The 56,026-nt window shown below is 71.4% G+C and carries 55 protein-coding genes and 1 tRNA gene (1 of these 56 cut by a window edge); 34 read left to right on the plus strand and 22 right to left on the minus strand.

Going from position 1 to position 56,026, the window contains the following annotated elements; translation table 11 throughout:
• Window positions 1-56 precede the first annotated feature (56 nt).
• Window positions 57-620, minus strand: a complete 564-nt coding sequence (locus ACWDN5_RS19675; protein WP_449677309.1) for a flavodoxin family protein — start codon at window positions 618-620, stop codon at window positions 57-59.
• Window positions 621-698: 78 nt separating this feature from the next.
• Between ACWDN5_RS19675 and ACWDN5_RS19680 the strand changes: the two genes are divergently transcribed.
• From ACWDN5_RS19680 to ACWDN5_RS19705, 6 genes are read left to right on the plus strand one after another with little or no spacing between them, the layout of a single operon-like run.
• The gene (locus ACWDN5_RS19680) at window positions 699-1,115 is read left to right on the plus strand and encodes a MarR family winged helix-turn-helix transcriptional regulator (RefSeq protein WP_449677310.1); all 417 of its coding nucleotides are present in this window, start codon (window positions 699-701) and stop codon (window positions 1,113-1,115) included.
• A 55-nt stretch (window positions 1,116-1,170) separates the two neighbouring features.
• Window positions 1,171-1,968, plus strand: coding sequence for an SRPBCC family protein (locus ACWDN5_RS19685; protein ID WP_310971007.1), 798 nt, complete (start codon window positions 1,171-1,173; stop codon window positions 1,966-1,968).
• Between the two features lie 34 nt (window positions 1,969-2,002).
• A complete protein-coding gene (locus tag ACWDN5_RS19690) occupies window positions 2,003-3,109 on the plus strand; it encodes a sensor histidine kinase (RefSeq protein WP_449677311.1) in 1,107 nt (368 codons plus the stop codon).
• A complete protein-coding gene (locus tag ACWDN5_RS19695; RefSeq protein WP_449677312.1) occupies window positions 3,106-3,753 on the plus strand; it encodes a response regulator in 648 nt (215 codons plus the stop codon). The genes ACWDN5_RS19690 and ACWDN5_RS19695 overlap by 4 nt, the downstream gene beginning before the upstream one ends.
• A gap of 52 nt (window positions 3,754-3,805) precedes the next feature.
• The gene (locus ACWDN5_RS19700; RefSeq protein ID WP_310971012.1) at window positions 3,806-5,443 is read left to right on the plus strand and encodes an acyl-CoA carboxylase subunit beta; all 1,638 of its coding nucleotides are present in this window, start codon (window positions 3,806-3,808) and stop codon (window positions 5,441-5,443) included.
• A complete protein-coding gene (locus ACWDN5_RS19705; RefSeq protein WP_449677313.1) occupies window positions 5,440-5,664 on the plus strand; it encodes an acyl-CoA carboxylase subunit epsilon in 225 nt (74 codons plus the stop codon). The genes ACWDN5_RS19700 and ACWDN5_RS19705 overlap by 4 nt, the downstream gene beginning before the upstream one ends.
• Here the strand turns inward: ACWDN5_RS19705 and ACWDN5_RS19710 are convergent.
• Together ACWDN5_RS19710 and ACWDN5_RS19715 are read right to left on the minus strand one after the other, a co-directional pair.
• Window positions 5,655-6,113: a MarR family winged helix-turn-helix transcriptional regulator gene (locus ACWDN5_RS19710; RefSeq protein WP_310971016.1), complete on the minus strand. Its 459-nt coding sequence runs from the start codon at window positions 6,111-6,113 to the stop codon at window positions 5,655-5,657. The two genes, ACWDN5_RS19705 and ACWDN5_RS19710, sit on opposite strands and share 10 nt — an antisense overlap.
• Before the next feature lie 4 nt (window positions 6,114-6,117).
• The gene (locus ACWDN5_RS19715; protein WP_449677314.1) at window positions 6,118-7,008 is read right to left on the minus strand and encodes an LLM class flavin-dependent oxidoreductase; all 891 of its coding nucleotides are present in this window, start codon (window positions 7,006-7,008) and stop codon (window positions 6,118-6,120) included.
• 163 nt (window positions 7,009-7,171) lie between these two features.
• On the opposite strand from ACWDN5_RS19715, the gene ACWDN5_RS19720 reads away from it, so the two are divergent.
• The 4 genes from ACWDN5_RS19720 (at window position 7,172) to ACWDN5_RS19735 (ending at window position 11,264) form a co-directional block, all read left to right on the plus strand.
• Window positions 7,172-7,240, plus strand: a tRNA-OTHER gene (locus ACWDN5_RS19720).
• Window positions 7,241-7,335: 95 nt separating this feature from the next.
• Entirely contained in the window at window positions 7,336-8,910 is a 1,575-nt protein-coding gene (locus ACWDN5_RS19725) for a TROVE domain-containing protein (protein ID WP_449677315.1), read from the plus strand.
• Between the two features lie 139 nt (window positions 8,911-9,049).
• The gene (locus tag ACWDN5_RS19730; RefSeq protein WP_310971021.1) at window positions 9,050-9,676 is read left to right on the plus strand and encodes a PadR family transcriptional regulator; all 627 of its coding nucleotides are present in this window, start codon (window positions 9,050-9,052) and stop codon (window positions 9,674-9,676) included.
• Entirely contained in the window at window positions 9,657-11,264 is a 1,608-nt protein-coding gene (locus ACWDN5_RS19735) for a DHA2 family efflux MFS transporter permease subunit (protein WP_449677316.1), read from the plus strand. The genes ACWDN5_RS19730 and ACWDN5_RS19735 overlap by 20 nt, the downstream gene beginning before the upstream one ends.
• A 70-nt stretch (window positions 11,265-11,334) precedes the next feature.
• On the opposite strand, the gene ACWDN5_RS19740 is transcribed toward ACWDN5_RS19735, so the two are convergent.
• Window positions 11,335-13,179 carry a glycoside hydrolase family 3 protein gene (locus tag ACWDN5_RS19740; RefSeq protein WP_449677317.1) on the minus strand — a complete coding sequence of 615 codons (1,845 nt, stop codon included), beginning with the start codon at window positions 13,177-13,179 and terminating at the stop codon, window positions 11,335-11,337.
• Window positions 13,180-13,298: 119 nt separating this feature from the next.
• Here ACWDN5_RS19740 and ACWDN5_RS19745 point away from each other — a divergent pair, with 119 nt between their 5' ends.
• Window positions 13,299-13,928, plus strand: a complete 630-nt coding sequence (locus ACWDN5_RS19745; RefSeq protein ID WP_449677318.1) for a Maf family protein — start codon at window positions 13,299-13,301, stop codon at window positions 13,926-13,928.
• 100 nt (window positions 13,929-14,028) lie between these two features.
• The gene (locus tag ACWDN5_RS19750; protein ID WP_449677319.1) at window positions 14,029-15,381 is read left to right on the plus strand and encodes a dicarboxylate/amino acid:cation symporter; all 1,353 of its coding nucleotides are present in this window, start codon (window positions 14,029-14,031) and stop codon (window positions 15,379-15,381) included.
• Window positions 15,382-15,433: 52 nt separating this feature from the next.
• Here the strand turns inward: ACWDN5_RS19750 and ACWDN5_RS19755 are convergent, their stop codons facing one another.
• On the minus strand, window positions 15,434-16,156 hold the full coding sequence (locus ACWDN5_RS19755; protein WP_310971027.1) for a hypothetical protein: 723 nt from the start codon (window positions 16,154-16,156) through the stop codon (window positions 15,434-15,436).
• A gap of 114 nt (window positions 16,157-16,270) precedes the next feature.
• Here ACWDN5_RS19755 and ACWDN5_RS19760 point away from each other — a divergent pair, with 114 nt between their 5' ends.
• From ACWDN5_RS19760 to ACWDN5_RS19785, 6 genes are all read left to right on the plus strand, one after another.
• Window positions 16,271-16,546, plus strand: coding sequence for an SAV_915 family protein (locus ACWDN5_RS19760; RefSeq protein ID WP_310971029.1), 276 nt, complete (start codon window positions 16,271-16,273; stop codon window positions 16,544-16,546).
• A gap of 106 nt (window positions 16,547-16,652) precedes the next feature.
• Window positions 16,653-18,449, plus strand: a complete 1,797-nt coding sequence (locus ACWDN5_RS19765; protein WP_310971030.1) for an acetyl/propionyl/methylcrotonyl-CoA carboxylase subunit alpha — start codon at window positions 16,653-16,655, stop codon at window positions 18,447-18,449.
• Window positions 18,450-18,507: 58 nt separating this feature from the next.
• On the plus strand, window positions 18,508-19,044 hold the full coding sequence (locus ACWDN5_RS19770; RefSeq protein WP_310971032.1) for a DUF1707 SHOCT-like domain-containing protein: 537 nt from the start codon (window positions 18,508-18,510) through the stop codon (window positions 19,042-19,044).
• A 7-nt stretch (window positions 19,045-19,051) separates the two neighbouring features.
• Window positions 19,052-19,441 carry a DUF1707 SHOCT-like domain-containing protein gene (locus ACWDN5_RS19775; protein WP_310971033.1) on the plus strand — a complete coding sequence of 130 codons (390 nt, stop codon included), beginning with the start codon at window positions 19,052-19,054 and terminating at the stop codon, window positions 19,439-19,441.
• 78 nt (window positions 19,442-19,519) lie between these two features.
• Entirely contained in the window at window positions 19,520-20,548 is a 1,029-nt protein-coding gene (locus ACWDN5_RS19780) for a hypothetical protein (RefSeq protein ID WP_449677320.1), read from the plus strand.
• 59 nt (window positions 20,549-20,607) lie between these two features.
• Complete coding sequence (locus ACWDN5_RS19785) at window positions 20,608-21,138, plus strand: GNAT family N-acetyltransferase (RefSeq protein ID WP_310971036.1); 531 nt, start codon at window positions 20,608-20,610, stop codon at window positions 21,136-21,138.
• Window positions 21,139-21,145: 7 nt separating this feature from the next.
• Here the strand turns inward: ACWDN5_RS19785 and ACWDN5_RS19790 are convergent, their stop codons facing one another.
• Window positions 21,146-22,879 carry a glycerol-3-phosphate dehydrogenase/oxidase gene (locus ACWDN5_RS19790; RefSeq protein WP_310971037.1) on the minus strand — a complete coding sequence of 578 codons (1,734 nt, stop codon included), beginning with the start codon at window positions 22,877-22,879 and terminating at the stop codon, window positions 21,146-21,148.
• A 235-nt stretch (window positions 22,880-23,114) separates the two neighbouring features.
• Here ACWDN5_RS19790 and ACWDN5_RS19795 point away from each other — a divergent pair, with 235 nt between their 5' ends.
• Both ACWDN5_RS19795 and glpK read left to right on the plus strand, forming a co-directional pair.
• Window positions 23,115-23,864, plus strand: coding sequence for an MIP/aquaporin family protein (locus ACWDN5_RS19795; protein WP_310971038.1), 750 nt, complete (start codon window positions 23,115-23,117; stop codon window positions 23,862-23,864).
• A gap of 31 nt (window positions 23,865-23,895) precedes the next feature.
• Window positions 23,896-25,410 (plus strand): glycerol kinase GlpK, encoded by a 1,515-nt coding sequence (gene glpK / locus ACWDN5_RS19800; protein WP_310971039.1) that lies wholly within the window; start codon window positions 23,896-23,898, stop codon window positions 25,408-25,410.
• Window positions 25,411-25,893: 483 nt separating this feature from the next.
• Here glpK and ACWDN5_RS19805 read toward each other — a convergent pair whose 3' ends face one another.
• The 6 genes from ACWDN5_RS19805 to ACWDN5_RS19830 all read right to left on the minus strand — a co-directional run bounded on the left by ACWDN5_RS19805 (window position 25,894) and on the right by ACWDN5_RS19830 (window position 30,821).
• Complete coding sequence (locus ACWDN5_RS19805) at window positions 25,894-26,697, minus strand: VOC family protein (protein WP_449677321.1); 804 nt, start codon at window positions 26,695-26,697, stop codon at window positions 25,894-25,896.
• An 80-nt stretch (window positions 26,698-26,777) separates the two neighbouring features.
• The gene (locus ACWDN5_RS19810) at window positions 26,778-27,425 is read right to left on the minus strand and encodes a class F sortase (RefSeq protein ID WP_449677322.1); all 648 of its coding nucleotides are present in this window, start codon (window positions 27,423-27,425) and stop codon (window positions 26,778-26,780) included.
• Window positions 27,426-27,507: 82 nt separating this feature from the next.
• Window positions 27,508-28,113, minus strand: coding sequence for a hypothetical protein (locus ACWDN5_RS19815; RefSeq protein WP_310971042.1), 606 nt, complete (start codon window positions 28,111-28,113; stop codon window positions 27,508-27,510).
• 207 nt (window positions 28,114-28,320) lie between these two features.
• Window positions 28,321-28,839 (minus strand): hypothetical protein, encoded by a 519-nt coding sequence (locus ACWDN5_RS19820; protein ID WP_449677323.1) that lies wholly within the window; start codon window positions 28,837-28,839, stop codon window positions 28,321-28,323.
• Between the two features lie 41 nt (window positions 28,840-28,880).
• Window positions 28,881-29,348, minus strand: coding sequence for a hypothetical protein (locus ACWDN5_RS19825; protein ID WP_449677324.1), 468 nt, complete (start codon window positions 29,346-29,348; stop codon window positions 28,881-28,883).
• 72 nt (window positions 29,349-29,420) lie between these two features.
• Window positions 29,421-30,821, minus strand: a complete 1,401-nt coding sequence (locus ACWDN5_RS19830; RefSeq protein ID WP_310971045.1) for an NAD(P)H-quinone dehydrogenase — start codon at window positions 30,819-30,821, stop codon at window positions 29,421-29,423.
• A 126-nt stretch (window positions 30,822-30,947) separates the two neighbouring features.
• Between ACWDN5_RS19830 and ACWDN5_RS19835 the strand changes: the two genes are divergently transcribed.
• Window positions 30,948-31,400, plus strand: coding sequence for a gamma-glutamylcyclotransferase (locus ACWDN5_RS19835; RefSeq protein WP_310971046.1), 453 nt, complete (start codon window positions 30,948-30,950; stop codon window positions 31,398-31,400).
• A gap of 60 nt (window positions 31,401-31,460) precedes the next feature.
• On the opposite strand, the gene ACWDN5_RS19840 is transcribed toward ACWDN5_RS19835, so the two are convergent.
• The 6 genes from ACWDN5_RS19840 to ACWDN5_RS19865 all read right to left on the minus strand — a co-directional run bounded on the left by ACWDN5_RS19840 (window position 31,461) and on the right by ACWDN5_RS19865 (window position 39,351).
• Complete coding sequence (locus ACWDN5_RS19840) at window positions 31,461-32,303, minus strand: DUF559 domain-containing protein (protein ID WP_449677349.1); 843 nt, start codon at window positions 32,301-32,303, stop codon at window positions 31,461-31,463.
• 219 nt (window positions 32,304-32,522) lie between these two features.
• A complete protein-coding gene (locus ACWDN5_RS19845) occupies window positions 32,523-33,824 on the minus strand; it encodes an amidohydrolase (RefSeq protein ID WP_310971047.1) in 1,302 nt (433 codons plus the stop codon).
• A gap of 193 nt (window positions 33,825-34,017) precedes the next feature.
• Window positions 34,018-34,314 (minus strand): hypothetical protein, encoded by a 297-nt coding sequence (locus tag ACWDN5_RS19850; RefSeq protein WP_449677325.1) that lies wholly within the window; start codon window positions 34,312-34,314, stop codon window positions 34,018-34,020.
• A 49-nt stretch (window positions 34,315-34,363) separates the two neighbouring features.
• Window positions 34,364-35,347 (minus strand): methylmalonyl Co-A mutase-associated GTPase MeaB, encoded by a 984-nt coding sequence (meaB, locus tag ACWDN5_RS19855; RefSeq protein WP_310971049.1) that lies wholly within the window; start codon window positions 35,345-35,347, stop codon window positions 34,364-34,366.
• 3 nt (window positions 35,348-35,350) lie between these two features.
• Complete coding sequence (gene scpA, locus ACWDN5_RS19860) at window positions 35,351-37,519, minus strand: methylmalonyl-CoA mutase (RefSeq protein WP_449677326.1); 2,169 nt, start codon at window positions 37,517-37,519, stop codon at window positions 35,351-35,353.
• A complete protein-coding gene (locus ACWDN5_RS19865; RefSeq protein ID WP_449677327.1) occupies window positions 37,516-39,351 on the minus strand; it encodes a methylmalonyl-CoA mutase family protein in 1,836 nt (611 codons plus the stop codon). Before ACWDN5_RS19865 ends, scpA begins: the two co-directional genes overlap by 4 nt.
• 138 nt (window positions 39,352-39,489) lie before the next feature.
• Here ACWDN5_RS19865 and ACWDN5_RS19870 point away from each other — a divergent pair, with 138 nt between their 5' ends.
• The gene (locus tag ACWDN5_RS19870; protein ID WP_449677350.1) at window positions 39,490-41,217 is read left to right on the plus strand and encodes a serine/threonine-protein kinase; all 1,728 of its coding nucleotides are present in this window, start codon (window positions 39,490-39,492) and stop codon (window positions 41,215-41,217) included.
• Here ACWDN5_RS19870 and ACWDN5_RS19875 read toward each other — a convergent pair.
• On the minus strand, window positions 41,214-41,840 hold the full coding sequence (locus tag ACWDN5_RS19875) for a MerR family transcriptional regulator (protein WP_449677328.1): 627 nt from the start codon (window positions 41,838-41,840) through the stop codon (window positions 41,214-41,216). The two genes, ACWDN5_RS19870 and ACWDN5_RS19875, sit on opposite strands and share 4 nt — an antisense overlap.
• 113 nt (window positions 41,841-41,953) lie before the next feature.
• Here ACWDN5_RS19875 and ACWDN5_RS19880 point away from each other — a divergent pair, with 113 nt between their 5' ends.
• The 3 genes from ACWDN5_RS19880 to ACWDN5_RS19890 are packed head-to-tail and all read left to right on the plus strand — an operon-like array spanning window position 41,954 to window position 44,087.
• Window positions 41,954-42,895 carry a hypothetical protein gene (locus ACWDN5_RS19880; RefSeq protein WP_449677329.1) on the plus strand — a complete coding sequence of 314 codons (942 nt, stop codon included), beginning with the start codon at window positions 41,954-41,956 and terminating at the stop codon, window positions 42,893-42,895.
• Complete coding sequence (locus ACWDN5_RS19885) at window positions 42,892-43,311, plus strand: ABA4-like family protein (protein WP_449677330.1); 420 nt, start codon at window positions 42,892-42,894, stop codon at window positions 43,309-43,311. Before ACWDN5_RS19880 ends, ACWDN5_RS19885 begins: the two co-directional genes overlap by 4 nt.
• Window positions 43,308-44,087 (plus strand): purine-nucleoside phosphorylase, encoded by a 780-nt coding sequence (locus tag ACWDN5_RS19890; protein ID WP_449677331.1) that lies wholly within the window; start codon window positions 43,308-43,310, stop codon window positions 44,085-44,087. Before ACWDN5_RS19885 ends, ACWDN5_RS19890 begins: the two co-directional genes overlap by 4 nt.
• Before the next feature lie 139 nt (window positions 44,088-44,226).
• Here the strand turns inward: ACWDN5_RS19890 and ACWDN5_RS19895 are convergent, their stop codons facing one another.
• Window positions 44,227-45,378 carry a glycosyltransferase gene (locus tag ACWDN5_RS19895; RefSeq protein WP_449677332.1) on the minus strand — a complete coding sequence of 384 codons (1,152 nt, stop codon included), beginning with the start codon at window positions 45,376-45,378 and terminating at the stop codon, window positions 44,227-44,229.
• 30 nt (window positions 45,379-45,408) lie between these two features.
• On the opposite strand from ACWDN5_RS19895, the gene ACWDN5_RS19900 reads away from it, so the two are divergent.
• The 9 genes from ACWDN5_RS19900 to ACWDN5_RS19940 all read left to right on the plus strand — a co-directional run bounded on the left by ACWDN5_RS19900 (window position 45,409) and on the right by ACWDN5_RS19940 (window position 54,112).
• On the plus strand, window positions 45,409-47,019 hold the full coding sequence (locus ACWDN5_RS19900; protein ID WP_449677333.1) for a phospho-sugar mutase: 1,611 nt from the start codon (window positions 45,409-45,411) through the stop codon (window positions 47,017-47,019).
• Window positions 47,019-47,471: a flavodoxin family protein gene (locus ACWDN5_RS19905; protein ID WP_449677334.1), complete on the plus strand. Its 453-nt coding sequence runs from the start codon at window positions 47,019-47,021 to the stop codon at window positions 47,469-47,471. Before ACWDN5_RS19900 ends, ACWDN5_RS19905 begins: the two co-directional genes overlap by 1 nt.
• Before the next feature lie 300 nt (window positions 47,472-47,771).
• Window positions 47,772-48,191 (plus strand): helix-turn-helix transcriptional regulator, encoded by a 420-nt coding sequence (locus ACWDN5_RS19910; protein WP_310971059.1) that lies wholly within the window; start codon window positions 47,772-47,774, stop codon window positions 48,189-48,191.
• Window positions 48,188-48,709: a hypothetical protein gene (locus tag ACWDN5_RS19915; protein ID WP_310971060.1), complete on the plus strand. Its 522-nt coding sequence runs from the start codon at window positions 48,188-48,190 to the stop codon at window positions 48,707-48,709. The genes ACWDN5_RS19910 and ACWDN5_RS19915 overlap by 4 nt, the downstream gene beginning before the upstream one ends.
• Window positions 48,706-49,830 carry an MAB_1171c family putative transporter gene (locus ACWDN5_RS19920; protein WP_449677335.1) on the plus strand — a complete coding sequence of 375 codons (1,125 nt, stop codon included), beginning with the start codon at window positions 48,706-48,708 and terminating at the stop codon, window positions 49,828-49,830. Before ACWDN5_RS19915 ends, ACWDN5_RS19920 begins: the two co-directional genes overlap by 4 nt.
• A gap of 1 nt (window position 49,831) precedes the next feature.
• Window positions 49,832-50,998: an amidohydrolase family protein gene (locus ACWDN5_RS19925; protein ID WP_449677336.1), complete on the plus strand. Its 1,167-nt coding sequence runs from the start codon at window positions 49,832-49,834 to the stop codon at window positions 50,996-50,998.
• Between the two features lie 86 nt (window positions 50,999-51,084).
• On the plus strand, window positions 51,085-51,474 hold the full coding sequence (locus tag ACWDN5_RS19930; protein ID WP_449677337.1) for a hypothetical protein: 390 nt from the start codon (window positions 51,085-51,087) through the stop codon (window positions 51,472-51,474).
• Window positions 51,475-51,497: 23 nt separating this feature from the next.
• Window positions 51,498-52,787 carry a histidine--tRNA ligase gene (gene hisS, locus ACWDN5_RS19935; RefSeq protein WP_449677338.1) on the plus strand — a complete coding sequence of 430 codons (1,290 nt, stop codon included), beginning with the start codon at window positions 51,498-51,500 and terminating at the stop codon, window positions 52,785-52,787.
• Window positions 52,788-52,843: 56 nt separating this feature from the next.
• Window positions 52,844-54,112 (plus strand): HEAT repeat domain-containing protein, encoded by a 1,269-nt coding sequence (locus tag ACWDN5_RS19940; RefSeq protein WP_449677339.1) that lies wholly within the window; start codon window positions 52,844-52,846, stop codon window positions 54,110-54,112.
• A 111-nt stretch (window positions 54,113-54,223) separates the two neighbouring features.
• Here the strand turns inward: ACWDN5_RS19940 and ACWDN5_RS19945 are convergent, their stop codons facing one another.
• The gene (locus ACWDN5_RS19945; RefSeq protein WP_449677340.1) at window positions 54,224-55,417 is read right to left on the minus strand and encodes a sensor histidine kinase; all 1,194 of its coding nucleotides are present in this window, start codon (window positions 55,415-55,417) and stop codon (window positions 54,224-54,226) included.
• Window positions 55,414-56,026 carry the 3' portion of a response regulator transcription factor gene (locus tag ACWDN5_RS19950; protein ID WP_310971368.1) on the minus strand. Its footprint extends 35 nt past the window's final position, so 613 of the gene's 648 nt are visible here — the last part of the coding sequence; the start codon falls outside the window, past its right edge; the stop codon is at window positions 55,414-55,416. Before ACWDN5_RS19950 ends, ACWDN5_RS19945 begins: the two co-directional genes overlap by 4 nt.

Raw genomic sequence — 56,026 nt, forward strand, 5'->3', positions numbered from 1 at the left:
CACGACAGGCCGCTCCTGGTCACCTCGACTCGGGACAACGTCCCTGGACATCACACCTAGGCGGTGACCAGGTCCGCGCCGGCGAAGAACGTCCGCGCGGCCGCCGTCGCGTCCTCGTCCAGGAGCACGTCACCCGGGCGGCTGCCGTTGCCGAGCAGCACCCCGCCCCAGTCCATGCCCAGGTACTCCGCGCACAGCTCTAGGGTGCCGATCAGCGGCTGGGCCTCGCGCGCCGTCTCGCTCAGCACGCTCACCCCCCACAGCGCCTTGCCGCGCATCCGCGGCTTGAACTCGACCGGCAGCCGCATCCAGCCCGACCAGTAGTCCAGGTAGAGCTTCACGCTCGCCGCGACCGAGTACCAGTACACCGGCGACACGATCACGATGTCCGTCGCGGCGAAGGTCGCGTCCATCAGCAACTGCTCGTTCTCGCCGGGCTCCGGGTGCGCCCCGGCGCCGTGGCGGCGGTCCTCGAACGGCGGCAGCGGCACCTCCGGCAGCCGGATCCACCGCTGCTCGACGTCCTTGGGCAGCTCCTTGGCCGCCAGCCGGGCCAGCATTTCGGCGTTGCCCCCGGCCCGCGCGGCGCCCACCAGGAACAGGAAGCTGCGATCGCTCATGTCAGCCCTCTCGATGTACTTGCATGTACATATAAATACTGTCCCTGGACTATCCTGGCGTCAAGAGGAGGCCGGAAGATGACCGTCGACGAGCAGGCCTGGGGCCGCGTACTCGTGCTGCACGCCCGGATCGAGCAGGAACTCGCCAAAGCCCTGCAGCGGCGCCACGGGCTCGGCCTGTCCGAGTACCGCGCGCTCGGCAAGCTCGTGGCGGGTCCGCGGGGCGGCCTGCGGATGCAGGAGCTCGCCGACGCGATCGGCCTCAACCAGAGCTCGGTCAGCCGGATGTGCGCCCGCCTCGAAGACGCCGGCCTGACCATCCGCGACCTGTGCGAAGACGACCGCCGCGGCGTCTACTCGGTGATCACCGACGCCGGCCGCAAGCGCTACTCCGAGACCGAGCCGACGTACAACGCGGTGCTGCGGACCGCGCTCGACAAGGCCGCGAGCGACCCGGACCTCGCCGCCGCGGTGTCCGCCGTCCGCGGCGCTTGACCCCGCATATTCCCCAGTGGTTATATACCGGCACAGGCAACCCACGGGAGGAAGCGTGTCCGGACGAGCGAGGCTGCAGACCGACGGCGAGCGCCCGGTGCTCCGGCTGGAACGCCGCCTGAAGCACGCGCCCGAGAAGGTCTGGCACGCGATCACCGACCCGGCGGAGCTGGAGCACTGGTTCCCGGCGAAGGTCGACGTCGAGCTGCGGGCCGGTGGCGCGATCCGGTTCACCTTCCCCGGCGAGGACAGCACGACGACCGGGCGGGTCGTCACCGCCGACCCGCCGCGCGAGTTCACCTTCGTCTGGAACGACGACACCCTGCGCTGGCTGATCACCGCCGACGGCGACGGCAGCCTCCTGGAGTTCACCCACACCTTCGGCCGCGGCGACCCGGCGATCGCCAAGCTCGCCGGGGGCCGCACCGCCGCCGGCTGGGACGTCTGCCTCGACGCCCTCGCCGCGCGCCTGGCCGGGCAGGACTTCGAGCAGCCGCAGGAGTGGCACGAGCGGATGGTGTCCTATGTGGAGGAATTCGGCCTGGACGCCGGCGAAGTCCTCGCGGACGGCACGATCCGCTTCCGCCGCGACCTCGGCTGGAAGCCCGAGGCCGAACTCCGGCCGCTGCTGCCGGACGAACCCGGCTGGCGCCTGGTCCACGACCCGCTCGAAGGCAACCGCGTCGAGTTCACCGAAGCGGCGGGCGACGACGTCCCGGCGCAGCTGGCCCGGCGGCACGAGCAACTCGACAAGCTGTTCGCCGCCACCCACGGCGTCACCCTGCCGGACTGGCCGCCCGAGCGCGTCGAAGCCGTGAAGAAGCAGTACGCGGAGCATCCGACCCAAGGTTGACGCGCGGCCGGAAAGTCCGCATTACCGTCGGTTCATGCGCATTCGCGTCGTCCTGGACGTCTTGGCCGTCCTCGTGCTGACCCTGGGGGCCGGCGGCAACCTCGCCGCCGGCGCGTGGTCACTGCCGCTGTGGCTGCCCGCTTGGCTCGGCTGGACCATCCTCGTGCTGAGCGTCGGGCCGATCGTGCTGCGGCGCTGGTGGCCGCGCCCCGCCTACATCTTCTCGCTGGTGATGACCGCGGCGGCGGTGCCGATCGGCGGCCCGGTGCTGGCGGTCGCCGTCGTGTCGGCCGGGTGCGCGCTCTACACGTTCGTGGTGGCCCGCGGTAGCCGCGCCTCGCGGATCGGGCTGGCGGCGGGGCTGCTCGGGATCGGCCTGGTCGGCGTGGCGGTGCCGAACCCGAGCACGGCGACGACGGTGAACTTCGGGGCGTCGGCGCTGATCGTCGGTTTCGCGCTCGGCATCGCGGTCCACGGCCGCCGCGAATACGCCGCGATCGAGCGGGAAAACCATGCCCGGGAAGCGGTTTCGGCGGAACGGCTGCGGATCGCCCGGGAGATGCACGACGTCGTCGCGCACAGCATGAGCTTGATCGCGGTGAAGGCGGCGGTCGGCAACCACGTCGCGCTCGAACAACCCGACCAGGCCCGCGACGCGCTGCGCGTCATCGAGGACACCAGCCGCGAGACTCTCGCGGAGCTGCGGCGCATGCTCGGCGTGCTGCGCGACGGCACCGGCGTCCCGGCACTGGCGCCCGCCCCATCGCTCGACGATCTGCGGGCGCTCACCGAACGCGCGCAGCAGGCGGGTCCCGCCGTCGACCTGGTCATCGACGGCCTCACCGAACTGCCGAGCGGGGTCGGCCAGTCGGTGTACCGGATCGTGCAGGAGGCCCTGACCAATGTGGTCAAGCACGCGGCCGCGACGACGTGCCGGATCCACATCACCGGCGGCGAGGGCGAAGTACGCATCGAGGTCCTCGACGACGGCCGCGGCGGCTCCGCGACCCCGGGCCACGGCTTGATCGGGATGCGCGAGCGCGTCGCGGTGTACGACGGCGAATTCTCCGCGGCGCCGGCCGAAACCGGCTTCCGCGTCTTCGCGCGGCTGCCCTACGAAGAGAAGGTGGCGGCCCGATGACCCGCGTCCTGATCGCCGACGACCAGGCGCTGCTGCGCGGAAGCTTCCGGGTCCTGGTCGACAGCGCACCGGGCCTCGAGGTGGTCGCCGAAGCGTCCGACGGCGCCGAAGCGGTGGCCCTGACCAGAGTCGAGCGGCCGGACGTCGTGCTGATGGACGTCCGCATGCCGGAGATGGACGGCATCGAGGCGACCCGCCGCATCTGCCGGGAGACGGACGTGAGGGTCCTGATGCTGACGACGTTCGACCTGGACGAGTACGTGTATTCGGCGTTGCGCGCGGGAGCGAGCGGCTTCCTCCTGAAGGACACCCGCCCGGCCGACCTCCTGGCGGCGATCGAGGTGGTGGCCTCGGGCGACGCGCTGCTGGCCCCCTCGGTGACGCGCCGCCTGGTGGCGGAGTTCGCCAGGCTCCCCTCGGGCCCGGTGACCCGCTTGGACGGCGTGACGGCCCGCGAGCAGGAGGTCCTGACGCTGATCGCACGCGGGCTGTCGAACGACGAGATAGCGGCCCGCCTGCACCTGGGGATAGCCACGGTGAAGACCCACATCGGCCGCCTCCTGCACAAGCTCGCCGCGCGCGACCGGGCCCAACTGGTGATCGCGGCCTACGAGTCGGGCTTGGTCAGGCCTACGACGTCGTGACGTTGCCTACGCCACACGCGAAGTGACCGACAAGTAGTTAAGCTCCCGTGGCATGAGCAGTGCGACGGAGCCGCTCGGGACGCCGCCCGAGGACGAACCGGACATCCACACCACGGCCGGCAAGCTGGCCGACCTGTACCGCCGGTACGACGAGGCGGTGCACGCGGGCTCGGCCCGCGCGGTGGAGAAACAGCACGCCAAGGGCAAGAAGACCGCTCGCGAACGCATCGAGCTGCTGCTCGACGAGAACTCCTTCGTCGAGCTCGACGAGCTGGCCCGGCACCGCTCGACCAACTTCGGCCAGGAGAAGAACCGCCCGTACGGCGACGGCGTCGTGACCGGCTACGGCACCGTCGACGGCCGCCCGGTCTGCGTCTTCAGCCAGGACGTGACCGTCTTCGGCGGCAGCCTCGGCGAGGTCTACGGCGAGAAGATCGTCAAGGTGATGGACCTGGCGATCAAGACCGGCCGGCCGATCATCGGCATCAACGAAGGCGGCGGCGCGCGCATCCAGGAGGGTGTCGTCTCGCTCGGCCTGTACGGCGAGATCTTCAACCGGAACGTCAAGGCGTCCGGCGTCATCCCGCAGATCTCGCTGATCATGGGCGCGAACGCGGGCGGGCACGTCTACTCCCCCGCGCTCACCGACTTCATCGTGATGGTCGACGAGACGTCGCAGATGTTCATCACCGGCCCGGACGTCGTCAAGACGGTCACCGGCGAGGACGTCACCTTCGAGGAGCTCGGCGGCGGCCGCACCCACAACACGAAGTCCGGTGTCGCGCACTACCTCGGTTCCGACGACGAGGACGCCATCGCCTACGTCAAGGAACTGCTCTCCTACCTGCCGCAGAACAACCTGTCGGACGCGCCGGTGTTCGAGCCGCCCGCCGACCGGCCCGGGTTCTTCGACGATGTCACCGACGCCGACCGCGAGCTCGACACGATCATCCCGGACTCGCCGAACACGCCGTACGACATGCACGAGGTGATCACCCGCGTCGTCGACGACGGCGACTTCCTCGAGGTCCACGAGCTGTTCGCGCCGAACATCATCGTCGGCTTCGGCCGTGTCGACGGCCACAGCGTCGGCGTGGTGGCCAACCAGCCGACGCAGTTCGCCGGCTGCCTCGACATCGACGCGTCCGAGAAGGCCGCGCGGTTCGTGCGCACCTGCGACGCGTTCAACATCCCGGTGCTCACCTTCGTCGACGTCCCGGGCTTCCTCCCGGGCACCGACCAGGAGTGGAACGGCATCATCCGCCGCGGCGCGAAGCTGATCTACGCCTACGCGGAGGCCACGGTCCCGCTGGTCACGATCATCACGCGCAAGGCGTACGGCGGCGCGTACGACGTCATGGGCTCGAAGCACCTCGGCGCCGACATCAACCTGGCCTGGCCGACCGCGCAGGTCGCGGTGATGGGCGCCCAGGGCGCGGCGAACATCGTCCACCGCAAGACCCTCGCCAAGGCGGCTTCGGAAGGACAGGACGTCGACGCCCTGCGCGCCGAGCTGATCCAGGAGTACGAGGACACGCTGCTGAACCCGTACGCGGCGGCCGAGCGCGGGTACGTCGACTCGGTGATCGTGCCGGCGCACACGCGCGGCCACGTCGCGCGGGCGCTGTCCCTGCTGCGGAACAAGCGGGAATCGCTGCCGCCCAAGAAGCACGGGAACATCCCGCTGTGAGCGAGGAAAAGCAGCGCCCCCTGCTGAGGGTGGTCCGCGGAAACCCGACCGACGCCGAGCTGGCGGCGCTGACGGCGCTCATCGCCGCGGCGTCGGTCGCGAAGACGCCGGAGAAGCCGAAGCCGCGTACGTCGTGGTGGGGCGATCGCGCTGCTTCGCTGCGTCGGCCGCTCCACCCCGGCGAAGGTGCTTGGCGCGCTTCGGGTTTGCCTCAGGGCTGAAGGGCGTCGAGGAAGACCGTCGGGGCTTCGTTGTCCCGCACGATCGTGCCGAGCAGTGCCGCGAGCCGGTCGCGGTCCGGGGTGCTCAGGCCCGCGGCCAGCTCGTCGACCCGGCGGCACGTCGCCGCGTAGAAGTCCTCCGCGAGCTCGCTGCCTTCGCCGGTCAGGAGGACCTGGACGGCCCGGCGGTCGTCCGGGTCGGGTTCGCGGCGGACGAGCCCGCGCTTGACCGCCCGGTCGACGAGGCCGGTGAGGCTGGACTTTTCGAGGCCGAGCGTGGCGCCCAGGTCGCCCATCCCGTACGGCCGGCTCATCAGCACGCAGAGCAGCTGGCCCTGCTGCACGGTGAGCCCGTACTCGCGGGCGGACTCGGCGTAGACCGCGTTCACCAGGAACGACGCCCGCACGAGCCCGGCCACCACCCCGAGGTCCGCCCCGCTCTTCCCCATCCGATCAGCCTACGGCTTCCCGCACCGCGGGCACGATCTCCTCGGCCCACCGCGCGGTGGCGACGGCGTCGGGCGTGCTGCCGCCGGGCCCGAAGAGCACGAACCCCGCGGCGCCGTGCTCCAGCACCGCGCCGGTGAGCTCTTCGATCCACTGGGCGGGCGAGCCGCCGATCCAGCGTCCGTCGTCGGTGCGGGTCTTGGCGAGCGGCTCGGCGGTGATCCGCCCGGGGAAGTTGTAGACGGTGACGATCTCGCCGGGATCCCGCCCGGCGTCCACGGCGGCCTTGTCGATCAGCGGCCGCGAGGTCCGGTACCGCTCGCTGAGCCAGTCGGCGGCGTGCCCGGGCATCCACCCGTCGGCCACCCGCCCGGTGACGGCGAGGGACTTCGGCCCGACGGACCCGGTCCACACCGCCGGCATCGCCTCCGCGGCCGGTTCCAGGTCGGTGACCTGGTAGAACTCGCCGTCGAAGGTGACCGGCGCCCCGCCCCCGCCGAGCAGCTTCACCAGCCGGATGCCTTCTTCGAAGGCGCGGACGGCCTGCCCCGGCGTCAGTTTGGTGAAGCCGAGCCGCGCGATGTCGTCCCACAGCCCGCCGACCCCCATGCCGAGCACGATCCGGCCGCCGGTCAGCGCGGACAGGGAGGTGATCGTGCGAGCGAGCATCGCCGCCGGCCGCGTCGGCAGGTTGGTGACGCTGACCAGGCCGGAGATCCGTTCGGTCTTGCCGAGCAGGACCCCGATTTCGGCGTACGCATCGAGCCGATCGGCGTGGTACGGGTGATCGGAGACGGTGATGAGATCGAGCCCGCTCCGGTCGGCTTGGGCGGCCAGTTCGAGGGTGCCGGAGACGGCGGTGACCGCGGTGGACACGCCGATGCCGAAGTGCGTCATGATTCCTCCCAGTTAGTTCGCACTACGAACATAGCATATATAGTTCTTAGTACGAACTAGTTGACTTCCGGCCGGCGCTGGCCCCGGGGCGGAAAACCGGTCGTCCCGCCGCCGATCGCTTGCTACCTTGGGCTGCACAAAGAAGCCACGGCGACACCGATGCCCGGTGCGCAGGCGAGGGTTACTTCCACTCTTAATGGGCAGGTCGGGGGTTCGAATCCCTCCCGGACCACCGCACGGTCCGGTAGCTCAGCGGCCTAGAGCAGCTACGTACCTTCACCGACTTCGATCTCGGGCATCGCCGTGGCTCCCGCACCAGGGGGAGAAATGAGCAAGTTCAACACCGCACGCGCGCCCGCCGTGGCCTCGCCGGTCCGCGGCGAGGCCACGGCGTCCACCGTCACCCACCAGGGTGGTGCCGGGTACGCCCGCGACACCAAGTCCGAGCTCTTCCTGCTCGCCGTCACCAACATGGTCGGCGAGCACGCCTTTTACGAGTCCGCGGACACCCGCGACACCCGGTACGCCGAGCTGGTCCGTAAGTCCACACTGGACGATCCACAGTGGACCGCTCGGTTCCTGTGCTGGCTGCGCACCGGCGCGCACCTGCGGACGGCGTCGCTCGTCGGTGCCGCCGAGTTCGTCAAGGCGCGGCGGGACGCCGGCCTCGACGGGCTCGGCCGCCAGGTCGTCGCCGACGTGCTGCAGCGGGCCGACGAGCCCGGTGAGCTGCTCGCCTATTGGACGTCCGTGCACGGCCGCGCCCTTCCGAAGCCGGTCAAGCGCGGTATCGCCGATGCCGCGGTGAAGCTCTACGACGAGCGGGCCTTCGTCAAGTGGGACTCCGCCGCGCGCGCGTTCCGGTTCGCCGACGTCCTCGAGCTGACCCACCCGGCCGGCGGGGGTGCGCTGTTCAAGCACATCCTCGACGAGCGGCACGACCGCGGCAACGCGATCCCGGACGCCCTCACCACCCTCCGCGCCCGAGCCGAGCTCATGAACTGGGCCGTCGCCGATCGCCGGAAGCTCTTCGACCGGCCGGACGCGGCGGACGTGCTCCGCGCCGCGGGCATGACGTGGGAGTCCGTCGCCGGGTGGCTGCAGGGTCCGCTGGACGCGCGCGTCTGGGAGGCGCTGATCCCGTCGATGGGCTACACCGCTCTCCTCCGCAACCTCCGCAACTTCGACGAGGCCGGCGTCTCGGACGACGTCGCGCAGCGGGTGGCCGAGCGGCTCGCGAGCCGGGTGCAGGTGGCGAAGTCGCGGCAGCTGCCCATGCGGTTCCTCGCGGCCTACCGGGCGGCGCCGTCGCTGCGGTGGGCGTGGGCGCTCGAGCGGGCGATCGCGCACGCGCTGGCCAACGTGCCCGTGCTGGGTGGCCGCACGCTCGTCCTCGTCGACACGTCGGCGTCCATGAAGGACCGGTTCAGCAGGGACGGCAGCCTCATGCGGTGGGACGCGGCCGCGGTCTTCGGCCTGGCGCTCGCACGGCGCTGCGCGAAGGCCGACCTCGTCTCGTTCTCCGACGGCGCCTGGGACCACCGCCAGGGCACCAAGGTGTTCAAGCTGAGCCGGGGCGGGTCGCTGCTGGGTGACGTCGAGCGCTGGAAGTCCGGCGGGTACTTCATCGGCGGCGGCACCGACACGGTGGGCGCGGTGCACGAGCACTTCGCGCACCACGACCGCGTCGTGATCCTCACCGACGAGCAGGCCGCGTACGGCGACGTCGGGCAGGCGCTGCCCGCGCACGTGCCGCTGTACACCTGGAACCTGGCCGGCTACCAGGCCGGCCACGCGCCGTCCGGCGGCGGGCAGCGGCACACCTTCGGCGGCCTGACCGACCAGGGCTTCCGGATGATCCCGCTGCTCGAACGAGGCCGCAGAGCCGACTGGCCGTTCTGAGAATCAGCGTGAAGGCCCCCATGACGACAGCGTGGGGGCCTTCAACCTGTGTACGAACCGTCACAGGAATGACCGTGGACCCCTCCCTATCCCACGTCGTATAGTCCACGTGGAATAACCGACCGGGAGGGACCACGTCATGGCCTCGGCCAAGCTGACACCGCTCGGCATCGCCGTGCTGGAGCTGCTGCACGAGCGGCCGATGCACCCGTACGAGATGGCCGCGCTCATGCGTGAGCGGTACGTCGACACCCGGGTCAACGTGAAGGCGGGTTCGCTCTACCACACCGTGGAACGGCTGCACCGCAGCGGTTTCATCGAGGTCGTCGACACCCAGCGCGACGGCAGGCGGCCCGAACGGACCGTCTACGGCATGACGCAGACCGGGCTCGACGAGTTCAACCAGCGCGCCCGCGAACTCCTGGGGGACGTCGCCACGGAGTTCCCCGCCTACCTGTCCGGGCTCGCCGTGATCGACGAACTGGGGCGCGAGGCGTCGCTCAACGAGCTCGAAACCCGGCTCATGCGGCTGCGTGCCGCGGTGGCCTCCGACCGGGCCGTGCAGCAGCGGCTCACCGAAAACCAGGTGCCGGAGATCTACTGGCTCGACTGGCGCTACCAGTGCGACCACCGGCTGTTCGAACTCGAGTGGACCGAACGCCTCGCCGAGGACCTGCGGTCCGGGCGGATCCCGTTCCAGGACCACCAACCACCCAAGCTCACGCTCATCACCAGGGAAGACGACGATGAACGCAAGACAAGCTAACCCGTGGGCCGCGCTCGGCGCGCTGTGCCTCGGCTTCTTCATGATCCTGCTCGACACGACGATCGTGTCGATCGCGATCCCGACCATGCTGCGCGAGCTGGGCGCCGGGCTGAACTCGATCGTCTGGGTGATCAGCATCTACCTGCTCACCTACGCCGTGCCGATGCTGTTCACCAGCCGGCTCGGTGACCGGTTCGGCCCGAAGCGCGTGTTCCTCGCCGGGCTGATCGTGTTCACCGGCGCGTCGCTGTGGTGCGGCCTGTCCGGCAACGCCGAGATGCTCATCGCCGCGCGGGCCGTGCAGGGGCTCGGCGCCGCGCTGATGACACCGCAGACGCTGGCGTTCATCACGCACCTGTTCCCGCCGGCCAAGCGCGGCCCGGCGATGGGCATGTGGGGCGGCGTCGCCGGGCTGGCGACGATCGCCGGCCCGCTGCTCGGCGGCGTGCTGGTCGACCACCTCGGCTGGGAGTGGATCTTCTTCGTCAACGTGCCGATCGGCGCGATCGCCGTCGTGCTCACCGTGCTGCTGGTGCCGGACTGGCAGCCGAAGCACTCCCACTCGTTCGACGTGCTGGGGATCGTGCTGTCGAGCGCGGCGCTGCTGTGCATCGTGTTCGGCGTCCAGAACGGGCAGCAGTACGACTGGGGCACGGTCTTCGGCGGCATCACGGTGTTCGAGATCATCGGTGCCGGCGTGGTGCTGCTCATCGCCTTCCTGGTGTGGCAGCGGTTCAACAAGCGGGAACCGCTGCTGCCGCTGCAGGTGTTCTCGAACCGGAACTTCTCGGCCGGGACGCTCACCGCGGCCACCGTCGGCTTCGCGATGACCGGCATGTTCCTGCCGCTGGTCATCTACATCCAGTCGGTGCTCGGGCTGACCCCGACCATGGGCGGCCTGCTCACCGCGCCGATGTCGCTGCTGTCCGGGATCATCGCGCCGTTCGTCGGGCGCGCGTCGGACAAGGTGAACGGCAAGTACCTGGTGATGTTCGGCCTGGCGGCGCTCGCGGCCGGGCTCGGCGTCATCGCGCTGCAGGCGACGCCGGACAGCAACCCGTGGTCGTTCGTGCCGGCGCTGCTGGTGTGCGGGCTCGGCATCGGCTGCATCTTCTCGCCGATGAGCAACCTGACGATGGGCTCGGTCGAGCCGCGGCTGGCCGGGACCGCGTCCGGCATCTTCAACACCGCCCGCCAGGTCGGTGGGGTGCTCGGCAGCGCGGCGATCGGCGTGCTGCTGCAGGCGCGGATCAGCGCGTCCATCGCGGACGAGGCCACGAAGGCGGCCGCGCAGCTGCCCGAGCAGTACCGGGCGCCGTTCGCCGAGGGGATCGCGCACGCGGCGGCGAGCACCGGGGAGTTCGGTTCGGCCGGCGGTCCGTCGCCGATGCCGGGGCTGCCCGCGGAGATCGCCGCGCGGGCGGGGAAGCTGGCGACCGAGGCGGTCCACAGTGGACTGACCGACGCCGCCCGGGTGACAATGCTGCTGCCGATGGGTGTGCTGCTGCTCGGCGTGGTTTCCGCGGCGGTGCTGCAGCGGGTCAAGCCGCGCTGGGAAACCCCGGTGCCCGAAGCGGCCGCGGCGTAGAAACCGTGCAGACCCCCGTTCCGGTGTCGGGTACCGGAGCGGGGGCCTGCACGGACCGCGGGAGCGGTGGCTAGCTGCGGTACGACAGGCCGAACCCGTACGGGAACAGGCCCTGCTTGCCGTCACCGGTGTTGATCGGTTCCTGCGACGAGCTCGCCGGCCAGGTGAAGCTCAGCTTCCCGGTCGGGTTGTAGTCGCCGTAGAGGACGTCCGCGACGCCGGCGCCTTCCGAGCCCGGCAGCCAGGCCGCCACCAGGCCCTTCATCGACGGTAGGTGCGCCGCGATGTCCAGTGGCCGCCCGGACACGGTCACCACGACCAGCGGGACACCCGAGGCCTTCAGCTTGCCGATGAGCGCGACGTCTTCGGCGTCGAGGCCGAGGCCGCCGGGCCGGTCTCCCTGCCCTTCGGCGTACGGCGTTTCGCCCACCACGGCGACCGCGACCTTGTAACCGGAGTTGATTCCGCTACCCGCACGGTCATAGGTCACCACCGTGCCTTTCCCGGCACCGGCCTTGATGCCGTCGAGGATCGTCGTGCCCGGGATCACCCGGGTGCCGCTCTGGCCCTGCCAGCTCAGCGTCCAGCCGCCCGCTTGGTTCCCCAGGTCGTTGGCGTTCTTGCCGGCCACGAAGATCCTGTTGTCCTGCTTGGCCAGCGGCAGCACGCCGTCGTTCTTCAGCAGCACCTGCGACTCGCGCGCCGCCTGCCGCGCCACGGCGTGGTGGGCCGCGCTGCCGAGGTCCGCCTGGAGCGAGCGGTCGGTGTACGGGCGCTCGAAGAGGCCCAGTTCGAACTTCTTCGTGAGGATCCGCCGGTTGGCGTCGTCGATGCGGGACATCGGGACGTGCCCGTTGAGGACTTCCGCCTTGAGCGTGCTGATGAACTTGAGGTAGTCGTTCGGGACCATGACCATGTCGATCCCGGCGTTGACGGCCTGGCTGACCTCGGCCGCGGTGAAGCCGGTCCGGCCGTCGATCTGGTCGATGCCGTTCCAGTCGGAGATCACGTACCCGGAGAAGCCCAGCTCCGTCTTGAGCAGGTCGGTGACGAGGAACTTGTTGCCGTGGTCCTTGACGCCGTTCCAGCTGTTGAAGCTGATCATCACCGAGCCGACGCCGTGGGCGATCGCGGCCTGGAACGGCGGCAGGTGGATCTTCCGCAGCTCGTCGAGGCCGATCTGGGTGTTGCCCTGGTCGACGCCGCCGGTGGTGCCGCCGTCGCCGATGAAGTGCTTGGCGGTGGCCATGATCGACGTCGTGTTGCCGAGCGAAGAACCTTGCAGGCCTTCGATGACGACGGAGTTCGCGACGGCGTTGTCGGGAACCTCGCCGAAGGACTCGTACGTGCGGCCCCAGCGGTCGTCGCGGGCGACGCACAGGCACGGCGCGAAGCCCCACTTGACGCCGGTGGCGGCGGATTCCTGGGCGGTGATCGCGCCGATCTGCCTGACCAGCTGCGGGTCGTTCGCGGCGCCGAGACCGATGTTGTGCGGGAAGATCGTGGCGCCGGCGGCGTTGTTGTGGCCGTGCACGGTGTCGGAGCCGTAGACGATCGGGATGCCGAGGCCGGTCGACGTCGCCGCCCGCTGGTAGGCGTCGACCATGTCCGCCCACCCGGCCGGGGTGTTCGGCGACGGCGTCGAGCCGCCGCCGGAGAGGATGGACCCGAGCCGGGCGGCGGCGGACTGGGCGGGGGTCGCGGCACCGCGCTCGCCCTCGGTCATCTGCCCGACCTTGTCGTCGAGCGTCATCCGCGCCATCAGGTCCGTGACGCGGTCGGCCACCGAGGCGCGGGAGTCCTTGTAGAGCGGTGTCACGGAGGCGGAAGCCATCGGGACGAGAGCCGTGCCCGCGAAGAGGAGGCCGGCCAGCGCAAGGGGTCGCAAAGATCTCGTGGTGCGGAGGAGCGGCATGTGTTCCCTCCGTGACGTTCCGTCGATCCATAAGTTGCGAGCCAAAACAAATTAACTCCCCGGTGACGTGACGCCGGTCACAATTCGGTCACGACCGCCTGGTCAAGTAAGTTTCAGACGTGCAGTTCGTCCTCGCCTCCCAGTCCCCCGCCCGCCTCGCCCTCCTGCGCTCCGCGGGCCTCGATCCCGCCGTGTTCGTCTCCGGCGTCGACGAGGACGCGGTCGCCGCCTCGCTGACCGATCCGTCCCCGTCCGAGCTGGTCCAGGCCCTCGCGACGGCCAAGGCCGAAGCGGTCATCGACCAGGTCGCCGCGGCGCACCCGGACGCCGTCGTCGTCGCCTGCGATTCGATGCTTTCGATCCACGGGCAGATGGTCGGCAAGCCCGGTGCGCCGGACGTCGCCCGCACCCGCTGGGCCGCGATGGCGGGAACATCCGGTGCACTCCTCACCGGGCACGCGGTCGTCCGGCTCGACGGCGGGATGCGCGCGAAGGAGGCCGCGGGCTGGGAATCGACCACCGTCCGGTTCGGGACGCCGAGCGAACACGAGATCGACGCCTACGTCGCCAGCGGCGAGCCGCTCAACGTGGCCGGCGGCTTCACGATCGACGGCCTGGGCGGCTGGTTCGTCGAAGGGCTCGAAGGCGGCCACACCAGCGTGATCGGGATCAGCCTGCCCCTGACGCGGCGGCTGCTGGCCGAGGTCGGCGTGAGTGTCGTGGATCTCTGGCGGCCTCCCGCATCCTGAGAAAGGCACCACACCTTCGGGTGATCCGGAAGAGTCCTTCCTTGCCTAACGTTCTCTTCACCCGGCAAGACTGGAAACTTTCGAGCACCGGAGTCGCCCCGTGTCTTTCGTACGGACATACACCAAGCCGCGGGTGTTCGCGGCCGCGGTTCTCGGCTCGCTCGTCGTCGGCGCCCTCCTGGGCGTCGTCGCGCGGCAAACCGAGGCCGGCTGGCTGACCGATCTCCTCGACCAGATCGGCACCATCTTCACCACGCTGCTGCAGATCGCGGTGATCCCGCTGGTCTTCACGGCGATCGTGGTCGGCATCAACAGCCTCCGCAAGCTCGGTGGCGGCCGCACCGCCGCGCGCCTCGGCGGCAAGACGGTGCTGTGGTTCGCGATCACGTCGTTCATCGCGTCGCTGATCGGCATCGCGGTCGGCCGGATCTTCAACCCCGGCTCCGGTGGGCTCGGCGGTGTCGAGGCGACGGCCAAGAACGCCGACAAGGCGGCGCAGAGCGTCGACCACTGGGGCTCTTGGAGCGCTTTCGTAGACGGGCTGCTGCCCGAGAACTTCGTGAAAGCGTTTGCCGACGGCGAGACGCTGCAGGTGCTGTTCCTCGCCCTGGTCATCGGTGCGGCCGCCTACAGCCTCGGCGACAAGGCGAAGCCGTTCGTGGACTTCACGACCAGCGTGTTCGAGATCATCCAGCGCTACCTCGGCTGGATCGTCCGGCTCGCCCCGATCGGCATCGTCGGCCTGATCGGCGCGGCGGTGTCGAACTACGGCGACGCGCTGTTCCGGCCGCTGTTCTCCACCACGCTCGCGGTGTACGTCGGCTGCCTGCTCGTGCTGTTCGTCGTCTACCCGATCCTGCTGCAGTTCGTGGCCAAGGTCAGCCCGCTGAAGTTCTTCGCGAAGGCGGGCACGGCGATCCAGTTCGCGTTCGCCTCGCAGTCCTCGGCCGCCACGCTGCCGCTGACCCGCCAGTCCGCGGTCAACCTCGGCGTCCAGCCGGCGTACGCGGCCTTCGCGACCCCGCTCGGCAGCGCGACCAAGATGGACGGCTGCGCGGCGGTGTTCCCGGCGATCGCGGCGATCTTCGTCGCCAACCTGGCCGGGGTGTCGCTGAACTTCTGGCAGTACGTCGGCATCGTCGTGGTCGCCGTGGTCGGCGCACTGGCGACGGCCGGGACCACCGGCTGGCTGACGGCGTTCACGCTGACGACGTCGTTCATCGGCCTCGACGCCAAGCAGGTCGCGCTGGGCCTGGCCCTGATCTACTCGGTCAACCCGATCATGGACATGATGCGGACGGCGACGAACGTGGCCGGCCAGATCGTGGTCCCGACGATCGTGGCGCGCAGCGAAGGCCTCCTCGACGACGAGGTCCTCAACGCCCCGACCGACCGTCCCGAGCACAGCGACGACGGCTCGGCCGCGCGCCACACCGAGCCCGCCCCCGCCTGATCCGCCCGTCCGTGACGGCCGCCTCGAGTGTTCGAGGCGGCCTTCACGCGTTTCAGGAGGGGCAGCTGCGGAGGTCGGCGCGGGTGAGGCGGATGTCCGGCCAGCCGCGCAGGTCCGACGGCGACGTCACCCGGCGCGTGCAGCCCACCGTCCGGCCCGAGAGGTCGTACACCTCGCCCAGCACCGGGGCGGCCGCGCACTTCGGCGTGCCGGAAGCGGAATCCGGGCAGTCGTGGCGGACCACGATCACGTCGGGGCTGGCGTCGGCCGTGACGTCGTAGAGCGACAGCGTCCCGGCGTCCGCGTAGAACGGCTTGCCCCAGTCGCGCCACACTCCCCCGCCGGCGACCAGCAGCTCGCCGTACGCGGCCGTGCCGTCGTCGCCCACGTCGCCGCGGACCAGGCACGCCGGCGCCGGGCCGTCGATGCAGCGCAGCGAGTTCTGGTCCAGCCGGACACCCAGCTGGGCGATCGACAGCTCGAACACCGTGCCCGGCTCGGGCCCGACGCGCAGGCGGGCCGAACCGCCCGCGGAGTCGGTCAGCAGCACCACCGGCGTGCCCCCGACGGTCACCGCCGCGAGCTGACGGCACGGGCCACCGCCGCAGGTCACCGCGGGTGTCACCGGGCCGGCGGCGGGCTCGGCCAGTCCGGGGGCCGCCTCGGGCCGCGGCCGCAACAGGAACACCGCGCCGATCGCGCCGACCGTGACCACCGCGGCCAGCACCGCGGTCAGCAGCGCCGACCGGGGCGTCCGCGCTGCCGTAGTCCGCATAAGGCAGAGGGTAAGCCGCTTCACGTGGGCGTGTCGGCAACGCCCCGTCGCGGTGTGGCCGGTTCAACCTGACGGGGTCGCACGTAGCGGAGGGTGTCCGTCTATGTTGTCCGGGTGACGAACCCGAACCTGCCGCCCGCCCTGTATCTCCCGACCGGCCCGGTCGACCCCGAGGCCGAAGGCGCGTCCATCGAGCTGCGCCGCACGCCGGACGGCCGCACCGCGCTGGTCGCCTTCACCGCGCTGGACCGGCTGATCGACTGCTGCGGCGAGCACCAGCCGTGGGTGCTGGTGAACACCGAGCACCTGCCGAAGGTGCACTCCGCGAACCCGTACGACGTGATCGTGCTCGACTCGCCGCTGCCCGAGGAGCTGCGCCACCACGTCTGAGCGTGGTCCACCTCTCACTCAGGAGACTCCGGACGTCAGATCCGTAGACTTCCCTGATGCCGCGTGGGCGGTCAGCAATGCAGCTGTCGGACGCAGGAGGTGCGGGGTGGCCGAGCAGGTCGGCGAAACCACGGGTGGTCCGGTGACCAAGATCCTGGTCGCCAACCGTGGCGAAATCGCGGTACGCGTCATCAGAGCCGCGAAGGACGCTGGGCTGGCCAGTGTCGCGGTGTACGCCGACCCGGATCGCGACGCGCCGCACGTACGTCTGGCCGACGAAGCCTTCGCGCTCGGCGGCACGACGGCCGCCGAGAGCTACCTGAACTTCGACAAGCTTTTGGACGCCGCCAAGCGGTCGGGCGCCGACTCGGTGCACCCCGGCTACGGCTTCCTCTCGGAGAACGCGGACTTCGCGCAGGCCGTCCTGGACGCCGGGCTGACCTGGATCGGGCCGAGCCCGCAGGCGATCCGCGACCTCGGCGACAAGGTCACCGCCCGCCACATCGCCACGCGCGCGGGCGCGCCGCTGGTGCCGGGCACGAAGGAGCCGGTCAAGGACGCCGCCGAGATCGTCGCGTTCGCCGACGAGCACGGCCTGCCGGTGGCCATCAAGGCCGCGTTCGGCGGTGGCGGCCGCGGCCTGAAGGTTGCGCGCACCCGCGAAGAGATCCCCGAGCTGTTCGAGTCGGCCACCCGCGAGGCGGTCGCCGCGTTCGGCCGCGGCGAGTGCTTCGTCGAGCGGTACCTGGACAAGCCGCGCCACGTCGAGGCGCAGGTGCTGGCCGACATGCACGGCAACGCGATCGTCGTCGGCACCCGCGACTGCTCGCTCCAGCGCCGGCACCAGAAGCTCGTCGAGGAGGCGCCCGCGCCGTTCCTGAGCGACGAGCAGCGCAAGCGCATCCACGAGTCCGCGAAGGCGATCTGCAAGGAAGCCGGCTACTACGGCGCCGGCACGGTCGAGTACCTCGTCGCGACCGACGGCACGATCTCCTTCCTCGAGGTCAACACGCGGCTGCAGGTCGAGCACCCGGTGTCGGAGGAGACGACCGGGCTGGACCTGGTCCGCGAGATGTTCCGCATCGCGCGCGGCGAGCAGCTGCGGATCACCTCCGACCCCGAACCCCGCGGCCACTCGATCGAGTTCCGCATCAACGGCGAGGACGCCGGCCGCGGCTTCCTGCCGGCGCCGGGCACGGTGACGAAGTTCGTCGCGCCGAGCGGGCCGGGCGTGCGGGTCGACTCGGGGGTCGAATCCGGCAGCGTCATCGGCGGGCAGTTCGACTCGATGCTGGCCAAGCTGATCGTCACCGGGTCGGACCGGAACAACGCCCTCGAACGCAGCCGCCGGGCGCTCGACGAGATGGTCGTCGAAGGCATGGCGACGGTGCTGCCGTTCGACCGCGTGATCGTGAACGACCCGGCGTTCATCGGCGACGAGAACGGCTTCAGCGTGCACACGCGCTGGATCGAGACGGAGTTCGACAACCGGATCGAGCCGTTCGTCGCCCCGGACGTAGAGGCCGCCGAAGAGGAACCGCGGCAGAACGTCGTCGTCGAGGTCGGCGGGCGCCGGCTCGAGGTGTCGCTGCCGGGCGGGTTCGCGTTCGAAGGCGGCGGCGGGGGCGGCGGGACGGCCGTCAAGGCGAAGCCGCGGAAGCGGGCCGGCGGCACCAAGGCGGCGGTGAGCGGTGACGCCGTGACGGCGCCGATGCAGGGCACGATCGTCAAGGTGGCCGTCGAAGAGGGCCAGACGGTCGAAGCCGGTGAGCTGATCGTCGTCCTCGAGGCGATGAAGATGGAGAATCCGGTCACCGCCCACAAAGCGGGCACGGTCACCGGGCTCTCGGTGGAGGTCGGCGCCGCCGTGACGCAAGGCACACAGCTGCTCGAGCTCAAGTAGCACGGTTCGTTACAGATGTCGTGGTGGGCCGCCCCCGGGGCGGCCTACCATCGACTACGTGACCGAAGTCCCGTCTCCGCAGCTGCGGATCAGCGACCAGAACCGTGAGTCCGCGCTGTCCGCCCTCGGCGAGCACATGAGCGCGGGGCGGATCGACATCGACGAGTACGGCGAGCGCTCGGCCCGGATCACCGCGGCCAAGACGCGCGGCGAACTCGCCGAGATCTTCGCGGACCTCCCCGCCCCGCACCCGCGGTACGAGGACGTCCCGCAGGCGGTCGCGGCCCCCGAGCCCGCCGCCGCGCCACCCGAGCCGGCGCGCCCGCGGACCCCGGACAACTGGTCGCCGCCGCAGCGGTTCCTCGCCGCGATCGTGCCGCTGGCCTTCATCGCCGCGATCGCGCTGATCGCCACCGGCACGCTGGCCTGGCCGATCATCTTCGTCCCGATCGGGCTGACGGTGTTCGGCAAGTCGATGTGGGGCCACGACTGGAACCACGACCAGCACCACCGCGACCGCCGCGAGCGGCACCTGCGCGACCGCGAGCGCCGCCGCGAGCTGCGCGACTCCTACCGCCGCGAACTGGGCCGCTGATCCGGCCGTGGGCGACATGCGGTTGAGCGACGAGGAACGCCAGGACGCCCTGGACGTCCTGGAGGAACACGTCCGCACCGGCCGGCTCGACATCGACGAGTACGGCGCCCGGTCCGCGAAGGTCACCGCGGCGAAGCGCGTCAGCGAGCTCGTGCCCCTCTTCGACGACCTGCCCTCGCCCCGGCCGAGCGCGTTGCTGACCGGGGTGTCCGCGCCCATGGTGGCGCCTGCCGGGGACACCGCCCTGGTCCGGTTCCTGACGGCGGGCGCGGTGCCGATCGCGATCGTCCTGGCGATCGCGGTGCTGATCCTCTCCCGCGGCCGGCTGCTGATCATTTCGGTGGCGCTGCCGCTGGTGGTGGCCATGATCGCCGGGGCACGCCGCCGCCGTTCCTGATTGCTCCCTTCGCCGGGCAACCTGCTCCCGCGCTCCGGCGTGGTGATCACACGCAGGTCGGGGGAAAGGGAGGAATCCATGGGCAGGATGTGGGCGCGATCGGGGGTGCTCGCCACCGTGGCGATCGCCGTCGCGGGGCTGGCCGCGGGGCCGGCGCAGGCCGAGGCCGGGCGGCCGAGCTGGCAGCCGGCGGTGCTGCCGTTGCCGGCCGGGGCCGACCCCGCGGGGCACGGCTACCTGAAGGCTTCGAACGGCCGCGGCGAGTACACGGGGTCGTTCGTCGTCGACGGCAAGCTGCAGGTCGTGAGCTGGCGCGGCGGCAAGCCGGTGCTGCGCGGCGTCCCGGACGGCTTCGAGTGGGCCATGGTCGAGGACGAGAACGGCGCCGGCACCGTCGTCGGCACGGCGATCGACTACGACGCGAGCGCCGTCCGGCCGTTCGTGCTGGACGCGAGCGGGTTCCACCTCCGCGAGACGCCGGCGGGCTACAAGGAGGCCCAGACCACGGCCGTCAACGCCCGCGGAGACGTGCTGGGGCAGGTCTTCCACGAGGACCCGGCGCGGGACGGCGCGATCGTGTGGCCGGCGGACGGCCGCGCACCGGTGATCATCCCGGCGACGCACCAGTACGAGCTCCCACTGGACATCGACGACGACGGGACCGTGCTGTTCTCCTCCTTCGAGTCGGGCCTGTTGTGGAAGGACGGCGGCTACCGGGCGCTCACCGCACCGGGCTTCCAGTACACGAGCGGCTCGGCGATCCGCCACGGCGTCGTCGTCGGCTCGGCCTCGGACGGCACGGTCGCGGGCTCCCGGGCCATGCGCTGGAACTCCGCCGGGGTGCCGGCCGTCCTGCCCGGCGGCGACGCCGCGTATGCGCTGAACCGCGCGGGGCTGACCTACGGGACGACTCCGGTACCGGGCTCGTTCCGCGGCAAGCCGAGCACGTGGTTCGGCACCACCCCGACCGGTGAGCTGCGGCAGCCGGGCGGTTATCCGAACTTCCAGGCGAGCGGGGTGACCGACGACGGAACGTTCGCCGGTGTCGCGTCGAACGGGCCGCTCGACGAGGGCGGAGTGCCGGTGATCTGGCGCTTCACCCGCTGAGCCGTCCTTGATCGCCGGGCCGGGAGCGGCTCGCTCCCGGCCTGGCTAGGCTGGGCGGAGTGGAACCGGTGGAGATCAACGCGGGCACGTACTACCTGCGCCAGTTGCGCGCCGACCGCCACCTCGACGACCGCCCGTTGCTGATGGAGGCGTTCGCCGATCCGACGCACCGCAAGTACGTCCTGAACTACCGGCTGCGCACCCTGGACGAGGCCACGGAGTACGTGGCCCTGCGGGCGGCCCAGTGGGCGGGCGACGAGCGTTGTTCCTGGGCGATCGCCGAGCCGACCTCGGGCCGGCTGCTGGGCGAGGTCGGGCTGCGCGAGCTGAACCTGGACGCGTCGTACGCCGAGGCGACGATCTGGGTCCACCCGGCCGAGCGCGGCAAGGGGATCGCGACGACGGCGTTGAACGCGGCGCTGCGGTTCGGCTTCGGCGGCCTCGGGCTGACCGAGGTCAGCTACCGGTACGAGGAGAGCAACGCGGCCTCGGCGATCGTCGCCGAGCGCTGCGGGTTCACCTTGGTGGGCCCGGAGGCCGAGCGGGCGCCGACCGGTGAGCGGCTGATCCGCTGGCACCGGACGTCGTGACCCCCGCTCAGCTCACCGGCTCCACGATGCCCGCCCGGGCCTCCGGCGCCGCCGACCTCAGCGCGTCCGCCGCTTCGTCGTTCGGCTGCGACTGGGACTTGCGCTCCGCCTCCACCCGGGCCCGGTAGACCTCGATCTCGTGCTTCACCGTTTCGGGCGACCAGCCGAGCACCTCGCCCACGAGCGTGGCCACCTGCTCGGCGCAGTCCACGCCGCGGTGCGCGTACTCGATCGAGATGCGCGTCCGGCGGGCGAGGACGTCCTCCAGGTGCAGCGCCCCTTCGTGCGAAGCCGCGTACACCACTTCGACGCCCAGGTAGTCCGGGGCGTGCTCGATCGGCTTCAGCAGCTCCGGGCGGCCTTCCGCCGAGGCCAGGACCTCGTGGACGAGTGAGCCGTAGCGGTCCAGCAGGTGCCTCACCCGGTAGGGGTGCAAGCCGTGCTCCGCGGCCAGGTGGTCGGCTTGGTTGACCAGCGCGTGGTAGCCGTCCGCGCCCAGGAGGGGGACCTTGTCCGTGATCGACGGCTGGGAGCGGCCCGGCAGGTCCACCGCCGCCGCGTCGACGGCGTCCGCCGCCATCACCCGGTAGGTCGTGTACTTGCCGCCCGCGATCGCCACCAGGCCCGGGGCCACGCGGGCCACCGCGTGCTCGCGCGACAGCTTCGACGTCTCTTCGCTCTCCCCCGCCAGCAGCGGGCGAAGGCCGGCGTACACGCCTTCGATGTCGTCGTGCGTCAGCGGGGTCGCGAGGACCGTGTTGACGTGCTCCAGGATGTAGTCGATGTCGTGCTTCGTCGCCGCCGGGTGGGCGAGGTCGAGGTTCCAGTCCGTGTCCGTCGTGCCGACGATCCAGTGGTTGCGCCACGGGATGACGAACAGGACCGACTTCTCGGTGCGCAGGATCATCCCCGACTCCGAGACGATCCGGTCGCGCGCGACGACGATGTGCACGCCCTTGCTCGCGCGCACCCGGAACCGGCCGCGGCCGCCCGAGAGGCGCTGCAGCTCGTCGGTCCAGACGCCGGTGCAGTTGATCACCGCGGCGGCCGAGATCTCCGTTTCGCGCCCGTCCTCGACGTCGCGCACGCGCACGCCGGACACCCGGTCGGCTTCGCGCAGGAACCCGACGACCTGGGTCGACGTCCGCACGACCGCGCCGTAGTGCGCCGCCGTCCGCGCCACCGTCATCGTGTGGCGGGCGTCGTCGGACTGCGCGTCGTAGTAGCGGATCCCGCCGATCAGCGCCGAGCGCTTGAGCGCCGGCACCATCCGCAGCGCGCCGGCGCGGGTCAGGTGCTTCTGCCCCGGAACGCTGCGGGCGCCGCCCATCGTGTCGTACATCAGCAGGCCGGCCGCGGTGTACGGGCGCTCCCAGACGCGGTGCGTCAGCGGGTAGAGGAAGCTGACCGGCTTCACCAGGTGGGGCGCGATCGTCGTCAGCATCAGCTCGCGCTCGCGCAGCGCCTCCCGGACCAGGCCGAATTCGAGCTGTTCCAGGTACCGCAGGCCGCCGTGGAAGAGCTTGCTCGACCGGCTCGACGTCCCGGACGCGAGGTCGCGGGCCTCGACGAGGGCGACCCGCAGCCCGCGCGTCGCGGCGTCCAGCGCCGTGCCCGCCCCGACCACGCCGCCGCCGATGACGACGAGGTCGAACGTCTCCTTGCCGAGCCGCTGCCACGTCTCTTCCCGCTTGACCGGGCCCAGTCGAGCCGGGTTCGTCTCCGCTGCGTGCTGCGCCACGTGACATTCCTCCTCGTGCCGGCGAGGCTTCCAGCATCGCACGACCCGGTGATCATCCGCCCGTCCACGGATGACACTTGTGGCGTAACCCTCCGCGATCTTGAAAAGATTCGGCTGCCCGGTGCTTGGAAGTAGCTTCTACGCCCCGGTAACGTCGCGCGGACGTGGGTCGGCAACGGGGCCGTGGCACGCCGTGATCGACCCTGCGCAGAGTGTCCAGTGTGGAGGTGCAGCGGTGAGTGCTGGAGCAATAATCGTCTGGGAACTACTGGGAACGGCCGCGCTGATCCTGCTCGGCAACGGCGTCGTCGCGAACCACGTGCTCCGTAAGAACAACGGTCACAACGCGGGCTTCCTGTTCATCAACTTCGGCTGGGCGTTCGCCGTCTTCACCGGCGCCAGCATCGCCGCCCCGAGCGGGGCCCACCTCAACCCGGCCGTGACCCTCGGCCTCGCCATCGCCGACAAGACGAAGTGGGCGGACGTCCCGCTGTACTTCATCGGCCAGTTCGCCGGCGCCATCCTCGGTGCCGTCCTCTGCTGGGCCGCCTACAAGCTGCAGTTCGACGACCACCCCGAGCCCGAGAACACCCTCGGCATCTTCTCCACCGCACCGCAGATCCCCAACACCGCCTGGAACCTCGTCACCGAGATCATCGGCACCTTCGTGCTGGTCGCCTGGATCCTGCTCAGCCCGGTCTACGCGGCCGGCGACGGCGGCACCCCGAACTTCGGCAACTCCGCACTGGGCTACGCGGGCGTCTCGTTCGTGGTGCTCGTGATCGGTACCTCCCTCGGCGGGCCGACGGGCTACGCCATCAACCCGGCCCGCGACCTGGGCCCGCGGATCGCGTACGCGTTCCTGCTGCCGATCAAGAACAAGGCCAACGCGAACTGGGGCTACTCGTGGATCCCGGTCGTCGGCCCGCTCGTCGGCGGCGCCCTGGCCGCTCTGCTGTACCTCGCCGTCCACAACCTGACCTGATCGCCCGTTCGACGGAAATCCGGGAGCACACATGACTTCGTACGTAGCCGCGATCGACCAGGGCACCACGTCCACCCGGTGCATGATCTTCAACCACGAGGGCCGCGTCGTCTCGGTCGACCAGCGCGAGCACGAGCAGATCTTCCCGCGCGCCGGCTGGGTCGAGCACAACGCGGAAGAGATCTGGGAGAACACGCGCCGGGTCGCGGCGGGGGCGCTGGCCAAGGCCGACCTCACGGCCAAGGACATCGCCGCCGTCGGCATCACCAACCAGCGCGAGACCGCCCTCGTCTGGGACAAGACCACCGGCAAGCCGGTGTACAACGCGATCGTCTGGCAGGACACCCGCACCGACAAGATCGTCACCGAGCTCGGCAACCTCGGCGGCGGCCAGGAGCGCTACCGCGACAAGGTCGGCCTCCCGCTCGCGACGTACTTTTCCGGGCCCAAGGTCAAGTGGATCCTGGACAACGTCGAGGGCGCGCGCGAGAAGGCCGAGGCCGGCGACCTGATCTTCGGCAACATGGACACCTGGGTGCTGTGGAACATGACCGGTGGCGCGGACGGCGGCGTGCACGTCACCGACCCGACCAACGCGTCGCGCACCATGCTGATGGATCTCGACACCCTGCAGTGGGACGCCGAGATCGCCGGTGAGATGGGCATCCCCCTTTCGATGCTGCCGGAGATCCGTTCCTCGTCCGAGGAGTACGGCAAGGTCCGCGAGAAGGGCGCGCTGGCGGGCGTCCCGATCGCGGGCATCCTGGGCGACCAGCAGGCCGCGACGTTCGGCCAGGCCTGCCTCTCGCCCGGCGAGGCCAAGAACACCTACGGCACCGGCAACTTCATGCTGCTCAACACCGGCACCGAGAAGGTGATGTCGCAGAACGGGCTGCTCACCACGATCTGCTACAAGATCGGCTCGAACGACACGGTCTACGCGCTGGAAGGCTCCATCGCCGTCACCGGTTCGCTGGTGCAGTGGCTGCGCGACAACCTCGGCATGATCACGACGGCGGCCGAGATCGAGGAGCACGCGCGCAGCGTCGAGGACAACGGCGGCGCGTACTTCGTCCCGGCGTTCTCGGGCCTGTTCGCTCCTTACTGGCGATCCGACGCCCGCGGCGCGATCGTCGGCCTCACCCGGTTCGTCAACAAGGGCCACCTCGCCCGCGCGGTGCTGGAGGCGACGGCGTTCCAGACGCGCGAGGTGCTCGAGGCGATGAACGCCGACTCGGGTGTTTCGCTCACCTCCCTCAAGGTAGACGGCGGAATGGTCGTCAACGAGCTGCTCATGCAGTTCCAAGCCGACATCCTCGGCGTGCCGGTGATCCGCCCGGTGGTCAACGAGACCACCGCGCTGGGTGCCGCGTACGCCGCCGGCCTCGCCGTCGGGTTCTGGAAGTCCGAGGACGACATCCGCACCAACTGGGCCCAGGACAAGCAGTGGGAGCCATCGATGGACGACGCCCGCCGCGAGCGCGAGTACCGCAACTGGAAGAAGGCGGTGACCAAGACCTTCGACTGGGTCGCCGACGAGGACTGACCGGCCGGGGCCGGGGGTGCCACGTCGTGGCGCTCCCGGCCTGGCTGTTCAGGCCTCCGCGCGCCGAGGTCCCGCCGCGCTCCCGGCTCGCCCGGCCGCACCCCCACGCCAAAGGCGCCACCCGGGCCCTCCCGGTCTGGCCGGTCGCATCGCCCACGGCCGAAGGTGCCGCCTCACAGCGCTCTCAGTCCGCCCGGCGCCCCTCCCAATGCCGAGCGCGCCGACGGCACTCCCAGCCGCCCGACGACCCCTCCCAACGCCGAGGCCGCCGACGGCGCTCCCGGCCTGGCCGGTCACACCTCCCACAGCCGGAGGCGCCGCGCCATGGCGCTCCCAGGCCGCCCGACACCGGCCGAGGTCGCCGCCTCCCGCTGCTCCCGGCTCACCCGATCGCGCCTCCCGCGGCCAAGTGACCACGCCCCCCTGCCAGAGCGCCGCTCCGCCCGCCCGGATCACACCTCCCAGCCCTCCGGCCCGCCCGGTTCACACCTCCCAGCCCTCCGGCTCACCGGATTGCGCGTTCGGGGCGATGATCACGAACGGCACTCCCTGATCGTCCGCCACCCGCACCTGCCGCCCGTACGGTGAGTCGAACGGCTTGCCCTCGACCGTGCCGCCCAGGTCGGTCACCTTGGCCGCGCTCTGGTCGGCGTCCGCCACCCAGAAGTACGCCGACCAGTACGACGGCACCTCGGGTGGTACCGATGCCGGCACCGTGCCGAGCCCGCCGATCGGGCGCCCGTCGATCAGCACCACCGCGTACGTGAATCGGTCGCTCGAGATGTCCTGGAAGCCGTAGCCGAAAATCTCCTCGTAGAACGGCTTCGCCGCCGCGAAGTCGCGGCTCATGCATTCGTTCCAGGCCAAGGTGCCCGGGGCCGCCGTGACCTGCGTGCCGATGTGGTTGCCGGCCTCCCAGAGCCCGAAGACGGCACCCGCCGGGTCGGCGGCGATCGCCATCCGGCCCTCCTTCAGCACTTCCGTCACCGGCACCACGATCTGCCCGCCCGCCTCGGTGATGGCCGTGGCTGTGCGGTCCACATCGGACACCGCGAGGTAGGTCGTCCAGAACGGGGGGATGTCCTGGCCCGGTGGGGTCCGGCCGATGCCGGCGACCGGGCGCCCCCGCAGCTGCGCCATGCCGTAGAAGCCGGTCTCCTCACCGCCCCGCTGCACGTCCCAGCCGAACAGGCCGCCGTAGAAGGCGATCGCCTTCTCATGATCGGGCACCATCAGGTCCACCCAGCCGGGCGTACCGTCCGGCCAGCTTTCGTCCCGGAACACCATGCCGACTCCCAACCCCTCGTCCGTGCCGCCGCTGGTGACGACCGGCACAGTCTTGCACCGGGCACCGACAAAACCGAAAATCAGGCCTGGACCAGGCGGGCGTACACGACGATGTTGTCGACGTAGTTGTGCGCGCTCCGGTCGAAGACGCCGCCGCAGGTGATCAGCCGCAGCTCGGGACCGGCCGTGTCGTCGTAGACGCCTTCGGCCTCGAAGTCCTTCTTCGGCACCTGGTGCACCTTCGTCACCTCGAAGACCACCGTGGTGCCGTCCTTGCGGGCGATCGAAACGCGGTCCCCGGCGGCCAGCTCCTTGAGCCGGAAGAAGATCCCCTTCTGGTGATTGCCGTCGACGTGCCCGAGGACGACGGCCGGGCCGACCTCGCCCGGCGTCGGCGCGTAGGTGTACCAACCGGCCTGCAGCGGCGTGGTCACCGGCGGCACCTCGACGGTGTTGTCCGGGTTGAGTCCCAGCGGGACCAGCGACGAGTGCGCGCCGATCTTCGGGATGTCGATGGAGACGGGTTCGGACTTGGGCAACGCCGCGACGGCCTCCTGGCTGTCCGCCTGCGGCTCCGGCGCGACCGCGACCGGCTGGGCCGCCGGCGGCTCGGCGGTACCCGGGCCGGGGCCGCCGCCGAGCGTCAGCGCCAGCACCACCAGCGTGGCCAGCAACGCGGCGACGACGGCGATCAGGACACCCCGTCTGTTCGTGATCCTCCTGGTCATGTCTCCCCCTGACTGGCGCCTGCAAGTTCACACGTCCGGGTGGTCCGTTCGGTTGCGTCCCGACGGTACCTCCGCGGCCGGATCAGCGGCGGCGCGCCCGCCGGGCCAGCACGAGCCCGGTTCCGCCGAGGGCCAGCACCCCCATGGCGGCCGCGGCCGGGAAGCCGGAGCCGTCGACCGGGCCATCGGTGCCCCCGGTCTGCGGCGCGCCGGACGGCACCTTGGCGACCTGCCTGGCCGCCGGGAGCACCTCGAAGACCGTGCTGGAGTCCTCGTGGGCGCAGTACATCGTCACGGTGTACTTGCCGGGCTTGACGTCCTTCACCACGGCGGTCGCCCAGGCACCGCTCTTGTCGAAGGCCAGCGCCGCCGACTGGACGGAGACCTTCTCGTCGGGCCCGTGCGTGCGGCAGACGAAGTCGAGCTTCACGCGCGTGCCCGGTACCGCCTTGCCGGGAACGACGGTCAACGAGCGGTTGATCCGGGCGATCGGGCCGTCCGGGAAGTCGGTGCCCGGGTCCGTCGTGCGCGGCACCGTCGGCATGCCGGTCGGGGACGGCGGCGCGGTCCGGATCGTGCTCGTGGACGGGGTCGCCGGTCCCCCGGTCGGCGTCGTGGCGAGCGCCGCGCCGGGCGCGAGAACCAGGAAAGCCGCGGCAACGCCCGCGACGACAACGGTGTTCTTCATTCTTTCTCCCCTGTCGATTCCGGATCGGAAAACAACGGGCGACGGCCACCGTTCGCAGTTCCCCCTGCTTCGGCCCCAGCCCCCACCTTCGCTTATCAAGACGTCTCCACCTGCGGTTGGTTGCGTCCGGAGGTCACGAATGCGTCGCGAAAACGCGCAGGAAAAAAGCCGCCCTCGGGCGGCTTCCGGTTCGGGGAAATCAGCGGATCAACGTCGCCATGATCGTCGCGCCAGCACGAGACCGCCACCGCCGACGGCCAGCACGCCCATCGCGCCGGCGGCGGCGAGCGGTCCGTGGCCGGCCGAACCACCACCGGTCTGCGGTGCGCCCGACGGCACCTTCGCCACCTGACGACGTTCACCCAGAACGGTGAACTTCGTGGTCAGTTCCGCGCCGCCGCAGGAGAACGACACCCGGTACACGCCCGGTTTCGCGGCCTGCACCACCGCCGCCGCGGCCGCGGCGGGCGCCTTGGCCGGGTCGTTCTGCGGGCCGACGCGCCGCAGCGCGCCAACCTTGAGGACCGGGGACGCCAGGTCGCGCGTGCTCGCGGCTTCGCAGCCGAGCCGGATCTGCACCTTCGCGCCGGGGCGGGCCGCGGTCGGCATGACGCGGAGGTAGGCCTTCGGGTTTCCCGCGTGCTTGGCCGGCGTCGCGGCGAAGGCCGCCGGGGCCGTGAGCAACAAGCCACTCGAAACGGCGGCGACGGCCAGGAACCTTTTCATTTCCAACCCCTCTTCCCTCCCCGGAGAGTTCTGGGGGGAAATCAGCCCGCCATGCTGCCGTCGCCGGCCTTCGCGGCGCCGGACGGCACCTTCGCGACCTGGGCGGCGGGCACCGAGAACTGCGTGGTGTAGGTCTGGCCGCCGCAGGTCACGCTCAGCGGGTACGTCCCCGCCGCGGTGCCGGGCTTGAGCTCGACGTCGGCGCTGATGTTCGCGTCGGCGCCCATGAACGGGCCGGGGGTGTAGTTGCTGAACGTCAGCACCGGCGAGGCGAAGGCCGGCGAAGGGCCATCGCACTTCGCCAGCGCGACGTTCGGCGCGTCGCGGACGTACTTGTCCACCAGCGTCTGGTTGATCGCGGTGTTCACGTTGAGCTGAACGCTGCCCGTCTTCGCGCTCGGCGCGGGGCTCGTGCTCGGGGCCGGACCAGTGCTCTGCGCCATCGCCGGTCCCGTCAGCGCCGTCGCCCCGATCACCGCTGCCGCAACGAAAACCACCGTCTTGCGCACGTTCGCACCCTTCGCGTCCTTCAGCCTTACAACCGACAAGACGCGGCGGGTGCGCCCGGGTTGCGTGCCGGATCAGTCGAGATCGTCGTGGCGCATGAGCTGGCGGCCGGCCTCGGTGATCGAGCCCGACAGCGACGGGTACACCGAAAATGTCAGTGCCAGGTGGTCCACTGTGAGCTGGTTCTGGACGGCGAGCGCGATGGGAAGGATGAGCTCGCTCGCCTGCGGCGCCACGACGACCCCACCGACGACCACGCCGGTGGCGGGGCGGCAGAACAGCTTCACGAAGCCTCGGCGGAGGCCCTCCATCTTCGCGCGCGCGTTGGTGGCCAGGGGCAGCATGATGGTGCGCGCGGGCACCTCGCCGGAGTCGATCGCCTGCTGGCTGATGCCGACGGTGGCGATCTCCGGGTGGGTGAACACGTTGGCGGCGACGGTCTTGAGCTTGATCGGCGCGACGCCTTCGCCCAGCGCGTGCCACATCGCGATGCGGCCCTGCATGCTCGCCACCGAGGCCAGCATGAGCACGCCGGTGCAGTCGCCGGCGGCGTAGATCCCGGGAACGGAGGTGCGCGAAACGCGGTCGACGGTGATGAACCCGCCGGGGCCGGGCTCGATGCCGACCTTGTCCAGGCCGATGTCCCTGGTGTTGGGCACCGACCCGACGGTCATCAGCGCGTGGCTGGCTTCGATCACGCGGCCGTCGGCGAGGTGGATCTCGACGCCCTTTTCGGTGCGCTCGACGCGGTCGGCGCGCGCCTGCTTGGCGACGGTCGTACCGCGCTGGGAGAAGACCTCTTCGAGCACGGCGGCGGCGTCGGCGTCCTCGTGCGGGAGGACGCGGTCCCGGCTGGAGACGACGGTGACCTTGACGCCCATCTCGGTGTAGGCGGACGCGAACTCGGCGCCGGTGACGCCCGAGCCGATCACGGCGAGGTGCTCCGGCAGCTCCTGGAGCTCGTAGAGCTGGCGCCAGTCGAGGATGCGCTCGCCGTCGGGCACGGCGCCGGGCAGGACGCGCGGGGTGGCGCCGGTGGCGATGAGGACGACGTCGGCGGGCAGTTTCTCGGTGCCGTCCTTGGTCGTGACGGCGACCTTGTGCGTCGCCAGGCCGGGCTCTTCGTCGCAGAAGCGGGCCTCGCCGGCGATGACGCGGACGCCTTCGCGCTGGACGCGGGCGCGGATGTCGGCGGACTGGGCGAGCGCGAGGCCCTTCACCCGGCCGTGGACGGTCGGGAGGTCGATGCTGGTGTCGGCCAGGTCGGTGTTGATGCCGAGCTCGCTGAGGTCGTGCATCTTCGCCAGCGCGCCGGAGCTCGCGATGAACGTCTTCGAGGGGACGCAGTCGTAGAGGACGCAGGCGCCACCGAGGCCGTCCCGCTCGACGATCGTGACGTCGGCTCCGTGCTGGGCTGCGACCAGCGCGGCTTCGTAGCCGGCCGGGCCCCCGCCCATGATCACGATCCTGGTCACCTGGGTCCTCCTCGGAGTGAGCGTGCGGTGCTCTCACCGTACGCGGCGAAGGTGACCGGACACTGAAGTGGGCGAACACGGCGAGTGCGTCCACTCGGGTGAGGGAGGTGTCGCTACGCTGTCGGCGTGCCGTTGTATGCCGCGTACGGATCGAACATGGAGCCCGCCCAGATGCTGGAGCGCGCGCCGCACTCGCCGATGGCCGGCACCGGCTGGCTGGAGGGCTGGCGCCTGACCTTCGGCGGCGAGGACCTGGGGTGGGAAGGTGCCCTGGCCACGATCGTCGAGGACCCGGGCTCCCGGGTGTTCGTCGTCCTCTACGACGTGACCTCGCTGGACGAGGACGGCCTGGACCGCTGGGAAGGCGGCGAGCTGGGGATCCACTCGAAGATCCGCCTCCGCGTCCAGACGATGGACGGCTCGGTCCTGGCCTGGCTGTACGTCCTGGACGCCTACGAAGGCGGCCTCCCCTCAGCGCGTTACCTGGGCGTCCTGGCCGACGCCGCCGAGGCGGCCGGCGCCCCCGCCGACTACGTCGACGACCTCCGAACCCGCCCCTGCTCCGGCATAACCGGCTAACCCGTGTCGACCCCCCAATCACGCGTGTCGACCCTTCAATCACGCGTGTCGACCGTTTGATCACGCAGCGCGGCCGGATCGCCGGTCGAAGGCGTCCCGCAACGCGGTCAGCAGACGGCTCGGATCCCGGAGGTCGGCCGCGGCGGCCCGGATGGTGATCCAGCCCCGAGCCGCCATTCGTTCGTCGCGTTCGAGGTCGTACTCGCGCCGTTCCTCGTGAGCCGCGAACCCGTCGTACTCGAGCGCGATCTGCCTGCTCGGCCACGCCATGTCGAGCACATAGAGCTTGCGGCCGTCGATGGTGGTCATCTGGTACTGGGGCTCGGGCACCGGAAAGCCGGCTTCGACGACGATCAACCGGAGCACGCTCTCGGGAGGCGATTCCGCCTTGCCCGTGGCGAGGTCCAAGAGCATCAAGGCCCTGTGGATACCTCGCCGGTCCCGGCGGTCGGAAAGCCGGTCGCGCACGTTCTCGCGGAGCTTCGCGCAGTGGTCCGGCGGCAGGCCTCGCATGGCTTCGTCGACCGCGGGAAAGGCCGCTCGCTTGTCCCCGTCGCAGAGGAAGTCGGCCAGTGCCCGATCGAGGAGGAACGTGGCGAGACCCTCGATTTCGATGACGTCCTGATCGCGGAAGTCACCCTGGTGCACCACCAGGCCGGCGCGCGATCGGATGCGCCGGGAGTGCGGCACCATCACGTGGATCTCGCGCTCGTCGGCTGACGAGATGCCATGCAGCGCAAGGGAAGTGACGCCGGCCAGCGCAACGGGAGGACCGACGGCGAGCAGCCCGGCAGCGGCTCTCGTCGGCAGCTTCAACAGGTCGGCGGCGTGCACGACGACACCTCGCCACGGCTGCGAAAGCAACCCTCGGTCGAGCCCTTCGAGGACTTTGCGTCGTCCCAAAAGCCTGTCAGCTTCGGCGCGCGATAGCACCCCGTGTCGTCTTGCCCACTCGGTCACAAGATCGAGAATGAGGCCCGGCCGAGCCAGGATGAAAGGGCCTCATCCTCGATCTGTGGACAACTACCCACCTGTGGATAACTTGTGTACAACCGTCCGTGCGGGAACGGTCGACACGCGTGATCAGAAGGTCGACACGCGTGATTGGAGGGTCGACACGGTCTAGGCGAGGGTGGTTAGGGCGGTGTGGACGAGGGTTCGGACTCCGCAGAGGAGGGCTCGCTCGTCGAGGATGAAGGTCGGGCGGTGGATGTCCGATTGGGGGGCGGGCGGGCCGGGCCAGACGCCCAGGCGGGCGAAGGCTCCCTGGACGTGCTCCAGGTACCAGCCGAAGTCCTCGCCTCCCGAAGACTGCTCCGTCGGGGCCACCGCGCCCTCGCCGAGGGCCGCCTCGACGCCGGCGCGCATCAGGGCCGTCGACTCCGGGTCGGAGACCACCGGGGGGACACCGCGGCGGTAGTCCAATGAGAAGCCGACGCCGGTGGGGGCCAGGAGCGACTCCACCGAGGAGGCGACCAGGGGCTCCAGGGCCGTCCAGACCTCGTGGTCGGCCGTGCGCAGGGTGCCGCGCAGGACGCCGTCCTGGGGGACCGCGTTGGCCGCCTGGCCCGCGTGGACCGCTCCCCACACCAGGACCGTCCCGGAACGCGGATCGACGCGGCGGGAGAGCACCGCGGGCAGGGACGTGATCACCGTGCCCAGCGCGTGGACCAGGTCCGCCGTCAGGTGGGGCCGGGACGTGTGGCCGCCCGGGGACGTCAGGCGCAGCTCGATCAGGTCGGCCGCCGACGTCAGGGCCCCGACGCGCATTCCGACCGAGCCCACCTCGAGCCGCGGGTCGACGTGCAGGCCGTAGATCCGCTCGACGCCGTCCAGCGCGCCCGCCGCGATCATGTCCAGGGCTCCCCCGGGCATGACCTCCTCGGCCGCCTGGAAGATCAGCCGGACCCGGCCCGGCAGCTCCGGCGCGCCGGCCAGGGCGCGGGCCGCGCCCAGCAGGATCGCCGTGTGGGCGTCGTGGCCGCACATGTGGGCCGCGCCCTCGGTCGTCGACGCGTAGGGCAGGCCCGTCGCCTCCGTCAGCGGCAGCGCGTCCATGTCCGCGCGCAGCGCCACGCACCGCTCGCCACTGCCGATGTCGCAGACGACGCCGGTGCCGCCCGGCAGCACCCACGGCTTGAGCCCGACCGAACGCAGCAGCGTGACGACCAGTTCCGTGGTCGCGAACTCGTGCCGCGACAGCTCCGGGTGCGCGTGGATGTGCCGTCGCCAGGCGAGCACGTCGGTCGCGTTGGCGCGCAGCCAGTCGTCCAGCCAGAACGGGCCGCGGCCCGCACCAAGGTCCTCCACGGGAGCCATGCTTACGCCGGCTTCGGAAATGAGCGCCTCGGACCCCTCCATGGGGTTGATGATGCGCCCTTGGGGGTCGCCTGGAACGTCCGGCCGTGAGTCGAGCACCGTCACGCCGCACCTCCTCCCGCAACACGGGTAACCCGCGCAGCGGCTGGGGTCACGCGTCGTGCCGATCGATCTGTACGCATTTGCAGACGATCGTGCACCATGCAGGCGGCAAGCCGCGCCTCGAAAAGCGCCGTCCTAGACGGCCGGTACCGGATCTGCGTTGAACGGCGTGGCTAGTTCGGCAAAGCCGAAAACCTCAGGACCCCTTGGCCCGCTTCGAACGGATCTTGCGCCCCCAGATCACGATGCCGAGCAGGACGACCGCGATCAGGCCCGCGACCAGCTTGTTCCGGGTCTTTTCGCTGTTCGCCTTGTCCGTCTGGGCCGGGTCGAGGACCGGCCCCGGAGGCTGGGTCTGCGCCGGCACCAGCGCTGCGGAAGACACGCTCACCGTCACGGCCACCGGGCGCACCGGCGCCGCGTACGCCGGCGACGCGGTGAACAGCACCACGCCGAGCAGCCCGACCAGGACCAGACCCCGCAGTTTCGCCATGTCATCCCTTCGCCACGACCAGGCATTCTGCCCGTGGACCGCCCGCACGTCAGCCACCGAACGCGTCGAGGATCCGCTGAGCACCGAGGGTAGCCGTCAGTTCACCGTCCCGCACCGCCCGCTCGACGTCAGGAACGACCGTTCGCACGTCCGGATGCACCGCCAGCCGACCGAGCAGCTGCTCGCGCACCATCGCCCAGGTCCAGTCGACCTGCTGCTGCCGCCGCCGCGCGTCGAGTTCGCCGGACGCCGTCAGCGTGTCGCGGTGCCGCTCGATCGCGCCCCAGACCTCGTCGAGCCGCAGGTTGTGCAGGCCGCTGCAGGTCAGCACCGGCGGCGTCCACGACGCTTCGGGCCCGTAGATCATCCGCAGCGCGCCGGCCAGTTCCCGCGCCGCGCGCCGGGCGTCCCGCTCGTGGTCGCCATCGGCCTTGTTGACCGCGATGACGTCGGCGAGCTCCAGCACGCCTTTCTTGATGCCCTGGAGCTGGTCGCCGGTGCGGGCCAGCGTGAGGAACAGGAAGCAGTCGACCATGTTCGCGACGGTCACTTCGGACTGTCCGACCCCGACTGTCTCGACCAGCACGACGTCGTAGCCGGCCGCCTCCATCAGCACGATCGTCTCGCGGGTGGCCCGCGCGACCCCGCCCAGCGTCCCGGACGTCGGCGACGGCCGGATGAACGCCCGTTCGTCGACCGCCAGCCGCGCCATCCGGGTCTTGTCGCCGAGGATCGACCCGCCGGTCCGGGTGGACGACGGGTCGACGGCCAGCACGGCGACGCGGTGCCCGGCCGCGGTCAGGTCCGTGCCCAGCTGGTCGATGAATGTCGACTTGCCGACACCGGGGACGCCGGTGATGCCGACGCGCTGGGCGCCACCCGCCGACGGCAGCAGTTCGACCAGCAGTTCCTGCGCCAGCGCCCGGTGGTCGTCCCGCTGCGACTCGACCAGCGTGATCGCCTTCGACAGCGTCCCGCGGTCGCCCGCCAGGACCCCCTTGGCGTAGGCGGTGACGTCGATCTTGCGCGGCAAGGGTCAGGACTCCTGCGCGGACAGCTGGCCGAGCAGGTCGATGGCCGCGTCCGCGAGCACCGTGCCGGGCCCGAAGATCGCCGCCGCGCCGGCCTCGCGCAGCGCCGGGTAGTCCTGCGGCGGGATGACACCGCCGACGACGACCATGATGTCCTCGCGGCCCAGCTCGGCGAGCTCGTGGCGCAGCGCGGGCACCAGCGAGAGGTGCCCGGCGGCCAGCGACGAGACGCCGACGACGTGCACGTCCGCCTCGATCGCCTGCCGCGCGACCTCGGCCGGGGTGGAGAACAGCGGGCCGACGTCGACGTCGAAGCCGAGGTCGGCGAAGCCGGTGGCGATCACCTTCTGGCCGCGGTCGTGGCCGTCCTGGCCCATCTTCGCGACGAGGATCCGGGGGCGCCGGCCCTCCTCCGCGGCGAACTCCTCGACCAGCTGACGGGCCTTCTCGACGTTCTGCGTCTTCCCCACCTCCTCGCGGTACACCCCCGAGATGGTCCGGATCTGGCCGGAGTGCCGGCCCCAGACCTTCTCCAGGGCGTCGGAGATTTCGCCGACCGTGGCCTTCGCCCGGGCCGCGTCGATCGCGAGCTCCAGGAGGTTGCCGCCGTTCTGCGAGCCCTCGGTGAGCCGCCGCAGCGCGTCCTCGGTGGCCGCGGGGTCGCGTTCGGACCGCAGCCGCCGCAGCTTCTCCAGCTGCTGGGCGCGGACGCCGGCGTTGTCGACCTTCAGGACGTCGATCTCTTCGTCGTCGGTGACCTGGTACTTGTTGACGCCGATCACCGGCTGCCGCCCGGAGTCGATGCGCGCCTGGGTGCGCGCGGCCGCCTCCTCGATGCGCAGCTTGGGGATGCCCGCGTCGATCGCCTTCGCCATGCCGCCGGCCTGCTCGACCTCGGTGATGTGGCCCCACGCCTTGCGCGCCAGGTCGTAAGTCAGCTTCTCGACGAACGCGGACCCGCCCCACGGGTCGATCACGCGCGTGGTGCCGGACTCCTGCTGCAGCAGCAGCTGCGTGTTGCGGGCGATCCGCGCGGAGAAGTCCGTCGGCAGCGCCAGGGCCTCGTCGAGGGCGTTCGTGTGCAGGGACTGCGTGTGCCCCTGGGTCGCGGCCATCGCCTCGACGCACGTCCGGACGACGTTGTTGTAGACGTCCTGCGCGGTCAGCGACCAGCCCGACGTCTGGGAGTGCGTCCGCAGCGAAAGCGACTTCGGCGACGAAGGGTCGAAGCCCTTCACGAGCTTCGCCCACAGCAGTCGCGCCGCGCGCAGCTTCGCGACCTCCATGAAGAAGTTCATGCCGATCGCCCAGAAGAACGACAGCCGCGGCGCGAACTTGTCGACGCTCAGCCCGGCGTCGACGCCCGAGCGGATGTACTCGACGCCGTCCGCGAGCGTGTAGGCCAGCTCCAGGTCGGCGGTCGCCCCGGCTTCCTGCATGTGGTAGCCGGAGATGGAGATCGAGTTGTACTTCGGCATGTGCTGCGAAGTGAAGGAGAAGATGTCGGAGATGATCCGCATCGACGGCTGCGGCGGGTAGATGTAGGTGTTGCGGACCATGAACTCCTTGAGGATGTCGTTCTGGATGGTCCCCGCGAGCTGCTCCGGCTTCACCCCCTGCTCCTCGGCCGCGACGACGTACAGCGCCAGCACCGGCAGCACGGCGCCGTTCATCGTCATCGACACCGACATCCTGTCGAGCGGGATCCCGTCGAAGAGCTGCCGCATGTCGTAGATGGAGTCGATCGCCACGCCCGCCATGCCGACGTCACCCGACACGCGCGGGTGGTCGGAGTCGTAGCCGCGGTGGGTGGCCAGGTCGAAGGCGACCGAAAGCCCTTTCTGCCCGGCGGCGAGGTTGCGCCGGTAGAAGGCGTTGGACTCCTCGGCGGTGGAGAACCCGGCGTACTGGCGGATGGTCCACGGCTGGTTGACGTACATCGTCGGGTACGGCCCGCGCAGGAAGGGCGCGATGCCCGGGTACGTGCCGAGGAAGTCCACATCGGACAGGTCGGCGGCGGTGTAGACGGGCTTGACGCCGATGCCCTCGGGCGTCTCCCAGGCCAGGGCGTCCGGGCCCTTGCCGGTGGTGCTCTCCACCGCGCGCGCCCACGCGTCGCGGTCACCCGGCGACGGCGTGCCGAGGTCGAGACCGGCGAAGTTCGGGATGCTCATCGCGTGACTCCCAGCTTGGCGTGCAGGCCTTCGAGGACTTCCAGGGCGTTGCACCCGGCGAAGACGTTCGCGTCCACGCCGTCGTAGGTGCCCTTCCCCGCGAGCAGGACGTACTCGGCACCCAGCGACTTGGCGACTTCGGCGGCCTGGGCGGCGTAGGCGTCATCGGTGCCGCAGAGGCAGGCGATCCGGGCGCCGGAAGCCCCGAACGCGCCGGGCAGGTCGTCGGTCGCGCCCGGGTTGACGGCTTCGATCCCGCCCGCCTGGAACAGGTTGGCGGCGAAGCCGGCCCGCGTGGTGTGCGCGGCGACCGGGCCGAGGGTCGCGAGGAAGATCTTCGGCCGCGAGCCGTGCGAAGCGAGGTACGCGTCCGAAGCGTCGCGAAGCGCCTCGAAACCCTCGGCGTACCGATGCCGCGGCAGCCCACCTTCCACAGTGGACGGAATCGGCTCCCGCACCACCGGCTTCTCCGCCAGATCGGGGTACTCGCTGACGCCGGTGAGCGGGTCACGCCGGGTGGCGATCCGCGACGAGCGCTTCTCCCACGTCTCGGCCAGCCGCCCGGCCAGCGCGCCGGAGGCCAGCGAAGCCGCCAGGCCGCCCTCGCCCTCGATGGCGGTGAACTCGGCCCAGGCGGCGTGCGCGAGGTCGTCGGTGAGCTTCTCGACGTACCAGGAGCCGCCCGCCGGGTCGGCCACGCCGGCCAGCCTGGACTCCTCCAGCAGCACGGCGTGGGTGTTGCGGGCGATCCGCGCCGAGAAGGCGTCGGGCTTGCCGATCGCCGCGTCGAAGGGCAGCACGGTGACCGCGTCCGCGCCGCCGACGCCCGCGCCGAAGCAGGCCACCGTCGTGCGCAGCATGTTCACCCAGGGATCACGCCGGGTCAGCATGGCCGGCGACGTCACGGCGTGCTGGCGCATCGGCGAGGTGAACCCGCAGACCTCGGCGACGCGGGCCCACAGGCGGCGGGCCGCGCGCAGCTTCGCGATGGTGGAGAACTGGTCGGCGGTCGCGGCGAGCCGGAACTCCAGCTGGCCGGCGGCGGCCTCGACGTCCAGCCCCGCGTCCGTCAGCGCCCGCAGGTAGGTGACGCCGGCGGCGACCAGCGCGCCGAGTTCCTGCGCGTCCGACCCACCGGCTTCGTGGAACGGCAGGCCGTCGGTGACGATCGTCCGCACTTTCGGGTACTTCCCGGCGACACGCACGGCGAGCGCGGCGGCCGGTTCCAGCTCGACCGCGGAACCGGACCGCGCTGCCAGCCCGACCGGGTCGGCGCCCAGGACGGCGGTGGCCTCGCTCGCCGGGATCTCGCGCTCGTCGAACAGCGCCAGCAACTCCGAAGCGGCCGCTTCGTACTGCGCACCCGCGTCCAGCACGACGGGCGCCAGGTCGAGGTACACCTCGTTCAGGGCGTCGGCCAGGGCCGCGGGCGGGACCGACAGCCAGATCGACGTCACGCCGCCTTCGAGGTCGGCCAGGATGGCCTTGTTGACCGCGCGGCCGTCGTCGCCGGTGAACCGGGCGCGGACGTCCCAGCCGGTGCCGACCCGGCCGTCCGGGCGCGCGCCGCGCACGTAGGGCGGCAGGCCGGGGAAGCCGATGTCGCCGGGGACGTCCTCGGCCGTGTACAGCGGCTGGATCCCGATCCCGTCGTAGGTCCGCGTGACGAGCTTGCTCTCCGGGGCGCCCGTGAAGTCCTCCGGCAGCTTCCCGCTCTTGCGCAGCACGCCCGCGACCAGCTCCTGCCACTGTTCGCGCGTCGCCTGCGGGAACTCGGCCGCGAGGTCGAGCTCGGAGATCGGCACTGACTCCGGACCGGCCACATCAGTCATAACCTGTGATGGTAGAGGCACTCGCCGCGCTCGACCTGTGAGTCTGGTCGCGCTAGGGGCCGTCACCGGACAGGTTAGGGGCCGGTGCCGCGGGTACGACACAATTGGCCCGTGCCCCCCTCCAGCGAAGAGACACGAGTGGTCGCCGGTCGCTACCGGCTGCGTTCGGTGCTCGGCTCCGGCTCGATGGGCACCGTCTGGTCGGCCTACGACGAGTTCCTGCACCGGCAGGTGGCCGTCAAGGAGATGAAGGTGCCGCCGGGCATCCCGGCGTCGCAGGCGGACGAGCTGCGGGAGCGCACGCTGCGCGAGGCGCGGGCGATCGCCGTGCTCTCCCACCCCAACGTGATCATCCTGCACGACGTCGCCCGCGAGGACGACCAGCCGTTCGTGGTGATGGAGCTGCTGCCCTCGCGCAGCCTGGCGCACATCCTGCGCGACCACGGGCCGCTGACCGTCGGGCAGGCCGCCGCGGTCGGCATCGCCGTGGCGTCCGCGCTGGAGGCCGCGCACGCCGCCGGGATCACCCACCGTGACGTCAAGCCGGGCAACGTCCTGGTGGCCAGCGACGGCCGGATCAAGCTGACCGACTTCGGCATCGCCCGCAACGTCTCCGAGGCGACCATGACCCGCACCGGGATCATGCTCGGCTCCCCCGCCTACATCGCGCCGGAGGTGGCCTCCGGCGGCGCCGTCACGCCGGCCGCGGACCTCTGGGGCCTCGGCGCGACGCTGTTCGCCGCGGTCGAGGGCGCGCCGCCGTACGACGCCGACGGCGATCCCCTGGAGACGGTCGGCAAGGTCGTCAACGGGAAGGTGCCGCAGCCGAAGGCCGGCCCGCTGGCCGACGTCATCGGCGCGCTGATGAAGAAGGAGCCCGGCCAGCGGATCACCCTGCGCGAGGTCCGGCACCGGCTGTACCCGCTGCAGACGAAGACGCCGCTCGACCTGTTCGGGCCCGAGCTGTTCCACACCCCGGACGGCAAGAAGACGTCGGCGCAGCCGGACGCCACCGACACGCAGGTGATCAAGACCGTCCTGCCCGAGAAGGCCAAGGCGGAGAAGAAGGCCGAGGGGTCGAGCAGCGAACTCGCCACCGACCCGGGCCCGCTGCCGTTCCTGCGCCCGCCGGCCCCGGCGCCGTCCCCGGCCCCGACCGCGCCGACGGTGTTCGTCGCGCCGCCCCGGCCGGCCCGGCGCAGCTCCACGGCCACCGCGGTGCTCGTCGCGGTGGCCATCCTGCTCTTCCTGCTCGCCGCGGGCGGCGGGTTCGCGCTGGCCAGGGCGGTCGGCGGCCAGTCGCTGCTGCCGCCGGCCGCCGCCCCGCGGAGCACGTCGAACGGCCCGACCGACGTGCCGCCGCCGTCGCTGGTGCAGCAGTCCGGCGACGCGAGCTACGTGACCGGCAACGGCGGGCAGTTCGGCCTCCAGGTGCCGGAGGGCTGGCAGAAGTTCGTCGCCCCGCACACCACGAGGTTCGGGGCGAGCACCGCCGTCCAGTACGTCTCGCCGGACGGCCGCCGGTCGCTGCGGGTGGAACGGCTGGTGAAGTACTTCGCCCAGTTTCCCGACGACAACGAGTACATCGCCTACCTGAAGACGTCCTACCCGGGCAACGCCTTCTTCCTCTTCCCGCCGTCGCCGCTGCCGGACGGCAAGGGCACGACGCTGACCTACCGCCTGGCCGAGGGCGGCACCCTCCCGGAGAGCGACGGGGGCGGCGGCACCCGCGTCACCTTCATGAACCTGGTCCAGGCGGGCACCAGCCTGTGGATCCTCTCCGTCACCGTGCCGGCCGAACAGGAGAACTCGGGCCGCCAGGACGTCTTCGACCGGGTCGCGCCCACGCTGAGCGTCTCGGACTAACCGCTGAGGACCGTGCGGGACACCTGCTCCTGCGCGAGGTGGCGCAGGCCGGCGAAGATCCGGTCACCGAGGACGGTGGCGACCAGCCCGGTCTCGATGATCTTGTCCAGCGACGTCAGGCCGACCACCACCTCGACGTCGACTTCCGCGACGCGCATCGCCAGGTCGGCGTACTCCTCGAGGCGTTCGGTCAGCTTCTCCTGCCCCAGCTCCTTGGCCGTCGCCAGCGCGGCGATGAGGTTGGCCATCGCGCGGTGCTCGGCCGGGTGCTCCTTCCAGCCGTGGCGGCGCATGACGTCCGCCAGCCGCCCGGACGCCCACTCGGCGGCCTCGTCGGACACCTTCGGCGCGGGCCCGGCCAGCTCCTGCTGGACGACGCCCATCGTCCGGTGCGGGGTCTCGTGGTCGTCGATCGCGCCGAGCACGACGCCGACCGAGGCCAGCGACAGGCCGCCGACCTCGGTGAGCGCCTTGATCAGCCGCAGCCGCTGGACGTGCGCCGGGGAGTACCGGGCCTGGTTCGGGCTGGTGCGCTCGCCGGGCGGGAGCAGGCCTTCGCGCAGGTAGTACTTGACGGTCGCGACCGGCACCCCGGACTCGGCGCTCAGCTCGGCCATCCGCATGCGTTTCCGCTCCGATCCCGGGGTCCGTCTCGGGGACAACCCTGAAGACTTCTCAGTATGGATAGTTTAACTTTCCAAAACGGAGAGTGTGACTATCCGTTCTGGGAGGAACCGTGACCATCCTTGCCGATCTCCGGAGCAGAACGAACACCTGGCACCGGCCGTCCGGCTTCGCGGCGGCCGCCCTGGGGGTGGTGGCGCTGCTGTGCGTGGCCGCCATGGTCCTCGACCAGCGCACCCTGGGCGGCGCGCCGATCTGGGCGAAGCCGTTCAAGTTCGCGGTGTCCGGCGCGCTCTACTTCGCCACCTGGAGCTGGCTCGTCTCGCTGCTGCCGCGGTTCCGGCGCACGGCGGCCTGGCTCACGAACCTCCTGGTGGTGATCTTCGCGGCCGAGTACGTCCTCCTGGTGTTCCAGGCCGCGCGCGGCCGGGCGAGCCACTTCAACGTCGCGACCCCGCAGGACGCCGCGATCTTCGGCAGCATGGCCGTGATGATCGTCGTGCTCTGGGTCGCCACCCTGGCGCTCACGGTGCTGATGCTGTTCACGAAGGTTTCCGACCGCGCGTCGTACTGGGCGGTGCGGGCCGGAGCGGCGCTGTCGCTGGTGGGGATCACGCTCGGCCAGCTGATGACGTCGCCGACCGCGCAGCAGCTCGCGCAGTGGCGGACCGGCGGGCAGCCGTCGATGGTCGGCGGGCACACCGTCGGGCTCGAAGACGGCGGCCCCGGCCTGCCGATCCTCGGCTGGAGCACGGTGGGCGGCGACCTGCGGATCCCCCACTTCGTCGGGATGCACGCCCTGCAGGCCCTGCCGCTGCTCGCCATCGCGCTGGTGGCACTGGCTTCGCGGTTCCCGCGGCTGCGCGACGACGTCGTCCGCGCGCGGCTCGTCCTGCTCGGAGCGGCCGGGTACGCGGGCCTGATCGCGCTGGTCACCTGGCAGGCGCTGCGGGCGCAGTCGATCGTGCACCCGGACGCGGCGACGCTCGGGGCGTTCGCGCTGCTGGTCACGGCGGTCGGGCTGGGTTCGTGGGCTACGGTGCGCGTCCGATGAACCTCTTCGACCTGGCCTTCCCGCTGGCCGCGCCGTTCTGGGCGCTGCTGATCCTGGCCCCGAAGTGGCGGTGGACCGAGCGGATCATGCGCTCGCCGTGGGTGCCGCTGCTGCCGCTGGTGTGCTACTTCGCGCTCGTGCTGCCGCACTTCGGCGAGTGGGGACGGGCGATGCTGCGGCCCGACCTCGGCGTCCTCCAGACGCTGCTCGCGACGCCGTGGGGCGCCGGGCTCGTCTGGGCGCACCTCATCGCGTTCGACCTGTTCATCGCGCGGTGGATGTACTTCGAAGGGCGCTCGGCCGGGATCTCGCCGTGGCTCGTCAGCCCGATCCTGCTGCTGACGATCTTCCTGTCGCCGTTCGGGCTGGTGGTGTTCCTGGCCGTGCGAAGTGCCCGGTTACGCTCCCTCGCATGAGTGAACACGAAGCCGCGAGCGCCATCGCCAAGCGCACCGGCGTTGACGCGCACGACATCGCGGTGGTCCTGGGGTCGGGCTGGCGCCCGGCGGCGGACGTCATCGGGGAGTGCGAGACGGAGATCCCGTTCGCCGAGCTGCCCGGCTTCACCACGCCCGGCGCGGTGGGCCACGGCGGCACCATCCGGTCGCTGAAGATCGGGGACAAGAACGTCCTGGTCATGCTGGGCCGGACGCACTTCTACGAGGGCAAGGGCATCGACCCGGTGGTGCACAACGTGCGCACCGCCGCGGCGGCCGGCGTCCGGTCGGTGCTGCTGACGAACGCGGCGGGCGGCCTGCGCGAAGGGTTCCGGGTGGGGCAGCCGGTGTTGATCTCGGACCACCTGAACCTGACCGCGCGCTCGCCGATCGTCGGCGCGGACTTCGTCGACCTGACGGACCTGTACTCGAAGCGGCTGCGGGACATCGCCCGCGAGATCGACCCGTCGCTCGAAGAAGGCGTCTACGCGGGCCTGACCGGGCCGCACTTCGAGACGCCGGCGGAAATCCACATGCTGCGCACGCTGGGCGCGGACCTGGTCGGCATGTCGACGGTCCTGGAGGCCATCGCCGCCCGCGCGGCCGGCGTCGAGGTCTTCGGCCTGTCCCTGGTGACGAACCTCGCCGCGGGCATGACCGGCGAGCCGCTGAACCACCAGGAAGTCCTGGAGGCCGGCCGCGCCGCGGCCACCCAGATGGGCTCCCTGCTCCGGGAACTCGTCACCCGCGCCTAACTTCGTGTCGTCCCCTCAATCACGCGTGTCGACCCTTCAATCACGCGTGTCGACCCTTCGCGCACCGGAGCGGTGTGCGGGAAAGGCCGACACGCGTGATCAGGAGGTCGACACGCGTGATCAGAGGGTCGACACGATGTCAGGTCAGGGTGGGGAGCTGGGCGGCGACGTCGGCCGGGGAGGGCATGGCCGCGACTTCGGCGGCCAGGGCCTGGGCCGCGTCGCGGACCGCGGTGTCCGTGAGGAGGTGACGGGCCTTGGTGGCGACTGCCTCGGCGGTGACTTCGGCGCCGAGGAGGCGGTCACCGACGCCGGCCGCGAGGACCGCGTCCGCGTTGGTGAACTGGTCCGCTCCCTGCGGGAGGAGCAGCTGCGGGAGGGCCGCGCCGAACGCGCCGAGCGTCGTGCCGCTGCCGCCGTGGTGGACCACCAGGTCGACGTGCGGGAGCAGGGCCGCCTGCGGGACCCACGCCTCGAGCCGGACGTTCTCCGGGACCTCGCCCAGCACGCCCTCGGGCAGCGACGGGCCGGTGGCGACCAGGACGTCGACGTCCAAACCGGACAGACCGGCGATCGCCTCGGTGAGCACGCCCGCGTGCCCCATTGCCGTGCCCAGCGTCAGGTAGACCAGCGGACGCCGCTTGTCCAGCACGCCCTTCGGCAGCTCGCCCGGCTCGCTCCAGCCGACCGGGCGCAGCGGCACCCGGCGGGTGCGGGCCAGGAAGTCCGCGTCCTGCACCGACTCCGGGCAGATGTCGACGAACGGGCCGCCGAACGCCAGGTCCTCGCCCATCTCGATGCCCAGCTCGGTGGCGTGCGCGCGGATCGCGTCGCGGATCTGCCCGGTCATCGGGTCGCCGGTCGACACGCGGCCGAAACCGTGCATCACCACCGGGATCCCGGCCTTGATGGCGGCGAACGCCCCGCCCGAATTGCCCGCTTCGCTGACCACCAGGTCGGGCCGGACGTGCTCGAACAGCGGCCGCAGGTCGGCGACGAACCGCTTCGGCATCAGTTCGCCGAACACCTTCGCGACGACCGGGAACAGCAGCTCCCGCGGGATGTCACCCGGCGGGCCGGGCCGGCCCGCTTCGCCGAACGCCTGGCCGAACGCGTCCTTGATCGCGAGCCCGGCGGCCGCCGTCTCGAGCCCGGCTTTGGTCAGCTGTGGCAGGAAGTCTTCCGAGGTGGCGAAGACGACGTCGTGGCCCGCCTCGCGCGCGGCGACCGCCAGCGGGACGAGCGGGAAGGTGTGGCCGAAGGACCCCAGTGAGGTGAAGAGTAAGCGCACCCACCCGACCATAGCCCGTAGGCTGTCGCGGTGACATCGGATTCCACCCTGCGTGACGCCGCTTCCCGCTGGATCGCCGCCGATCCGGACCCCGCCACCCGCGCCGAGCTCGAGGCCGTCCTGGCCCGGGCCGAACGCGACCCCGGCGCCGCCGCGGACCTGGCCGACCGCCTGGCCGGCCCCCTGGAGTTCGGCACCGCCGGCCTGCGCGGCCCGGTGCGCGCCGGGCCCAATGGGATGAACGTCGCCGTCGTCACCCGCACGACGGCCGGGGTCGCGGAGTGGCTGACGGCGCACGGGCACGCCGGCGCGCTGGTCGTCGTCGGCCGGGACGCGCGGCACGGCTCGGAAGCCTTCGCCACGGCCGCCGCCGAGGTGCTGACCGCGGCCGGCTTCGACGTCAAGGTGTTCCCCCGCCCGCTGCCGACGCCGGTGCTCGCGTTCGCCGTCGGCCGGCTCGGCGCGGTGGCCGGGATCCAGATCACCGCGTCGCACAACCCCCCGGCGGACAACGGGTACAAGCTCTACGACGCGACCGGCGGCCAGATCGTCCCGCCGTCGGACGGCGAGATCGAGCGTGCCATCGAGGCCGCGCCGTCCGCCGCCGACGTGCCGCGGGCGCCCGGCGCCGAGGTCGTCGACCTGCTGGACCGCTACCTCGACGAGGTCGCGACCCTGCCGCTGGGCCACGAGCGCACGGTGCGGGTGGCGGCGACGGCGTTGCACGGCGTCGGCGCCGACACGCTGCGCGCGGCCTTCGAGCGGGCCGGGTTCACCGACCTGCACCTGGTCGAAGCCCAGGCCGCGCCGGACCCGGACTTCCCGACCGTGTCGTTCCCGAACCCGGAGGAGCCGGGCGCGACCGACCTGCTGCTGGCCCTGGCGTCCGATGTGGACGCCGACCTGGCGATCGCGCTCGACCCGGACGCCGACCGGTGCGCACTCGGCGTCCGCGAGCGGACAGGCGAGTGGCGGATGCTGCGCGGCGACGAAACCGGCGTGCTGCTCGGTTCGTACGTACTGTCCACAGTGGATAGAACGGTGCTGCCGGACCCGCTGGTGGCGACCACGATCGTGTCGTCGTCGATGCTCGGCGAGATCGCGAAGGCCGAGGGTGCCCGGTACGCCGAGACGCTGACCGGCTTCAAGTGGCTGGTGCGGGCCGGCGAAGGACTGGTGTTCGCCTACGAAGAGGCGCTCGGGCTGTGCGTGAACCCGGGTTTCGTGCGCGACAAGGACGGCATCGCCGCCGCGACCCTGGCCGCGGGGCTCGCCGCGCAGCTGAAGGCGCAGGGCCGCACGCCGCTGGACGTGCTCGACGAGCTGTCCCGGCGCCACGGCGTCCACCTGACCGATCAGGTTTCGCTGCGGGTCACCGATCTCGCCGTCCGCGGGCAGCTGATGGCGAAGGTGCGGGCCACCCCGCCGGCCCGGCTCGGCGGCGTCGAGGTCACCCTCGAAGACCTACTGCCGGAGGCCGACGTCGTGCGGCTGACCGGCGACGGGGTGCGCGTGGTCGTGCGGCCGTCCGGGACCGAGCCGAAGCTGAAGGCGTACCTGCAGGTGGTGGCCGACGCCCGTGAGGTGGCGCAGGAGCGGCTGACGGCGTTGCGGGCGGACGTCGAGGAGCTGCTCGCCTGATGGCGCGGCTGCTGATCGTGCACCACACGCCGTCGCCGTCGATGCAAGCTTTGTTCGAGGCGGTCGTCGCGGGCGCGACGCACCCGGACATCGAAGGGGTGGAGGTGGTCCGCCGCGCGGCGCTGGCGGCCACCGCCACCGACGTCCTCGAAGCGGACGGCTACCTCCTGGGCACGCCGGCGAACCTGGGCAGCATGAGCGGCGCGTTGAAGCACTTCTTCGACACGATCTACTACCCGTGCCTGGACGAGACGCGAGGTCGCCCGTTCGGGTGCTGGATTCACGGCAATAGCGACATTTCGGGCACCGAGCGGCAACTGCTGGCCATAACGACCGGCTTGGCGTGGGCCAAAGCGGCGGAACCGGTCACCGCAACCGGTGATCCGGACCGGAAGACCCTGGAAGCGTGCACCGAATTGGGCGCCACGCTGGCCGCCACGCTGATGGCCTGAAGGAAAATAAAGGGGCCTGTCACCGGAAGCCCTGGGGGTCGACCTCCGGCAACAGGCCGTGGTCAAGGGTTCGCCCGAGGGCGATCAACCTTGACCCCTGAAGCGTACTACAGACGGCCGATCATGACGAGTCGAAGGCACGACAACCTCTCGCCTGAGCCGTTCCGTACACCCCCAGGGCACGGAGAGCCAGGCGAGAGGCTTGCCAACTGTAAACCACTGCATACGATAGCTGTCAACATGTGCGTACAGTGGTTCTGCGGCTAGAATTTTCCGCGGCTGGATTCCCAGGGGGTGGAGATGGCACGGGAACGCACCTTTGCGGAGCGCCTGAGCGCCCTGATCGAGGCGGCGCGGCTGGACGGGCGCGCACCGCACAGCTACCGGGAAATCTCCGCCGCCGTCGAGCGCGCGGGCGGCCCGGCGATGTCGCCCGCCTACCTGCAGCAGCTCGCCACCGGCAAGCGGGTCAACCCGAAGATCCACTACGTCGAGGCGCTGGCGAGGCTGTTCGGCGTGCCGGTGACGTACTTCTTCGACGAAGAGGCGGCCGCGCCGCCGGCGGGCGAGGCGCAGCTGATGGCGATGCGGGCCCAGGAGCTGTCCCCGCAGGGCCGCCGGCAGGTGATGGACCTGCTGGAGCTCGTCGAGCGCTATGAGCGCGCCGAACGCGAGGGCCGGAACCCGGACGACCGGGGCCCGGGAAGCGCGCTGCGATGAAGGAACGCGAGCTGCGCCGCCGCTGCCGGAAGCTGCTCAAGGACCTGGACATCGGGCCGCCGCTGGACGTCGAGGTGCTGTGCGCGCGGCTGGGCGAGCGGCGCGGGAAACCGATCCGGCTGCTGGCGTACCCGCTCGAAGTGCCGGGCCCGTTCGGCTGCTGGATCGCGACGTCGTCCGCGGACTACATCTTCTACCAGGCCGAAACCACGAAATCCCACCAGGACCACATCATCCTGCACGAGCTCGGGCACATGCTGGCCGACCACCACCCGCACGGCGACGCCGAGCCGGCGGACTTCCTGCGCGGCCCGGCCACCGATCTCGACCCGGATGCCGTGCACCGCGCCCTGCGCCGCTCGTCCTACGATGACGCGCACGAGTGGGAAGCCGAGACCGTCGCGACCATCATCCTCGAGTGGGCGTCGGTCCTGAACTACACGATCCCGCGGCGTGCTGCGGACCGGGATCTCCGCCGGATCCAGGGGGCGCTCGGCGATCACCAAGGGTGGTTGTGAGCACACTTTTCAGCCCCGTGAACTTGATCGCGCTGGTGCTGTTCGCCGCTGCGCTCGCGTGGCGGATCTACCAGGTGACGCGCGCGCCGACCGTGCCGAACTGGGCCGTCACCGCGTGCGTGGCCGGGTTCGCGGCGGCGTTCCTGCTGCAGCAGCCGGAGCTCTCCGACGACGTCGACGCGCTGCTGGGCCGCGGTGCGGCGCGGGTGGCGAACAACGCGCTGCTGGCGTGCGGGATCTGCGCGCTGGTGATCTTCTTCCTCGGCTCGGCGCTGGGTCCCCGCCGGTACCGCCGGGTGGTCGCCGAACTGATCCCGCTGGCCGCGGCGATCGCGCTGATGATCGTCGCGATGGACCTGACGCGGCCGGAGCTGCGCGGCCTGCCGCTGGGGCCGTCGACGATCCACGACAGCGGTGTCGCGGTGTTCTACCTCGGCGCCGGGCTGTACCTGATCTACGGTCTCATCGCCTGCACGGCCTGGATCGTGCGGTATCTGCGGGTGGCCGACCGGAATCTGCGGATCGGGTTGCGGCTGGGCGCGATCGGCATGGCGAGCGCGGCCGCCGGCAGCGTGTTCCGCGCGCTGTACATCGTGGTGGCGTGGGTGTTCGGCCCGGTCGTCAAGATCCTGCTGCTACTCGGCGTGCCGTTCGTGGTCGTCGGCGGGATGCTGTTCCTCGCCGGCGTCACCTATCCGGGGTTGCGGGCGCGGGTTTCGGCGTTGCGGCGCCGCCGCCAGCACCGGCGCGAACACGAGGCTCTGGCTCCTTTGTGGACGGTCCTGGTCGAGGCGTTCCCCAGCATCGTGCTGCGGACCCCGCCGCGCCGCGGCGACCGGCTCTCCCCGCGCGGCATCCACCGCGTGCACTACCGCCGGGTGATCGAGATCCGGGACGGCCTGGTGCAGCTGTCGCCGTACCTGGACGCGGACTTCGGCGAAGTCGTCGCGGCCGATCCCGGGGCCGCGGCGGCCGCGCTGAAGACGGCGCTGCGGCGGCACGCGGACGGCGAGGCCAGCGACGGCCGCGCCAAGCAGGTCCTGCCCGCCGGGGCCGACGACCTCGAATCCGACGTCCGGCCGCTGCTCGCGCTGTCGGCCGCGATGACGGACGGGAAGTGACGTGGACACCCTGATCACCGCCGGCCGCGTGCTGCCGCGGCCCGCCACCCCGGTCGAAGACGGCGCGGTGCTGGTGCGCGACGGCGTGATCGTCGCGGCGGGCCCGCGCGCGGACGTCGTCGCGCAGGCCGCACCGGACGCGGCCCGGCACGACTTCCCCACCGGGACCGCGCTCGCCGGGCTGTTCAACGTCCACGTGCACCTGGCGTTCGACGCCTCCCGCGAGATGCTGGCCCACTTCTCCGCGAGCGAAGACCTCTTGGACGGCGCGCGCTCGCGGCTGACGGCGATGCTGCGCAGCGGTGTCACGACCGTGCGGGACCTCGGGGACCGGGGCCACCTCGGCGCGGCCGTCCGGCGCTCGTTCGAAGGTTCTCCCGCGCCGCGGCTGCTGGTGTCGGGTCCGCCGATCACCGTGCCGGGCGGGCACTGCCACTTTTTCGGCGGCGAAACGGCTTCCGACGGCGAAATCCGCGCCCTGATCGACGCGAACGCGGCGGCGGGCGCGGACGTGATCAAGGTGATGGCCAGCGGCGGCCAGATCACCCAAGGCGGCGCGGACATGTGGGAGTCGCAGTTCGACGCCCGGCAGCTGCGCGTGGTCACCGAACACGCCGCGGCGCACGGGCTGCCGGTCGCCGCGCACGCCCACGGCGCCGACGCGATCGAGGCCGCCGTCGACGCCGGCGTCTCGACGGTCGAGCACTGCAGCTTCATGACCGGGCCGCGCTCGTTCGACCGGCGCGCGAACGTGGCCAAGCAGATGGCCGCCGAAGGCATCTCGGCGTGCTCCACGAGCAGCCGCAACTGGCGGACGATCGTCGAGCGGCTCGGCGACGAGCTCGGGCAGGCGATGTACGGCCGGCTGCCGTGGCTCGAGGAGCAGGGCGTCCGCCTGCTCGCCGGAACGGACGCGGGCCTGGCCGGCTCGGTGTTCGACGACCCGGCCGGCGCGCTTGAGCTGTACGAGTGGCTCGGCTTTTCCCGGCGCCGGATCCTGGAGATCGCGACCGAGGACAGCGCGGCCGGGCTCGGCCTCGGCGCCGTGACCGGCCGGCTCGCGCCCGGGCTCGCGGCGGACGTCCTGGTCGTCGAAGGCGACCCGCTCGCGTCGCTGGCCGCGCTCCGCAATCCCGTGCTGGTGCTGGCCCAGGGCCGCGTCGCCTAGTTCCCCGATCGGGGAATGCCTTCTTTGGTGACAGCGTTTTAAAACAGTGTTACTGTTGCGCTACCCCACCTCGAAGGAGCTCCCCGATGCACGGACCGACCCAGCTGTTCACGGTGATCGCGCTGGTCTCCCTGCCGACCGTGATGTACGGCGGCTACGCGCTGATGGGCGTCCTGCGCGACCGCAAGCTGACCGAGCACCAGCGCGCGATGTTCCGGGCCGGCCACGCGCACGCCGGCGTCCTGCTGGTCCTCGCCCTGGTCGCGCTGCAGATCCTGAGCCGCACGACGCTGTCCGACACGACGTTGTGGATCACGTGCTTCCTGCTGCTGTTCGGGATCCTCGCCCAATCGGGTGGATTCTTCCTCCACCTGCTGCCGAACCGGGGCCGGCTCGGCGGGCGGGTGACGTCCGTGGGCGCGGTGCTGCTGGCCGCGGCCGTGCTGCTCACGGCATACGGGGTCGCTTTCGCCTGAGTGCCGGTCGTTAAGCTGGTGACGTGCCTGAATACCTGCCGACCGCGCCCTACAAGGGGACCCGGGACTTCCTGCCCGCCGAAATGTCCGTGCGTACCCAGGTGTTCGGTCATCTCTACGACGTCCTCGAGCGCCGCGGTTTCCTCCGCTACGACGGCCCGATCCTCGAGTCGGCCGAGATCTACGAGCGGAAGTCCGGGCAGGAGCTCGCGGACAAGCAGCTGTACACGCTGACCGACAAGGGCGGGCGGCGGCTGGCGCTGCGGCCGGAGATGACGCCGTCGGTGGCGCGGATGATCGCCGGGAGCGCGAAGTCGCTGTCGTTCCCGGTCCGCTGGTACAGCCACCCGAACTGCCACCGGTACGAAGCGCCGCAGCGCGGCCGCGTGCGTGAGCACTGGCAGATCAACGCGGACATCTTCGGCTCGGACAGCGCCAACTGCGAGATCGAGATCTTCGAGCTGGTGCACGACATGATGGCCGCGCTGGGCGCGACGCCGGACATGTTCGTGCTGCGCGTCAACGACCGGAACCTGCTGACGTCGGCGCTCACCGACGTCGCCGGGGTGTCGGCGGACCACCTGAGCCAGGTGTTCGCGCTGGTGGACCGCTGGGAGAAGTACCCGCGCGAGAAGCTGGCCGAGAGCGCCGGCGAGATCGGGCTCTCGGACAAGCAGTTCGAGAAGCTGGCGGAGACGCTCGACGCGGGCGAGGCGCTGCTGGACGAGCTGCCGGCGGAGGTGCTGGAGCAGTCGAACCTGGTGCGCGTGCTGAACAGCAGCGCGGGTTCGCTGGTCAAGTACGAGCCGATGATCGTGCGCGGGCTGGCGTACTACACGTCGACCGTGTTCGAGGTCTTCGACACCTCGCCGGAGAACCGCCGCGCCCTCTTCGGCGGCGGCCGCTACAGCGACCTCGCGTCGATGTTCACGCCGCAGCAGATCCCGGGCATCGGGTTCGGCATGGGCGACGTCACGCTGATCGACTTCCTCGACACGCACGGGCTGACCCCGGCCCCGCGCAGCGAGGTCGACGTCATGGTGATCCCGGTGACCGAGGACCTCTCGGACGCGGCCCGCTCGGTGGCGGCGTCCCTGCGCGGCGCGGGCCTGCGGACGTCGACGCCGATCGAGCACCGCAAGCTGGGCAAGGAGCTGACCCGCGCGGACAAGGCGGGGGCGGCCGCGGTGGTGATCGTCGGCCAGGAGGACTGGGCCGCGGGGAACGTGACGGTCCGCAGCCTGGCGACGCGGGAGCAGAACCCGGTCGCGGTCGCCGACGCCCCGGCGGCGGTGCGCGCGCTGCTGGCGTAAATCGGTTCGACGCCCCTCCGGGGCCCGGGGCATCCTGGGCGCCGGAGGGGAGACCGATGATCGTCTACCGGGATGTGCGGCAGTGGGCCGAGTTCGACGCGGCCGTGCGGCGCGCGTCGGGGTATCGCCGCGGGAGGCGGCTGAGCCGCCGGCCTTCGCGCGAAGAGCTGTCCGAAGCCGTGTGTGACGGTGACGGGTACCTGCGCGAGGCGGCCGTCGAGCGCTTGGCGGTCAGCACCGATCCCGAGGCACTGCCGCTGCTGCTGGTCCGGTGCGTCGACTGGGTGCGGCCGGTCCGGGAGCTCGCCCGGTCGATCGTGCTGTCCCGGTTGGACGAATCCGCGTTCCGGGCGATGCTGCCGCTGATCGGCGTGCTGCGACGGCGTCAGGTCGACGACTGGATGACCACGCTGTTCCGCTCCAACCTGCCGGGCGCCCTCGACGACGCGCTCGCGTTGGAGGACCGCGAAACCCGCCGGTGGGTGCACGCGGAGGCGAGCGGGCTTCTGTCCCGCGAGCGGCTGCTCGGCATTGCCGTGCGGGACGCCGACATCGTCGTGCGCGCGACCTGCGGCAATACGCTGCTGGACCGCGGCGAGTGCGTCTCGGAGCTGTTGGCGTTGGGGGTGCCGAAGGTCCGGATGCGGGCGTTGGCGTTGCTGGGTCCCGATGCCGCTGTCGCGCACCTGGCGGACCGGTCGTCGGCGGTCCGGTCGATGGCGCAGGCGTTGGTCCTGAAGGCGGGCGGCGACCCGGCGGCGCACTACCGCGTGATGCCGGTGTCGTTCGGCGTGCTCGCGGGGCTCGGCGAGACGGGTGTGGCCGCCGACGCCGCGTTCCTGGAGCGTCACCTCGCCGACGACCGTCCCCGGATCCGCCGGGCGGCGGTCCGCGGCCTGCGCCGGATCGCGCCGGAGTCGGCGGCGGTGCGTCCGCTGCTGACGGACCCGTCGCCGTCGGTGACCCGCCAGGTGGTGCTGTTCCTGCGCGGGCGGTGCACCGACCCGGCGACGCTGCGGCCCCTCCTGGGCCGGGACCGCCCGCTCCACACGCGCCGCGCGGCGGTGGCCCTCCTGCGCGACCACGACGTGTGGCTCCGCCTGCACACGGACCTCACCCTCCTGCACGACCCGGACCTGGCGGCCGACGCCCACCAGGACCTCCACGCCTGGCTCACCCACTCAGCCGGCACCTACACCACCCCGAGCCCGGACCTGACCGCGGGAATCGACGCGGCCTGCGCCACCCTCACCCCGGCCTTGGCCCGCGAAATCCGCTTCGCCCTCCCGGGCCGGCGTGCGGGAAGGGTCGACACGCGTGATTGAGCAGTCGACACGCGTGATTGAAGGGTCGACACGGCGAAACCGGGGAACCTTGCCGTGTCGACCCTCTGATCACGTGTGTCGACCCTCTGATCACGCGTGTCGACCCTCTGATCACGAGGGGTCGGCGCGGAGGAGGCGGAGGGTGAACGTGGCTCCGGCGCCGGGGCGGGCGGCGGCCGCGATGGTGCCGCCGTGGCCCGTCACCACTTCGCGGACCAAGGCCAGGCCGAGGCCGAAGCGGCGGCCGTCGCCGTCGGAGCCTCGGGCGAAGCGCTCGAAGATGCGGTCCGCGTCGGCGGCCGGGAAGCCGACGCCTGTGTCGCGGACGCGCAGCTCGACGTGCCGCTCGTCGGGGACGCCGAGCCAGACCTCGATCGAGCCGCCGGGCGGGGTGTGGCCGAGCGCGTTGTCCAGCAACGCCGACAGCACGCGACGCAACGCCGTCGGCACGCCCTGGACGACGTACGGCCGCCGCTCACGCTTCACCGCCAGCTGAACCTGCCCCTCCGACGCGCGCACTGCCTCCGCCGCCACCGCCTCCTCGGCCAGCACGCCCAGCTCGACCAGCTCCAGCGACGGCCGTTCGCCGCACGCCTGTGCCGACAACAGCAGGTCCTCGACGACTTCGCCGAGTTCCCGCGTTCCGCGTACCAGCCGGTCGAGTTCCACCGCGTCGCGGCCGGACGAGCGCCGGGCGAGCAGCTGCGCGCGCGTGTGCAGCCGGGTCAGCGGCGCGCGCAGCTCGTGGGACGCGTCCGCGACGAACGTCCGCTGCCGCCGCAACGCGTCCTCCAACGGCCGGATCGCCCGGCGGGCCAGCACGCGCCCGCACCCCAGGGCCGCCAGCAGCGCGAGCCCCTCGGCGACGAAGAGCCCGAACACCAGCGACGCCCGGTCCTGGATCTGGTACCGCTCCTCGAAGAACGCCTGGGAGACGACGCCGCCGCGGTTCTCCGCGCGGAGTGTGTACGTCATCTCGCCGATCGCGCGCCGTTCGGTGTGGACGTCACCCGGCGATGGCACCGTGGCCGCCAGCGAAGGCAACGGCATCCCCGCCGGCGGCGGGCCCGCGGGCGCGTGCGCGCCCGGGGTGAACAGCCAGACGCAGCCGGGCGGGGTCGTGCCGGGGCCGAGCTGGATGGTCCTGGCCAGCAGGCGGTCCGCGTCGGCGTGCTGGCTCGAGAGCAGGATCCCGTAGGCGATGGCGCCCGCGACGGCCACGAGCAGCGACACCACCACGGCGATCTGCGCGGTGATCGCCCACCGCGCCCGCCGCAGGGCCCGCGCCTCGGGTTCCGGGCTCATACCACGCCGATCTGGTACCCCAGGCCGTGCACGGTCCGCACGGCGTCCCGGCCGAGCTTGCGCCGCAGGTAGTACACGTACGTGTCGACAATGGACTCACCGGTCGAGTCGGCGAACACGCGCGTGCGCAACGCCGCCCGCGGGTGGATCGCCTTGGGCCGCTGGGCCAGCGTCCGCAGCAGCTCGAACTCCCGCCCGGACAGAGTGATCCGCTCCCCGCGCGGCAGCACGACCTCGTGGCGCTGCAGGTCCAGCGCCGCCGTGCCGAGCGGCAGGCACTCGGCGCCGTCGAGGTCGCGGCGCCCCAGCGCGCGCAGCCGGGCGAGCAGCTCCTCGGCCTCGAACGGCTTGACGAGGTAGTCGTCCGCGCCGGCGTCGAGGCCCGCGACGCGGTCGGCCACCTCCCCCAGCGCCGAGAGCACCAGCACCCGCGTGGTCACCGCGCGGGCCCGCAGCCGCCGCAGCAGCTCCAGCCCGTCGAGCACCGGGAGCCGGCGGTCGATGACCATCACGTCGTACCGCCCGGTGAGCCCGAGGTGCAGACCTCGCTGGCCGTCGTGGGCCGCCTCGGTCTCGTAGCCCTCGTCGGCGAGCAGCTCCCCCAGCATG

Source organism: Amycolatopsis sp. NPDC003731 (assembly GCF_053586895.1).

What these genes read in the sequence shown, in the direction of transcription:
- ACWDN5_RS19915 (WP_310971060.1), top strand. Translation starts at nt 48,188, where the DNA reads ATGAAGGAACGCGAGCTGCGCCGCCGCTGCCGGAAGCTGCTCAAGGAC.
- ACWDN5_RS19890 (WP_449677331.1), top strand. Translation starts at nt 43,308, where the DNA reads ATGAGTGAACACGAAGCCGCGAGCGCCATCGCCAAGCGCACCGGCGTT.
- ACWDN5_RS19690 (WP_449677311.1), top strand. Translation starts at nt 2,003, where the DNA reads ATGCGCATTCGCGTCGTCCTGGACGTCTTGGCCGTCCTCGTGCTGACC.
- ACWDN5_RS19905 (WP_449677334.1), top strand. Translation starts at nt 47,019, where the DNA reads ATGGCGCGGCTGCTGATCGTGCACCACACGCCGTCGCCGTCGATGCAA.
- ACWDN5_RS19875 (WP_449677328.1), bottom strand. Translation starts at nt 41,840, where the DNA reads ATGCGGATGGCCGAGCTGAGCGCCGAGTCCGGGGTGCCGGTCGCGACC.
- ACWDN5_RS19730 (WP_310971021.1), top strand. Translation starts at nt 9,050, where the DNA reads ATGGCCTCGGCCAAGCTGACACCGCTCGGCATCGCCGTGCTGGAGCTG.
- ACWDN5_RS19850 (WP_449677325.1), bottom strand. Translation starts at nt 34,314, where the DNA reads ATGGCGAAACTGCGGGGTCTGGTCCTGGTCGGGCTGCTCGGCGTGGTG.
- ACWDN5_RS19940 (WP_449677339.1), top strand. Translation starts at nt 52,844, where the DNA reads ATGATCGTCTACCGGGATGTGCGGCAGTGGGCCGAGTTCGACGCGGCC.
- ACWDN5_RS19885 (WP_449677330.1), top strand. Translation starts at nt 42,892, where the DNA reads ATGAACCTCTTCGACCTGGCCTTCCCGCTGGCCGCGCCGTTCTGGGCG.
- ACWDN5_RS19805 (WP_449677321.1), bottom strand. Translation starts at nt 26,697, where the DNA reads ATGGTGTTCCGGGACGAAAGCTGGCCGGACGGTACGCCCGGCTGGGTG.
- ACWDN5_RS19945 (WP_449677340.1), bottom strand. Translation starts at nt 55,417, where the DNA reads ATGAGCCCGGAACCCGAGGCGCGGGCCCTGCGGCGGGCGCGGTGGGCG.
- ACWDN5_RS19680 (WP_449677310.1), top strand. Translation starts at nt 699, where the DNA reads ATGACCGTCGACGAGCAGGCCTGGGGCCGCGTACTCGTGCTGCACGCC.
- ACWDN5_RS19675 (WP_449677309.1), bottom strand. Translation starts at nt 620, where the DNA reads ATGAGCGATCGCAGCTTCCTGTTCCTGGTGGGCGCCGCGCGGGCCGGG.
- ACWDN5_RS19700 (WP_310971012.1), top strand. Translation starts at nt 3,806, where the DNA reads ATGAGCAGTGCGACGGAGCCGCTCGGGACGCCGCCCGAGGACGAACCG.
- ACWDN5_RS19815 (WP_310971042.1), bottom strand. Translation starts at nt 28,113, where the DNA reads ATGAAGAACACCGTTGTCGTCGCGGGCGTTGCCGCGGCTTTCCTGGTT.
- ACWDN5_RS19725 (WP_449677315.1), top strand. Translation starts at nt 7,336, where the DNA reads ATGAGCAAGTTCAACACCGCACGCGCGCCCGCCGTGGCCTCGCCGGTC.
- glpK (WP_310971039.1), top strand. Translation starts at nt 23,896, where the DNA reads ATGACTTCGTACGTAGCCGCGATCGACCAGGGCACCACGTCCACCCGG.
- ACWDN5_RS19695 (WP_449677312.1), top strand. Translation starts at nt 3,106, where the DNA reads ATGACCCGCGTCCTGATCGCCGACGACCAGGCGCTGCTGCGCGGAAGC.
- ACWDN5_RS19715 (WP_449677314.1), bottom strand. Translation starts at nt 7,008, where the DNA reads ATGACGCACTTCGGCATCGGCGTGTCCACCGCGGTCACCGCCGTCTCC.
- ACWDN5_RS19930 (WP_449677337.1), top strand. Translation starts at nt 51,085, where the DNA reads ATGCACGGACCGACCCAGCTGTTCACGGTGATCGCGCTGGTCTCCCTG.
- ACWDN5_RS19910 (WP_310971059.1), top strand. Translation starts at nt 47,772, where the DNA reads ATGGCACGGGAACGCACCTTTGCGGAGCGCCTGAGCGCCCTGATCGAG.
- ACWDN5_RS19865 (WP_449677327.1), bottom strand. Translation starts at nt 39,351, where the DNA reads ATGACTGATGTGGCCGGTCCGGAGTCAGTGCCGATCTCCGAGCTCGAC.
- ACWDN5_RS19755 (WP_310971027.1), bottom strand. Translation starts at nt 16,156, where the DNA reads ATGCGGACTACGGCAGCGCGGACGCCCCGGTCGGCGCTGCTGACCGCG.
- ACWDN5_RS19710 (WP_310971016.1), bottom strand. Translation starts at nt 6,113, where the DNA reads ATGGGGAAGAGCGGGGCGGACCTCGGGGTGGTGGCCGGGCTCGTGCGG.
- ACWDN5_RS19780 (WP_449677320.1), top strand. Translation starts at nt 19,520, where the DNA reads ATGGGCAGGATGTGGGCGCGATCGGGGGTGCTCGCCACCGTGGCGATC.
- ACWDN5_RS19820 (WP_449677323.1), bottom strand. Translation starts at nt 28,839, where the DNA reads ATGAAAAGGTTCCTGGCCGTCGCCGCCGTTTCGAGTGGCTTGTTGCTC.
- ACWDN5_RS19740 (WP_449677317.1), bottom strand. Translation starts at nt 13,179, where the DNA reads ATGCCGCTCCTCCGCACCACGAGATCTTTGCGACCCCTTGCGCTGGCC.
- ACWDN5_RS19735 (WP_449677316.1), top strand. Translation starts at nt 9,657, where the DNA reads ATGAACGCAAGACAAGCTAACCCGTGGGCCGCGCTCGGCGCGCTGTGC.
- scpA (WP_449677326.1), bottom strand. Translation starts at nt 37,519, where the DNA reads ATGAGCATCCCGAACTTCGCCGGTCTCGACCTCGGCACGCCGTCGCCG.
- ACWDN5_RS19810 (WP_449677322.1), bottom strand. Translation starts at nt 27,425, where the DNA reads ATGACCAGGAGGATCACGAACAGACGGGGTGTCCTGATCGCCGTCGTC.